The organism is Rhizobium sp. BR 315, assembly GCF_050577975.1.
GTDB lineage: Bacteria > Pseudomonadota > Alphaproteobacteria > Rhizobiales > Rhizobiaceae > Rhizobium > Rhizobium miluonense.
This window is the reverse complement of sequence record NZ_JARWKZ010000034.1, coordinates 1-56996: the sequence shown is the minus strand read 5'-3', so window position 1 is coordinate 56996 and position 56996 is coordinate 1. Positions and strand designations below refer to the sequence as shown.

Below are 56996 nucleotides of genomic sequence, written 5' to 3'. Positions count from 1 at the left end.
TCCGTCTTTCAACAGGAGAACACCATTGTCGACGAGGCCGGCATAGGGGACGAGATCAGCAAAGGATGGGTCGGGGGCCCGGAAGCGTTTGAGAGCGACCATGCGTTCCTCTCAATACCGGCGCCACGGCGAGGAGGTCGCCTTGTAGTAATGCTTGTACGAGATATGGCGGACATAGACCTGTCGCATGAGCGGATCGGCCTTTGCCATCATTCTCAAGAGCCCGACGATGACAATCCAGACGCCAACGCCGAAGAGCGCCGAATAGATCGTAAGAACGACGAAGATGAGGATGACTGCGGCCAAGCCGGTGATCAGCACCAGTTCCCGGTCCGCGCCCACCAGAAGGTTCGGGCGCGACAGCGCGCGGTGGATGCGGTTCCGCTGCAGACCGGACGCGGACTCAGCCATTTGTCACTCCTGCGCCTTGGAAGCCGTCCGAGGCGACCAGCTCCCTCGTCAGGCCAATTGAAGCTCCAGTCGCGCCGAACAGGCCCACAATGGTCGTGGCACCGAGCAGAATGCCGGCGACGAGAACCACGTATACAAGTCGCCGCGCGAAGTCGTTCAACTCCCCACCAAATATGAGCATGCCGCCGGCTATGGCGACAGCCGCAAGTGCGATGTATCCTGCGACAGGTCCGGTGATCGACTCTTGAATCTGCTGCAGTGGTCCTTCCCAGGGCAGTCCGCCACCGCCCGAACTGGCGAGTGCCGGATCAAGCGAAGCGAGAACTGTCGTTAGGACAGAGAATGTGACCTTGGCGAGCGAAGGCTTACGCGACATGACGGGCCTCCTCTTCCTCATCGAGTTGGTCTGAACCGATCTGGTATTGGCCCTCCGCGAACCGTTCGATGTGGATGACGTCTCGAACCCGTCGCCCGCGCGGTGTCCGTTCAATGGAGATGATGAGGTCGACTGCCTCACCGATAACCTCGTGCATCGGCTGCTGGCTTGCTTCTGCGGTCAATTGTTCAAAGCGGCGGAGGGCCGACATGGCGGTGTTCGAGTGAATTGTCGCAACGCCTCCGGGATGACCGGTGTTCCACGCCTTCAGCAGAGTCAACGCGGCACCGTCGCGGACTTCGCCGACGACAATCCTGTCGGGGCGCAGTCGCATCGTGCTCTTCAGCAATCGTGACATATCAACGGTATCGCTGGTATGCAGAAGAACGGCGTTCTCGGCCGAACAATGAATTTCGGCGGTATCTTCGAGGATCACCAAACGGTCTTCGGGGGCGAATTTGACGATCTCATCGATCAACGCGTTCGCAAGCGTCGTTTTGCCAGAACCGGCGCCCCCGGATACGATGATGTTTCGCCTTTTGGAAATCGCCTTTCGGATCATTAAGGCGTGGCATCCCGTCAGCGCGCCTGACCGCACATATTCTTCCAGCGGAATTAGGCGTGGGGCACGGCGGCGGATCGTAAAGGCTGGCTTGGCGACCGCTGGTGGTAAAAGGCCTTCGAAGCGGTGCCCACCTATCGGGAGCTCGCCGGAGATGATCGGTTGCTTCGTGTCTACCTGGGACTGAAGGAAATGCGCCACAATTCCGATCACCGTTTCCGCGGCGACGGGGGACATTTCGCCGGCCGCCGCAACGCCGTGAGCGAGGCGCTCAATAAAGAGCTTTCCGTCCGGATTGAGCATTATTTCGATCACATCCACGTCTTCCAATGCGGCGCACAGCTTATGGCCGAGCGCGTCTTGAAGTTTGCAGACAAGCCGGTGGTGAGAGCGGAGCTGGTTCATGGATTTCTCCTTTTCCGCTGCCCATCTGGGGAGATGAATTCAGAACGGTAACTGGATGGACGAAGCCTCAGGAATGTCTCGGCGTTCACCGGTAAGGTGCCCGCGACGGCAATTGTCTTGCCAATGTTCTTTGGTTCGCCCAATCGCGATAGGTGCCACCCAACGCGTGCAAGGATCCGCTCGAATCGAAGATCGGTCACCGTGACGAGCTCCGTGTACCCATTTGCGATGCACCATTCGATGATGCCTGCGAACATGGTCAAAGTGGCCTCGTGGACGAGGCCTCCTCCGCGAAGATCGACCAAGGTTGTGTCCACGCAAAAACGGGAGCTTTCGATCATACTTGGATGGGCGTTTAGGTGTCCATGCGTTAGCAGTGACGAAAAGACATGGGTCACCATCGTCGGACCCATGGCCGGCAGGAGTCTAGCGCATCCTGCCACACGAGCGCTGTCCGATACGGCGAGTATGTAAGTCGGCTGGAGAGCGTCGAAGACGTCCGCTTCCCGGCCGTCAAGAACACCGACCTCCCAACCCAACCGATTTGAAAACACTTGAGCTCGAAGTCGATGATGTGCTTCGAGAAGGTGCTGTGCAGGAAGCCCATGTCTGGTCGATATCGCAACAACCTTCATACTGATCTCCGTCGCTTAAATTTATCGACAAAGATCAGCACGGATTAGAATGGCTGGGCAGTTGTAGAATCCTACAAGGTATTTTGGTGAGTCGCGCGCGGTTTTGGGCGACAACGCGCTGATCTGATCTCGCGTGTTATTCCCTTAGTTGTAGGAATCACCAGTGAACAAATATGCAACGAACGTTGTGACTCGGAGCGGTAACAGATTGGATTTGCAAGGGAAATACAGATGGCGGCGTTAACCATAGGTCAAGGGGCGTCCCGGCTATTAACAGTTTATTAGCCGCATTTTCCTTGCCGGCCCGCGAGAATCGGACATAATAACGGTTCAGTGGCAATATCGGGCCGAAAACCGTTATCTGAAAGATTTCTGACAATGAACGCTAATTCGATGGCTTCGCTTAAGATGCCGATGCACTTTGAAGATCAAATCCTAGAACAGGGTGATTTGATCTCGAAAAAGCTGCACCTACTTAGCGTACAACGATTCCCGCCCAACGCGAAAAAGACATTGCGAAGCTTCTCGCTGGCGGAGGTCGCGACCTATGTCGGCGTATCGCAGAGCACATTGAAAAAGCTGCATCTGGACGGAAAGGGCCCCTCCCCTCAAACATCGTCCTCCGGTCGTCGCTCCTACACCGCCGAACAGATGTTGGAACTGCGTCAATATCTGGATACGCACGGTCGATCCGACAACCGCATGTATGTTCCCCACCGGCGCGGCGGTGAAAAGCTGCAGGTGCTTGCTGTAGTCAACTTCAAAGGGGGCTCGGGGAAAACCACGACCGCCGCGCATTTAGCGCAGTACCTGGCATTGACGGGGCATCGCGTCCTTGCCGTAGACCTCGACCCTCAAGCATCCCTTTCGTCTCTGCACGGCTTCCAACCGGAGCTCGATCAGATCGCGTCCATCTATGATGCCATTCGCTATGATGGTGCGAGAAAGCCGATCTCGGAGATCATCCAGACCACTAATTTTCCTGGATTGGACATTGTCCCTGCAAACCTCGATTTGCAGGAGTATGAATATGACACGCCGCTTGCGATGTCTGATAAGTCTTCTAATGAAGGCAAAACGTTTTTCACCCGCATATCGCGGGCTTTGGCTGAGGTCGACGATCGTTATGATGTCGTCGTCGTCGACTGTCCACCGCAGCTCGGATATTTGACGCTGACCGCACTGACCGCAGCTACAAGTGTTCTGATAACAATCCATCCGCAGATGCTCGACGTGATGTCGATGGGTCAGTTCCTTCTGATGCTTGGTGGAATCCTAAAGCCGATCCGTGCCGCTGGTGCGGAAGTGAACCTCTCCTGGTACAGATACTTGATTACGCGCTACGAGCCGACCGATGTTCCGCAAGCCCAGATGGTCGGCTTTATGTCCACGATGTTCAACGAGTTCATACTAAAGAACCAGATGGTGAAGTCGACGGCGGTTTCAGATGCCGGAATTACCAAGCAAACTCTGTACGAAGTCGATCGGGCATCCATGAATAGAGGCACGTATGACCGTGCGATGGAATCGTTGGATGCAGTGAATGCTGAAATTGCCGGCCTCGTTCACGAGTCATGGGGACGTCGATTTGTCAGCTGACAAAAACGAACGTTTTATGCGGAAAAACAAGCAGCTAACGGCTGCTCGGAGCAAATGAGATGGCACGGAAAAATCTGCTCGAGGGACTTGCTGACCTGCATGAAGATAGCGGCACGGCACCTGCATATCCAATGCGAGGCGCAGGCAAATCTCTCGTGCGTTCGCTGGACGAGCTGGCAAAGCAGGCTGACAAATATCTCGAAGGCGAGGCAATTATCGAACTTGATCCGGCACAAATTGAAGGCTCCTTCGTAAAGGATCGGATATCAGACGACGACGGCGAGTATCAAGATCTGCTAGAGGCAATTAGGGTACGTGGGCAGGATACGCCTATTCTCGTGCGGCCCCATACAAAGGTCGATGGTCTTTATCAGGTTGTCTTCGGCCACAGACGGGTAAGGGCAGCAAGGGACCTCGGCAGAAAAGTCCGGGCTATTGTCAAGGCAATCGACGACCGTTCCCATGTCATTGCTCAAGGGCAGGAAAATTCCGCGCGCGCGAATCTCTCTTTTATCGAAAGGGCGTTATTTGCCAAGCGCCTGGATGATCTTGGTTACGGCCGAGAGGTGATTTCCTTGGCATTGTCCGCGAATGCGGCTTCGGTCTCGAAGATGATGACGGTGGCAGAGCGCATCTCGGCTAACGTCATAGAAAAAATCGGGTCGGCTCCCGGTGTGGGCCGAGAGCGCTGGATAGAGCTTTCACTTCTAGTCGGAAAATTCGCCAATAGCGGCAAAGTGTCAGAAGTTTTGAGCACGGACGGCTTCGACGCATTGCCGTCCGATGAACGCTTTTCATCTCTGTACAAGGCGCTCAACAGAACAGCGCGGCCCGTGAGGAAGGCGGAGGTTTCGACTCAAAAGGCGAAGTGGCAGCCCCGGGACAAGGCAGTGCAGGCCGAAATCAAGAATACGGGCAAAGCTTTCTCGCTCTCGATGAAGGCGAAGAATGCTGGCCGTTTCGGAGAATATCTTTCCCGCAATTTGGATGCGCTCTACGAGCAATTCCTGAAGGAGGGAAGCAAAGGAGACTGAAGCCGCAAAAGAAAAAGGCCCCCAAACGACCAAGTCGTGGAAGCCCTTCTCGTATTCCCTAAGCAAGATTGAGAATCGCATTTCCACGAATCCCTGTCAAGAGTCGTAACCGTCGATTTGGCGGGCGGATCTCTTTTGCCTCAATTAAGGTGAGAGAAAAAATGCAGATTGGAAGTGTGACGACGCCCTTCGGGCGGCGGCCGATATCGCTTGCCCAGGTAAGAGGGCAAATGAAAACGGCTGAGATGCGGCCAGGTAAGACGGCCGACAAATGGAAGATCTTTCGCGATGCCTCGGAGGCGAGGGCAGTGCTCGGCATTCAGGACCGCGCCCTTGCCGTTCYTGATGCGCTCTTGACCTTCTATCCCGACAATGAGCTTTCGGAAGAGCGCGGCCTGGTGGTGTTCCCATCAAATGAACAGCTTTCCGTTCGAGCGCATGGTATTGCTGGCACGACATTGCKCCGCCACCTTGCTGCACTCGTCGATGCTGGACTGATCCAGCGCAAAGACAGTGCTAATGGCAAACGATACGCCCGAAAGGACAATGGCGGCCAGATCGAAGATGCGTTCGGCTTCAGCCTCGCGCCGCTGCTTGCTCGCGCCGAAGAGCTTGCGCAGCTCGCACAGCAGATAGCAGCCGAGCGCCGGCACTTCCGCAGCGCCAAGGAAGCACTGACGATCTGCCGTCGTGACGTTCGTAAGCTGCTGACGGCTGCGATAGAAGAGGGCGCTTCTGGCGATTGGGAAAAGCTGGAGGGCTACTACGTGCAGCTGCTCGCAGGCATCCCCCGCTCCCCAACCCTCAAAGATATTGAATCCGTCCTCGACGAAATGCGAATGTTGCGTGAAGAGATCATCAACCAACTGGAATTTCAGGAAGATTCTCAAAAAACAGATACCAATGATGTCCAAATTGGACGTCACATACAGAATTCAAAACCCGAATCCAGCAATGAATTTGAACCTCGCTCTGAAACAGAGCAGGGGGCGAAATCGAACCCAGACATTGGGCGAATGCGAGAGCCGATAAAGGCTTTTCCACTGGGAATGGTCTTGCAGGCCTGCCCTGAGATTTCGAATTACGGGCCGGGCGGGGCGGTCGGGAGTTGGCGCGATCTCATGTCAGCCGCGGTGGTCGTGCGATCGATGCTGGCCGTCAGTCCGAGTGCCTACCAGAATGCCTGTGAGGCACTCGGTGCCGAGAATGCTGCGGCCGTGATGGCCTGCATCCTCGAAAGGGCAGGGCACATCAACAATGCGGGCGGTTATTTGCGTGACCTCACCCGCAAGGCAGAACGCGGAGAGTTTTCACTTGGGCCGATGTTGATGGCGCTGATGCGAACGAATGGTTCGCCAGGCCGGAGAGCATCATGAGCTGCAAAAAGCTGATGCTGTTTGGAGACCGCAGCAAGGTGAGATCCTGGCTTGTGGTCTCCCGAGTATCGCCGATAAGCTATCAATCTAAAGTGGGGTCGCTGAAAACAGCATATTCGAAGGGCCGTAACCTCGGATGCAAAGAGCTGTGTAGCCTTCTGAACGAAATCATCCGGACATCCGCGCCGGCGGAACAACGGCGCTGGAGACGCTGCTTTCGGCCGCGGGGTTCGCGGAGTGGTTTATTGATCGCAAGTTACGATCGGCTGCTTGTCGGCTGTCAGTTGTTAAGCCTGTACGGCGATCCACCGTTTTGTCGACATCCCTACATTTGCACGCGCGAACCCAAAGATATCCAGCGTCGACAGCTCTTTTTACCGCAACTCGGACAACAGCCGAAGAACTCGTGTTCGAAATTCATCAATGCGACCGTACGTGCCGATAACATCATGAGTCTTGCTATTGCACCAAGATGGGGTTTGAGGGCTATGCTAGTCTCATAGACGTTCCGCTTCTGGATGTGACACCCTTCGACCGGGCCAAGAAGTTGGGCGCTGCGCCTTTGGCACAGGCCGAGATCTCGCAATTTAAGAGCAGGTGGCCCCGAGGCGCTTTTGAGCCCGTTGCCGCCGCTCCGGTCAATTGGCCTCAGAGCGGTCTGACGTTTTCCGCCTTTAACTTGCCGGTCTTCCGATCCTGACCGAGATCGTAGGAAACGGACTGTCCCTCTCTGAGATAATCGCCATATTGCAGGGCGGTGACATGCACGAAAACGTCGCCTCCTCCGCTTTCCGGCGTGATGAAACCAAAGCCTTTATCGGCGTTGAAGAACTTAACCTTGCCAGTTGGCATAACAATCCTCGTGTCTTCGCAGTTTAGGCAGCAAACTAACGACCAGCCACAGCAAGAATCAAGCCAGTCTGCTTCCGCCGAGTGATGTCGCGCTCTTTGGATAGAGTGGACGAAAGGCCGTGCCCCAGCCGTTGTTTCTATCACTCTGGCTCCGGCAGGTTTAAGGTGTAACGCGTATGTCGGCGTTCACCGCTGCGGTTCATTGCCCCCTTCTCCACCATATCATGAAGGTCTCGAGTCGCCGTTGCCCGGGAAGCCCCTGTGATCGAGATGTAATTTTCCGCGCTCAGGCCACCTTTGAAGCCTTCAATCCCTTCGCGGAACATGCGGGAGATCGCCTTGGCGATTGTTGAACTGGTCGCGGAACCGTTCATAGAACTTTGCCTTGCGGATATAAAACGCAACGCGCGTGAGAGTCGTCTGCTGCGCATCGAGAATGGTTTGCAAGAAGTAGAGTAGATGAGCCTTTCGATTATATCGAGCTTACGCTGATTTGTTTCGAGCTCTCCGTAATAAGCCTTGCGGCTCCTTTTGATCGTATATGCAAGCGAGATCAGGCTCGGTTGCCCGATGTTTTGCGCGAGCGACTTTTGAGGGCCGAACAAGCAGCCCAGCAGGTCGCCGCGCTGAAGAAAGATCGTGACGAGCCGGCATACCATCATGCGGGTTCGAGACGAGAAACCACCTCGGTCGTTGGCAGAAGGAACAATGATGACCGGCTACACCATTGAACCGGACGGGCGTCAGGTGGAGGAGGAAATCCACCTTGGCGGGGTTGGCCGAACAGGTCGTGGCAAGCACGGATTGGAAGGAGATCTCCGCCGGGAAAGGAAGCTCGCGGGGCAAAAAGCGCGGGCGCTCCCTTATGAATCAGCTAGTCAAGGACGAACTAACCCGAAGCGATGTGCCTCGTCCAACAGCGCCCTAACGGAAGAGGGCTGCCACCTCCTGCCACCACGCGCCGGCCGTTCCCCCATCTGATCCAGTTGCGCGGCAATGTCGCGCAGCGACAAACTGGGGTCGGCGATGGTGATCGCGGCGACCAACTTCATCAAATGATCTTCGGGCGCGCGGCGCGGTGAGCGGGCCAGCAGCTCTGGCTCTGCAAGCTTCTCACGAACCATCCGATGCACCGCGCGGCGTAATCGTTGGACCGTCCAGTGATGACCGCGACGGTTAAGGACGCGCACGACGTTGTCCCAACTATGCTGTGGCCTGAGCTGCCTCACGGTCGGCAGCCAGGTCTGTGCCGACGAAATCAGTTCGTCGAGATAAAGTTTCTCGCGTGCTTTCGACACCGCCTTGATCGCCTCCGGTCGGCGCTCGCGCAGACCGGGATTTCCGGGAAGCTTCCCTCTGGCTTTCGCAGCCTTGATGCCAGCTTTGGTTCGTTCGGCGATCAGGGCGCGCTCAAGCTGGGCGACGGCGCCGAGCACCTGCAAGGAAAACATTCCCTGCGGCGTGGACGTATCGATCGGATCGCGCAGCGAGCGGAAATGAACTCCGCGCTTTTCGAGGTCTTCAATCACGTGAAGCAGATGGCTGACTGATCGGGCCAAGCGATCGAGACGAACGACGACTAGCACGTCGCCAGAGGTGAGATCCTTCAGCACTTTGGTGAGCACCGGTCTTGTGCGGGATAACCCGGATCCGTGCTCCTGATGAATGCGATCGCAGCCGGCGGCGCGCAACTCATCGACCTGGGCATCGTTGAGCTGATCGTCAGTCGAAACCCGGGCGTATCCGATCAGCCGGGGCCGCGGAGAGGGGGAGCTGGCGATTGCAACCTGGGGCATTCGTTCTGGCTCTTTTTTGATGGCCTTTGTACAGATAATGAATGCATGAGAAAATGGGGATTTGCAAGCGTGTTTTATGACAAAAATGGGAGGCGATAGAGAGCGTTCTATGACGTGAGGCAGGCATCGACCCATCGCCGCCCGAGAACGCACGTCAGCGGGCATCTATGGCGAAAACGCAGGGAAATCGGCTATTTCGGAAGAGGTCGCTCCGGCTCCGGCTTTTTGATGAGGTTCTGACGCCGAGAGGCGGTCGGGGAGGGGAAGAGCTCGACCGGTTCAGCACGCGTTATTTCCGCTCAATCAGGCAGAATTTCCAGCGACCCAAAATGAAAAGCCCTCAAGGGGCCCGGATTTGCGGCTTTTCCGCCAATTCTCACGGACAAATACGCTATCTCTTGCCGCCAAAAACCATCACCTATCGATACGCAGTACTTATCGGAAGTGATTGCCCATCCACGGCGCCGTCCCGAGTGACGGAAGCAATGGCTTAAATAGCTTCTGTTCTGGAAAAGAACAACGTTAATTCATATGGGTAACGAGATGGAAACGGCCAACATTCCCGGATAAAAGGGGTACGTGGGTGTCGCTTTTAGCTAAGAATTTCATTGATATGCAGATGGTAGGGAGGGGAGGTTCCGGGCGTGGGGAGTTGTGTAGCCTCGATGGTTTCTGGAACGATCAGATTTTGTACCGCCTCTGACCAGATAAGTATTGCTCTATCGGGATCACAAGGCCTCCTAAGTGGCGCGGCAGGGCGTAACGAGGCGAGATAAGACGCCACGTTGCGCCCGTTTGCGCGCCAATTATACCAGTGATTTCGGCGCTTAAACGGCCGCATTTCGACGTTTTTGGCGCCCTCCCTCTGCATGTCGCGGGCTATGGCTTTGGCCACCTCGCGGTCGCTGAAAGTGAGGCCGATCGGCTTTCCGTTCTGATAAATTTCATGCATGTCAGGTCCTTTCTAAGGGCGGAATGCCCGACGCGTGGAAAATATAAGATGAGTTACATTTGTCGCCGTCCCTGATTCAGCGTCCGAACCTGCTCCTCAAGATGCTCGGTTGCCGTCGTCGCGGCTCATGCGGTCGCGTTGCAGACCGGCGGCCATCAACTCCCATGAGGACGGTGGCTTGGCGGCTCCGGCACTAGCTCGGTGATGAAAGAAAGATGCGCCGTTTCCATTGGCTGCGCCACCACTTAGCAATTCCGATTTTCATCCCAATCGGCGGTGGAACATGCACTTTTCATCGCCGCGCCCATCAAAGGACGGTACCGAAAGTTCTTTACCATTGAACTGCGTCAGCGCGAGCAGGGCGGTCTTGGCGTCAAGCTCGAGGTGCATCGGACAACTGCGCACGGCCACGGGTACGTGAAGAAAAACCAAGGGAAGCAAGCGAATTGACCCTGTTGCAGTTACCGGTTGCACTCGATAATCTGCCCCCAACTTGGGTTGGGGAAGATCATGAAACGGATGATACTGGCGGCTGCAGCCGCCCTTTTTGCGACCGGCGCCAATGCTATGATGGCCCAGGATTTGGCGCGCGACTGCAAGAGCAGCATCACACTTGCCGGAAATTACGTCATGGGCTTCATGGAGAAATGGCGCGAGGATGAGATTGTATTCGATAGCGTCGTTAAGATGGGCATGAAGGACGAGCAAATGCTCGGGATCGCTCGGGAGAGCATTCTCGGGAAATTCTGCATCCCGAAGGGCGCCAATGTCGCCCGCGCCATCGTGATTGGCTGCGACTGGGTGACGACGCATCCCGAGAAGGGAACCTGGCCGGCCGAGCGTTCGTTGATGGCTCCCTATAAAGCTGCATGGCCTTGCGACCAATGACCAAGACCGCGACTATCCAATCCCATGTGAGCGTAAATTCCGTGATCTGGATCACGTCCCTGCATGAGAGCGAGCACGGGGTGACCCTCCGCGTCCTCGAAGATTTGGAACCCTTGTTGCAGGCCAACCAGATCTTCTTCATGAAATTTGAGCCGAAGAGCGCCGCTGATCTTCTGGGATTCTTGGATTATGTGGCGAAGGTGGTTGAAGACGGCCTGCTGCCGATCATCCATTTCGATACCCATGGCGATGAGGACATGGGTATTCATATCGTCGCCTCGAACGAGGATTGCAGCTGGGCCGAGATCACAGAGAGACTGCGCGCGATCAACATAGCCACGGCCAATAACCTGTGCGTCATCTCGCTGGCCTGTTTCAGCTTTCATCTCGTGAAAGAAATTCATGTCACGACCCGCGCGCCATTCTACATATTGGCCGCGCCCCAAAACAAAGTTACGGCAGGCGATGCGGAGGATTCTGTGGTCCGGTTTTACCGGCACGTCTTCGAGAAGAGCGAGCTTATCGGTGCGTTCCGAGCAGTCCTGAAAGACAAGCTGCTCCTCATGCATAGCGAGGAGCTGCTGTTCACGTCGCTAGTGCGTTACGTCCGTGCATTTTGCATGGGCAAGGGCGTTCAGAAGAGGGTTGATGAGCACCTCACCGAGGCACGGAATCTGGGCTACCTGACCAATGGTTCGGATATCGCGTCCTTCCGCAAGGCGGTCAAAGCCAATCTTTTGGCAGACCAGTCGCTTGTTGACCGATTTGTGGAGATGTTCCTGCTTGGCCGTCCGGTCGGCTATGACATCGAGGCCGTGAAGAAGGCCGCACGGGCTCTGCCAGATCCCTACGCGGACGGGAAGCGGAAGCGGCCGACCGTGGCCGATAGCATTAAGGGCATGACGCTGCCGCCATTGAAGTGACGACGCGCCCGCTCGATTTATTCCGCGCCAGGGTTGTATAGGCACGATTCGTAAAGGTTGAGAGAGTACAGATGACTGTCGCGAATTTGTTCGGCGGGGGCTTCATGTATCAGCTTATTCTTACCGTCATCCTCGTAATCGTTGAAGTCCTTCGGTACTCGCCGAAGGTTCGCTGGGCGGTCGCAATCATTTCCATTTTGACCATTGCCGGAAGCTTCTATGTCGTCTTCTATTTGGCAACAAGCCACGTGTTCGTGCAAGGCTATGAATATAAGCCGCACGACCTTCAGCCGGGCATCACTATAGGGGTCGTCTTCGCCCTGTTCATGCTCGTGATGGTCGCTTTCAGCGTGATCGACCGTGATAAGCTCAAGGCAATCGTAGATCGTGACAGCGACGACCAGCTTCTCAGGGCGTGGGCATCCAGCTTCACTCCCTTGCTCGACGCGCAGTCTGGAGGCGCGGGCGGCGATGCCAAGATGGCGCCGCAAACCGAAAGCGCTGCCAAGTCCGACGACGACATTATTCAGGGCATCAAAGCGAACCTCCGTCAGCTGATCGAATACTACATCATGAACAAAAGTCAGGCGCGCAGGAGTTACACTGCCAGCCTGACCGCCATCGTTGCCGGTTTCGGGACGATCATTGGGGGTACGTGGTGGGCGTTCTCCTCGGGCCGAAGCGATGGGACGGCATATATCGTTCCCTTAGCGGGTGTACTGCTTCAATTCATCGGCGGAGGCTATTTCTATCTCTATAACCGAAGCCTGATTCAGCTTAATTTCTTCTTCTCCCGTCTGGCGCAAATGCAGGACACGCTTTTGGCAATCCATCTTGCCGAGTCCTTGCCAGAGGGAAAGGAAAGGGCGAAGGCCGTGGACAGGCTGATATTCATTGTAGCGGAACGCAGCACGACCGCGCCCGCTTACCTTCCGGACCCAGCGGCAAAGAAGCCAGCGGCAAGGCGCACCAGAACGCAACCCGAGCCAGCCGCCGAGTAGCGCGACCGACTACGCGTAATGCTTGCCAGCGTGATGAAGCTGCACGTCGCACCTTTGCATAAGCGCGGCACGCCTTTGACGACGCCGACCACTGCTCTCCCTCGATCGAGCGAGCCGACATTGATGTTCGATCTTGAAATCGTTTTGGCAAAGAGACGTTTCAGTGAAATCGTTAGCGGAAAATCGCCCTTCATTTATCGGCTAAACCTAACAGACATATGAAGTTTTCCCATTTGAAATAACAAAGTAGAAGCCACACTTTTCGAGCCGGCATTGAGTTGGCGCGTCTCGACGAGCGCATCGCCCGCTCCGCGGTCGGACAGGGGTGGATCGAACGGTCGCACTTTGCCGACGCCTGCGCCTCGCTGTGGATCGACGGCGAACTTGTTCACCTCGAAGACCTCGTCCTCCACGACGACACCCGCGATATTCGCACACCCACCCATGAACTGACAATCGCCCGCGACGCGTTGCGCACCCGGCGACGCATTGCCGCGCAACCACCGGTCTGGGCACTGTCGCCCGACGGCATTCGCACGCTCAGGCAAACCTCGGATGTGACATCGGTCAGGGCCGATGATGCTGAGTCGGGCGCCGCCGCCAAGCGGCCTGTCGCTGTCGAGCCGATAGGGGAGGGGGACGATGCTGACGACGCCAAAGATCTGCCTGGCGTCGATTATGCCGCCATTGATGCGCTGCTGGCCCGGTCCGAGGCGGCGATCGAGAACGCACGGTCCGGACGGGCCGGCGCGCAAGAAAAAGATCCCATGATCTACGATCTCGATTGGGACGAGGACGCGCGGCTGGGCGAGTGGCGCAACGTGTTGCGGCAGACCGATGATCTGCCGGCGGTGCTGCAGGCGATTGTCGCCCTCGATGCCTGGAACGAGATTGCGGTGCTGCAGCACGCGCCCTGGCTTGGACGACTGTTGGCCGCCTCGATCCTCCGCCAGGCCGGTGTCACCACGGCCGCACATCTCGCAGCCATCAATCTCGGACTAAAAACCATTCCCGTCGATCGGCGCCGACATCGCGATCGAGAAACCCGGCTGCTCGCCATCGCCCATGGACTGGTCGCGGCCGCCGAGATCGGGCTGAAAGAGCATGATCGGCTGACGCTGGTGAAAACGATGATGGACCGAAAACTGGACGGGCGCCGGACGTCGTCAAAACTGCCGGAGCTGGTCGAGCTGGTGATGGCGAAACCGCTGGTGTCGGCTAAGATGGTCGTAACGACGCTGGGCGTCACGCCGCAGGCGGCGCGGCGGATCGTTGGCGAGCTCGGATTGCGCGAGATGACGGGGCGGGGGAGGTTTCGCGCCTGGAGCGTCCTGTGAATTAGCCGAATACATTCTTCTAGCTTGACCATGTTAATTTTTTCCTCCACAAATGAGGTAGAGAACATTAACATGAGTAGGCGGCATGGAAAATATCAGCCCAAAGACAATCACTGATCCTGAGATTGGCGACCTTTACCTTGCTCGTCTGGAACTTGAGCGTGAGAAATTGATCGCGGCAGGTCATCACGCACTTGCTGCTGCTGCGACTGCCTCACCACTGCATCCCACCAATGCCGCCGGCATGTTCGCGTATATGGACGGAGTGAAGGGCCTTCGAGCCGAAAACCTCGGTGGAAATTGGGAGATCTTTAGCGAGGAAGGTGTGGAAGGCATCCGCAATGACGTCCTCAAGCTTCGAGTTCTCTTTGTAAATGTCAATCAAGCCTGCCGCAAAGCGGATCCTAGAGCGCGGTCTCGAAAAGGCGCTGGCTCCGAGCGCGTGGCTTGTGGCGATATGTTTGAAGCTGCCGGTATCGACCTCCCTATCAGCGTGGTCAAGTTTCATGGAGACCACAAAACATATTACCTGATGGTCGATCAGTTTGGCGCAATGGAACTCAGCTTACCTGTGGTGAAGAATGGCCAATTCCTTCGCTGTATCGATCGCGTATTTTTGATTGAGGGTGGCGATCTGGACGCGGTCGATTTTGGCATCAATGAACCGACCAACGATCCGGATCTGGATATCGTCGTCAGTCGAAAATAAAGCCGAACAATCATGTTCAATGGAAAGAGACTCAGCCTCGCCAGGAAAAGGCAGAAGCTGACAGCGAAGGAACTCGCAGAAAAGGCCGGCGTATCGCCGGTCACAATCACGCGGCTTGAAACCGGTCAGAACCAGGCGGATTCTGGAACACTTGAGAAGCTCGCAGAGGTTCTCGGTTATCCCGTGCAGTTTTTCTTCAAGGAGGACCCCGCACTCCTTTCAGCAGAAATCGTCAGCTTTCGCAGCCTGTCGAGCATGACCGCGAAAGAACGAAACGCTGCCCTTTCGGCCGGCGATAACGGGGTCGAAGTCTATGAGTGGCTTGAAAATCGATACAATCTACCGGCGTTGGATTTGCCGCATTTCGACCCGGAATTGACACCTGAAGCTGCCGCCGATGCTCTCCGCCAGCACTGGGGCCTCAGTTACCAACCCATCGCAAACATGATGAAACTGATGGAGGCCAAAGGCATCCGCGTCCTGGGGCTAGAAGAAACCACCGCAAATGTCGATGCATTCTCGTTCTGGCAAAATGACAAAGCGTATGTGTTTCTGAATTCGTTCAAATCGGCGGAGCGTAGTATTTTTGATGCGGCTCACGAACTGGGCCATTTGGTCCTGCACAGGCATGGCCAAACCTCAGGCGCGGACGAAGATACACGCACGGCCGAGGTGGAGGCAAACCGCTTCGCTTCCGCCTTTCTAATGCCGGAGGAAGACGTCAGGGTCAGAATGCCCCGTCTTATAACGGCTGATCTCATTTTACGGGCGAAGAAAAGGTGGCGCGTCTCGGCAATGGCGCTGGCATACCGACTGGCACATCTTACCAGACCCATGCTCTCCGAATGGCAATACCGTTCCATATGTATCGAGCTTGGGAAACGCGGTTATCGCACGAGCGAGCCTGATGGCATCCCCAGGGAAACGTCTGTGCTATGGGGGAAGGTTTTATCCCAGCTTTGGGCGGAGCGGAAAAGTCTCGTGGACGTTGCCGATGAGCTATCGCTTCCAATGACTGAGGTCGAACGACTTTTATTTTGTATTCTGCCCCAGCACGGTACCGACAATGAGGGTGGTGAAGTCCGACGCTCAAAGCTCAGTATCGTGAAATAGACGTCAAGATTGAGTGGACGCGATGACCAGGGATCACACGAGTCATGGCAAATGGTCCGAAGCTGGGGTGCCCAAAAAGGGATGGTCATGTGTCGGGATCGAGGATTTGGGTGAGCCTTCCCAGCTTTGCGAAATGTGCGAAAGCGTCACCATCCGCTACGTCCATTATATGGAGCACGGCCAGACCACGGAAGCATTGGCCGTTGACTGCGTCTGTGCCGAACATATGGAAGAGGACTATGTCCGTCCGAAAGAACGGGAGAGGGGATTAAGGAGCCTCGCCAAACGCCGTAGGACATGGGCCGAGCGCTCATGGAAACGTTCGGCCAAGGGCAATGATTACATCAACACCGAAGGGTATAATCTGACGGTATTCCCTAAAAATGCAGGCTTTGGCGTGGTGGTGACGAACCGCAAGAACGGTGCGACCCGCAGCGGCAACAAGGAATTCGCATCCGTGGAAGAGGCAAGGGCAGGGGCGTTGAGCGCGCTGGTCTGGGCCAAGACGCATTTGCAGTCAGAGTGAGGAAGCATGACGGAGACCACCGAGGAAGAGCGACCGATCACCGTGCCCAGCATTGGTATTTCAGTCCAAGGCATGGAAGAAAAAGCAGGCGAGAAGCTCGCCTATTGCGTCGGCGATTATGTGCGGGAGTTGAGCCGTTACATCAATCTCGAGCGGCTGGACGGCATCACCATCGCCGTCGATTACAAGGAAGCGCTTCTCGCACTCGATAGAGGATATGAGACGGACCACCGCCTAACGCCCAGCTCCGAGCTGGTCGAAGGCGTTGCGATGGCGCCGAGCGTCATCCGTGACGGTATTCTCAAATCGCATTTGGTACTGAACGCTGCCTATATCTATTCACTGCCGGACGAGAAAGATGAGCACTATGCCCATTCCCTGCATCTGCTCGCTCATGAATGCGCACATGTCGAACTCGCCATGACGACTGACAAGGCGTTCCCCGATACGCTGCTGAAAAAAATCTACGATGATGCCGCAGATGCCTGCGAAGGGCAGGCCGAAAACGCCTGCTGGGATGAGTATGCGGCTTGCCGCATCGCAGCCCCGTTCGGCCGAGATCCTCTGCAGGATTACACCAATGCATTCATCACCCATCTCGAGGAGACGATGAACCGGGCAAACGAATGTATCCGACGCTATCGCACCGATCACGACCATGACCGAATACTCTCCGAGGTCCTGCGGTATTACCAGAACCTGATGACGAGCGGCAGTTATCTGCTCGGCCATATGGACGGTCACGGCTTGACGATAGACGATGTGCCTGCGGTTCGCAGGGCGCTGGGAGGGCATTGGTTCGCGCCGTTTTTCGAAAGGCTGCGCACCGCGCTAAGAGAACTGTGGGCCAGGTACGGGCAATGGGAAGATCGAAGCGAATTCGCACCGATCGGCGAGATCATCATCGATGTGCTGGGCGAGGGTGGCTTCTTCTTCCAATGGGATGAGCACGGCAATTGCGGCTTCCGCATTCCGTTCACGTTCGCCACGATGTAGGAACGGCCATATAAAGACACGGGTGCTCTCCAGTACCAGGCTGACGGTACGGAAAAGGCTGCTGCGGTCCAGTTCGCCTCTCTCGACAAAGGTTTGGCGCTGACGGCTGCCGACTTCCTGATTATCGCATAGTCGCATCGCATTCCGCCGAACCATTTGGCGGTGGGATTATCCTCCGGATAGCTATTTGACTCCACATGTACCGGTGGCAACCAGGAAGAATCGCATGAATGATGATCAGCCCCAGATAAATGAAGCATGGCTGCAATGGATGAGGGATTTCCGCATGGCTCGGCGAAGCTCGCGGACGTGGACAGCTTCGATGCGCCGGAAGGCGAAGAGCCCGAACTGCTGTTCGTGAAATTCGCGCTGTTCGCCCGTGCCCTGACATTGTTCGACACGGCATTGTTGCTCGCTGAGCATGACAAGGTGCTCGATGTGCGCAGTACCTGCCGCAAGGTCGTCGAATGCGCGATCCATATGGATGCAGCGTGCCGCAAGCCTGACTATTTGCAGGCGCTCAAGGATGACGAAGCCACGAGTAAATGGTCGAGAGCCAAGGCGTTAAAGGACATGCAGACGGACCTTGATGCCGGCTCGCATAAGCTGCTGCAGGAATTCCTGAATGACAAGAAGGGCGCGCAGCTCAAGCCGAGTGACCTGAGCAAGGACAGCCAGTTCCCGCGCATGGCGCACATGTATCGTGAGATCTCGGCCGACACGGCACATGTCACCTACAGCTCGCTATTACGGCATCGTTCGTTCCTGCCGGACGGGACCGCATTGTTCAGCCTCGATCCTCTGCTGGAGGAAGACGAGCTGCAGGAGACGCTGAACATACTCGGCCTCTCCGTTTTGCTGTGCGTCTTCAGCCTTGTGCGCATGATACTCACCATGGTGGGCGACGAAGCATTCTATAACCTGCATGCCCGCTATAAGGTGCTTGCCGCCGGCGGGCAGGCGCAGCTGGGTGAAACCGCATGAGGTGAGGGGAGAGAGGGGCTAATATGGATACGAGCGACACGCCGCGACAAGAGGTGCCTGCCTCCACGCTTCCGCAGATTCAGGTGACGGTACAGGGCATCACCAACCAGTACGGCGCCGAATGCCTCGGGCAGCAGATGTTCCACATTCTGCGCGAGGTCGGGGAATATATCGATATCAGCGCGCTCGACGGTGTGACCGTAGCGGTCGATTACGACGAGGCGCTGCGCGACCTCGATCGGGGCGTCGAAGGGCTGGCGCCGTTGAGCCGCACCAATGACGAGGGCCTGGCCGGCGTCGGAAAGAGTGTCGTGGTCATGCGTGGCGACGCCGTGAAGACACATATCGTTTTGTCCGCGGGTCCGGTATGCCCGATTGTGCTCGAGGGGGCCGATCGCGATGAAGAGGATTTCCGCACGGCCATTGCCATCATCGCCCATGAATGCGCACATGTCGAAGAAATCGCCTTTCGCGAGGACCAATTCCCGGCATCCATTTTCGTCCGCCGACCGGGCATTTCATCAGCGATCACGAGCAGCACTTCGCCGAAGCCTGCCGGGGTGAATATGCGGTCTGCCGTTTGTCGGCGGGGTTCGCGGTCAACGAGGAAGCCCGTTTCCGCGACAATTTGGCCGTTCGGTTGAAGGATTGCCGCGGCAGGGCGCACGATGCCATCCGGTCCTATCGCCTGCATGGCAATGTGGTGCGGGTCTTTCAGGAAGTCGGTATTGTCATTCTTGAGCCCTTGCGGATCGCATCCTACCTGTTCGGCCATCTGGACGGGATGAACGAATCCGACAACCTCTGCGAGGTGGCGCCAGAATTGCCGACCGAGGATCAGGCTTTGGTCAGGGCGATCGGCCGGCTGGTGGAGCAGCTGCGCGGCCTATGGGATACGCGTGGTGAGTGGCCGAGCTATGATGCGCTGATCGATGTCGGGGCGGTCGGTTACCGGCTTTTTGAGGAATTCGGCGTGCATGCGCAGCCGCAACCTGACGGGCAGGCCTATATCAATGTCCCTTTCACAGTGGATACGATGCCGGCAGGGTCTGCACAGGCCGATATGTTGCGCGCCCTCATGGGCGGCTACAGAAGCTAGGCCGGTATGATGAGTCATCATGGCTGATTGACATATGATTATATATAAAATTGTTCAGTGATACAGATCTGTATATCAGAGTTGCGCTGCCTTACGGAATTGTCTATATATTATCCTGTATATCTCCCATCATGCGATACAGGATAATGATCGTGGCATATAAAACAGAGCATATAACACAGCAGTTACGCGCTGCCCGGGAAGGACAGAAAGTAAGCCAGCGTGAGCTGAGCGCTCGTTCGGGCCTGACGCAGAGCCATATTTCCCAGATCGAGCGGGGTACAATGGAGCCTGGGCTCGGCAGCTTGGTGGATGTGGCGCGCGCGCTCGACCTCGAGATCGTCCTTGCGCCGAAGAAGCTGATGCCGGCGATCCGCAACATCCTCGAAAGTAGTTCGGCGTCGAATGACGTCCTCACATCTGACCAACGCAAACTGGTCGCGCGTCTCGAGCGATCGTCTGCGCAGTACGGGTATGGGGTCGGGACGAGTGCCGACGCGGACGCGTTCAAGGATAGCCTGGGCCTCCTACGCCATCTGCCACTGACTCCCGACGAGCTGGACATCCTCAGGCGGGCAGCCAACCGCCTTGAAAATTCTCAGACCGACAAGATGTCACGTCAGGAAATGGGTGCGATCGTTCGCGAGATAAGGCAACTGCGCAACGCCGCGGTGCATCGCGACCGGGATGACGCAATCCCGCGCTCGGCCTACGCGCTGGATGAGGAGGACGATGATGCCTAAGGTCACGGTACTCGATGTCAGGCTAAACGGAGAACCGGTCGCGACCCTGACGAACCTGCAGGACGGGCGCACCATCTTCGCATTCAACGAGGACTATATCGAAAACGAAAAGCGGCCGACACTCAGCTTGTCCTTCAAGGACCCGTTCGGCGCCCTGATTACGAAGTTCCGCCCATATAACATGGTGGTCCCACCCTTCTTCTCGAACCTGTTGCCGGAAGGGCCGCTGCGAAAATACCTCGCCGAGCGTGCTGGCGTAAAACAGACGCGGGAATTCTTCCTGCTCTGGATGCTCGGTCGTGATCTGCCCGGTGCAGTGACGGTCCATCCCACCGTGGGTGATGACCTGCCGCCCGATGACGAGCAGGCTTCTGTCGAAGCGCGACCGAATGCATTGCGCTTTTCGTTGGCCGGTGTGCAGCTGAAATTCTCGGCCTTCAAGAACACCACGAAGGGAGGCGGCCTGACTATTCCGGCCGAGGGTACCGGTGGATCATGGATCGTGAAGCTGCCCTCCCAGCAGTATAGCGGCGTGCCGGAGAACGAATTCTCCATGATGACCATCGCCGCGATGATGGGCATGGACGTGCCGGAGATCCAGCTGGTCGAGCTGGATGCGGTGAGCGGCCTGCCACAGGGGGTAGGAGAACTGCACGGGCAGGCGCTCGCCATTAGGCGTTTCGACCGTACGCCGGAGGGTCCGGTGCATATCGAGGATTTTGCGCAGGTGTTTGGCGTGAAGCCGGATGACAAGTACAGCAAGGGCAATTACCGGATGATCGCCCGCGTCCTCGGCATCGAGACGAGCACGGCCGACGTGGCGGAGTTCATCCGCCGGTTGGTCTTCAGCACACTGATCGGCAATGGCGACATGCATCTGAAGAACTGGTCGCTGATCTACCCCGATCGCCGTACCCCTGCGCTCTCGCCGGCTTACGACCTGCTATCGACAATCCCCTATATCGAGGGAGAGGATACGGCCGCGCTTAACTTTTCACGCACGAAAAGAATGGCGGAGCTATCGAAGGACGAGCTTGCACATCTGGCCGCCAAGTCGGCGCTGTCCGAAAAGCTGGTCCTCGACACAGCACGCGAGACGGTCGGACGGTTTATGGATGTGTGGAAAAACGAGAAAAACAACCTGCCGATGGCCGCGAAGGTGCGCGAGACTATCGATGCACATCTGCCCACAATCGAGCTGTATCGGGAATTCAACGAAGCTACCTAGAAAAAGGTCATCATCGGAAGATGATGCCCCACCGCCAAGGATGAAATCATAGATCTATATAGGGTGCATTTTCCGGAGATTTTCGCTACTGGAACAATGTGAATCCTGGAACGACTTCACCATCGGCAAGGTCATGGACCACCGCTACCGTATGCCTTGCGCGGGTTAGGGCAACATAGAGTTTTGCACGGGTTTCGGCTTTCAACGCCGATTGGGCGCTCTTCAGCCAGTCCATCATTTCATTCGTCGGATAGATAATGACGCGGTCAAAACCGAGTCCCTTGGATCGTCCGAATGTAAGCGACGGCAGTTCTACAGATGCGACCTTAACGGCGGAACTCCATCGCAGCTGTACCGGTCGTCCGGTCTTGAGATAGCGTGGCAGATCGTTACGTCGGACGATGTGGAGACCCGCATCACCAGGGACCGGCTGCCTGCAGTCGACGCATTTACATGCAGTCGCAGCCGCCAACTTTGGATAGAGCTTCGACGATAGTTCACAGATAGCGGTGCTATTTCGGTGCGATGTCATGAGGCTGGTCACATCAATATCGCAGGTAACCTTTCGGGGAAGTTCCGCCCGAATGAAGTCGGCAATGCCGCCATCCCTGTACTTCTTAAGGCGAGCCTCCAGATGGGTCACATAGGTGACCTGACGGGGATCACCCACCATGACGACGTTGACGGGGCTTTGGAAGAGCGCCGCCAAAATGTCGAGGTCGTGGCCTGCCAGATCCTGCACCTCATCTACGAAAATAAAGTGATAGATACGGGAAAGCCGCTCGATGACAGCGCCGTCCGATGCCTCGTTGCACCGTATCATCAGCCTCGACAATTTGTCTGAATAGACGCGATTTCGACGGTCGAAGTAGCAGCGTCTGAAATCTTCCTCACCCCAATACATGGGACGGCCTTGCCGGTCGCGCCCGCGCAAACCGGATCTCTGCGAAACTAGAAGCATGCCAGCGACATCCCAATCGAACAGCTTGCCTTGAAAGGGCTTGATGCCGTGCTCGATCAGCAGACTGAACCAGGTCTGGATATGCACGTTGCCCGGAACCGAGCCATTGATTTCGAAAAATTTGCGCCGGATCTCTTTTTCGTTCGATTCCGTGTAGGTGGTGATGAGGACCCGTTTTTGTTCAACGGCAAGCGCCTGCCTGACGAGGTAGGTGGTCTTCCCCGAGCCTGCCGCAGCAATGACGAGCTTATTCGGCCCCATCATTTGGCGATCGCATCCAGAATATATTTCGGATAACTGATTTTCGTCTTCGCCGAGAAAATCGCCAGCGCGCATTCGGTCTTGTTGTTCTTCATATAACGATGAAGGTTATCGAGATCATGCTTGGTACCGAACAGCGTGTTGAAGGTCTCGACGCTATTGGATTTGACCAGTTTCGGCTCAAGGGTGTTATAGTTGAAAGGCTTGCCGCCGAGGACCAGGTCGCCCTTATCCACCACAGGATCATAGCAGATTGTGATATGATCGACGTCCTTGTATTTGGCGTACTTCTTTTCAAGCGCAGCAGTATCCCCGTCGTTGTCGGTTGCGACCACGACGGGGATTTTCAGCGCCGTCGCCAGTTCGAGAAAACGCAGGAACGAAAGCCCGACCGAGATGACATCGATCTCGTCGTCGATCGGCAATTTTCCCCCGTTGGTATCCATGTAGGCCCGTTGGACGACCAGCTCGTCCGCATCGCCCTCTACAAGGATCGACTTCTGCGACAACACGAGACGCAGCGTGTCATAGCCAGGCAGCTTATGGAAGAAGTCGCTCGCGTCCAGATCCTCGATCCGTGTGACCTTCGCTTCCCGTAACAGGATCAGGTGGTCCAGTCCTAGTTTGTTCGCGACGAAGCTGCTATGCGTGGTGATGATGACCTGCTTGCCGCTATTGTCGGTGCTGATATCGCTGATGAGCTGGTTGAGCTTCGAGTGCGAGAGGTGGTTTTCCGGTTCCTCGATCAGCAATACGGTCGCTTCGCTGTTCTTTTTGCTGCTCAGCGCGAGTCGCGTTTTGACGATGCACTGCTCGCCCTTGCCGATATAGTGGAAGGGCACATCCTCGATATAAGTCATGAGGCTGTTTTCCCAGGCATTATGAGACGACATATCGACCGAGATGCTGACCTTTTTTCGGCTGATCTTCGCCGCTTCCGCCAATCTTTCATTAATGGCGCCGACATTGCCGTCGGCCTTGAAGGCGTCTTTCAGCTTGCGGTGGGCTTGGGATATCGCAACACGTTCCTTGTCGTCCAAAAACTCTCTGACGATGCGGGAGATGTACATATCCGAACCGCTCTGCACACGCGTGCTTGTTGAATCGATGAGGGCCGATTTAATGGGAATGGTGCGAGGCATCGCCGGTTGGCGGGAGAATTCCGACCATTGCACCTGATAGAATTCCAAGGGTATCGAGTTGATCTCCCTGTTCTTCAGCAACTCGGTATAGGCACCGTCATATTTCTTGTCGAACTCGATCGAGAAGAGAAGGCCGCGAGCCTTGTCGTTTTTCTCGGAATTCCCGTTTCCGCGCAGGTCTTCCAACGCGTCGCTATCACCGCCGAAAAACAGCTCGATCTGGATCTCCGGCGGATCGAGAGGTTGTTTCGCGGCGATGCTGTCCAGATACGCCCGCTCGACCTTCCGGTTAAAAAGATAGGGAGATAATTCGTTGCGCAGGTATTTCCCGTTCAGCATACCCGTCAGGCATAGATGGATAGCTTCGAGCAGCGTGGATTTTCCGGCTTCGTTGTTGCCGACGATGATGTTGACGCCCCGATTGAAATCGGCTGCGAACCAGCCTTCGAAACACTTGAAGTTCTTTATCTTGACCTTCTCGATGTACATCGACTTCCCTATTTCCAGCGAGGCAAGAATTTCCAAATTGACACAGCTTCGGCGCGAACAATACGTTGCAAATGTAGGGTGACGCGAATCATCGGTGCGACGTCTCGGTGCGATGGTTTTACTATCGACAGGTGCGACGGGGGAGGCCTTGAATGTGGGCAGATAATGAGACTGAAAAAGACTTCCTTAATTTTTCGGGAGTGGCCGACACCGTAGCGGAAATCATCGTCCAGGCGCGGGGGCGCCCAATTTCAATCGGTGTCTCGGGATCATGGGGCATTGGAAAATCCTCCATGATAAAACTGACCCAAGCATCCCTCGCTAACCGAGAGAGGAAAGAAGGCGAGAAGGACTTCGTCTTCGTCGAATTCAATGCTTGGCTTTACCAAGGTTATGACGACGCTCGCGCCGCATTGATGGACGTCATCGCGACGAAGCTAGAGCAGGAAGCAAGAGCGCGCGAAAGAGGAGTAGACAAGGCCAAGGCGCTCATCAAGCGCGTGAACTGGCTGCGTGCAATGAAGCTCGCTGCCGGTTCGGCGATAGCGGTGTCGATGGGACTTCCTCCAACTGGGCTCATCGGCGAAGTGTGGGGGCTGGGGCAGCGGTTTCTAGGTGGTTCCGTCGACCAAAAACTAATCGAAGACGCCAAATCGAAAGCGGGTGAGGTGGCAAGTGCTGCCTCCGGGCTTCTCAATCCGGCAGAGGAAACCTCACCACCTAAGGAAATCCAAGCCCTCAGGGATAATTTCGAGGAGACCCTTGAGGAGCTTGGGGTAACTCTTGTCGTGTTGATCGACGACCTTGACCGTTGCCTCCCCGAGACGACGATCTCGACCCTTGAGGCCATACGGCTGTTCCTGTTTCTGAAAAATACGGCATTCGTCATCGCGGCCGACAACGACATGATCAAACACGCCGTCCGCAAGCATTTCGAAGGCGTTCCCGACGATCTACTTGTAACGAGCTACTTCGACAAATTGATCCAGGTGCCTATCCGCGTTCCTCCCTTGGGAACGCAGGAAGTCCGCGCGTACATGATGTTGCTCTACATCGAAAACAGCGACTTGAAGGACGACGTAAAGGAAAAACTGCGGGTTGGGATAATCGATCAGTTGCGAAAGACGTGGCAGGGCGCGCGCGTCGACAAGGCATATGTAACGGGACTGCACGAGAACATACCGGCAGATCTTATCGGACGTTTTGATACGGCTGAAAGGCTTGCGCCTATCATGACGACTGCCTCGGGCATCGTCGGTAATCCCCGACTGATCAAGCGTTTCCTGAATGCACTTTCTATCCGCATGGCGATCTCCAATGCTCAGGGCGTCGGCGTGGATGAGGCGGTCCTCGCCAAGCTTCTCCTGTTCGAACGTCTCGGTAGCCCGTTGGCTTACGCCGAACTATTGAAGGCCGTTAGCCAAGACGATGACGGCAAACCCAGATTCCTGAAGGATTGGGAAGAAGCGGCCACAGAGGGAAAAGACCTAAACCTTGCCGCGCCCTGGGATGCTCCTTTCTCGAGGGAATGGCTGGCTTTGCCTCCGCCGCTACACGATGCGAAGTTGTTGGGCGCTTTGTATGTGAGCCGCGAGCACGCGCCGCTCATAACGCCCGGTGACCGTTTAACGACCGAAGCGGCCGAAATATTGACCGCAATGCTCACCCACCCTGAAATGGCTGCGGCCCTGGTCGACAAATTGGCACGCGTGTCGCGCGTAGAAACCTCGATCATTATGGATCGTCTCCTGGACCGTGCTCATCAAGAACAAGAATGGGGAGTTCCAGCTATCCTGGAAGCCTGCCTCGCGGTTGCGAAAGCCGATCCTCAGCAAGGACTACGATTGGCGGCATTTCTGAACGATCGTCCACCGGCGCAGATTACTCCGGGGATCGTTCCGAAAATCGGAGACCAACCTTGGGCGGACGGCGTTTTCGAGAAATGGAAGCGCACGGGCGTGCCGCTGGTGGTCAAAAGAGCGATTGAGAAGGCCGAACAATAATGGGGACATCTCAATCAAGTAACGGACCCAAGGGAGGCGTCCACATGGTGCCCGCGTGGACCCCCGCGCCACCGGCGGAAGATCCGCCTTCCGGTGATCAACCACCGGACGCGCCGCCAGACCCCGCTCCAGATCTAAATCCGCCGGAGCAGGAGCCGGTAGATGCCGCTCCCAACAAACCCGTTGCGCCTAACGTGCCGCCACCAGCGGCCCCTCTCGCGCCCGGTCACCGGTTCGCTGGTACCCGCCGAAGCCTTGGCGAATTTGCGAAGGCCGGAAACTTAAGTGATATGCGCCGCAGCTTGGGAAACTACGTGCGTAACGGCTACGGCGGATCGAGGACGACCACCAGCAGATTTGGTGGGACCGCTTCCACAGCCAGTGCACTCGGCGGCATCCTCGAAACTATGGGGCAACAGCCCGCAGGCAGTGCACTGGATCCGGCGCTTCTTGCGGGCCGCACCGCGAACGAGGTGATGGATGCTGTCGTCGAAGCGGTTCGGCCGGTCGACGGCACTCAGGACGCCGAGGCTGAACGAACCGCCATCAAGGACTCGCTTTCGGATCTCTTGGTGAAGTACCCTGATGCCGATTTGGCTGCCCTGACACCGGAACAGCGTGAATTCGCCATCGAGCGTTTCACCGCAATGGATGTTGCTCGTCGGTTCGAACTCGATGTCGGAAAAACAATCATCGAGAAAGCGCCCACCGCCACAGTGGCTCTCAGTCGCCTGAAACAGGTGCGTGACTACATCAAGCAGACCGTAGCTGCTTCCTTTCGCAAACTCAGAGCGGCGGGCAAGAGCGTAAACTCGAACCGTATCGCCGCGGTGGTTAGAGATGCACTACGGGATACCTTTCAGGTTTTCGAGGGATACGCAGAATGAGGCTCGTTTGTGGACCTGGATCGTTCGAGCTTCCATTGGAAGAAGGCGATCTGCGTGTTGTCCTGTATGGTCAGCCACGCATCCCCTCGGAGGCAAGTGCGGGTGAAGCCGTCAAGGCAGAGCTTCGGCGAAAGGGGCTGAACCCCCATCGACGGGCATGGGATCTGCTTTCGATCGCACTTTCAATCATCACCGCCGACTTTTCGGTACTGCGGGATGACAGCGCCGATGGCTGGACTAGAGAGATTGAACTCGATGTCGCCGTTTCCGACCGAGCTTTCTGGAATACGATGGCCAACGAATTTCGGCAGGCGCTCGCGTTCCTGACAACGGACCGCTGGAAGCTTCGGTTTCATGACGGCGGCGTTTTACCCGCTCCGCCGAAGAAGATTTCGGTGCTGAAAGAAGACTGCGTCGTGTTGTTGTCCGGCGGATTGGACAGTCTCGTTGGCGCAATCGATCTGACTCGTGATGGATTGAAGCCGGTGGCAGTCAGCCAGAACGTTCGAGGGGACGGTCTGAAGCAACGGGATTTCGCACAGGAAATTGGTCTGACGAAGCACCTGCAGCTCAATCACGTTGCGACTTCCCCCACCGTGCAGGAAACGTCACAGCGAGCGCGCTCTCTGATCTTTTTGACCTTTGGCGTGGTCGTAGCTACATCGCTGGAGAAATACGCAAAAGGCAACACCGCCCCGCTCTACGTTTGCGAAAATGGGTTCATTGCGATCAATCCGCCGCTCACCGGTTCCCGGCTTGGAAGCCTGAGCACGCGCACGGCGCACCCTGTCTTCCTAACGCGATTCCAGAAGATCCTCGATGCCGCAAGCCTCAACGTGAAGATCGAAAATCCCTACGCCCAAAAAACGAAGGGCGAGATGCTTATCGAATGCAAGGACCAGATTTTCCTTCAGACCGAGGCCGCGCATTCGACCAGCTGTGGGCGCTTTCAGCGGTTCAATTACCGGCACTGCGGTCGCTGCGTTCCCTGTCAAGTGAGACGGGCAGCATTCGTCGCATGGGACGCGAAGCGCGATACGACGGATTACGTCTACGAGCCCTTGGGAAAGGATGATGAAGACCACGCGTCGTTCGATGATGTTCGTTCCGTTGCCATAGCGTTGGCTTCGGTGAAAGCTGACGGCCTCGATCGGTGGCTTGGCCACACCTTGTCGCCTCCGGATATTGGTGATCGTAACGGTGTCCGCGGCATGCTAGATCGAGGGTTAAACGAACTCGGTGAGCTGCATCGACTATATGGTGTTAAGTGATTGACTTCCATTGCCATCTTGATCTGTACCCGGATCCTGTTGCGGTCACGCAGTCCTGCGTGAGCCGGAATATCTATGTTCTCTCTGTCACTAACACGCCCTCGGCTTGGGAAGGTACGCTTGCTCTTTCACATAAGGCAAAGCGGATCAGAACGGCGCTCGGGCTGCACCCACAGATTGCACATGAACGCCATGGCGAACTTCCCTTATTTGAAAAACTCCTGCCATCAGCCACATACGTAGGGGAGATCGGGTTAGACGGCTCACCCGAGTTGCGACCCCACTGGGAAACCCAAAAGCGGGTGTTTCATCGCATTTTAGATCTATGCGACCAGGCGGGCGGTCGTGTAATGACTATTCATAGTCGGCGGGCGGCCACGCAAGTAATGGACGCACTCGAAGCGCACAAAGGCGCAGGAACACCAATCCTTCATTGGTTTTCGGGGACAAAGCGAGAGCTGGATCGCGCCGTCTCCATGGGCTGTTGGTTCAGCGTGGGACCAGGGATGATCCATGGTCAGAAGGGCCGGGATATCGTCAAAATGATCCCCCGTGATCGCCTGTTAACCGAATCTGACGGACCATTCACACAAATCGAGGGCAGGTCTGTTCTACCATGGGAGCTCGACCGCGTATTGAACGCGATCGCAGAACTGTGGTCGGAAGATGCGCTTTCGGTCGAAGGGCGGGTGGCGGAGAACTTACGACAATTGGGCTATGGTCGAGCCGAAAGCTAACCGCGCATAAGGGGCGCGATCGCTTGTCGAGAGCATCCTCCTAAAATATGCGTTGCGTCAAAACCATGGGCCATTCGATTTATCGCGAAATGAATGTGTTTTCAGTACCTTGCAAAATTTCGTTCCGGTCGGTAGTTCGAATTGGTTCAAGGCGTGCGAGGTTGGCGATATGGCGATCCTTGCGGCACCGTCGAGGACATCTCGAGATCTGTTGAGCGGACTGTCTTCGATCCTTCGCAAAGGCTGTTGAAAAGATCAGGTCTCGGCACGGTTAAGAGCGAGATGCGAAGGGTCAGGCAGGTGCGCCAGCCGGCTGATTGCGACGAACGCAAATACGGCAATCGCGCCGACAGTGGCGGCAACCGTTAGTGACCAGAACACCCCGACGTTCGTCATCAGGAATGCCAGGATAAAGGGCGCCGTCGACGAGACCACCAGACGGATGGCCAATACCTGTCCCTGTCGTTGGCCGTAACCCTCACTGCCGAAGAGCGCCAACGGCAAGGTTCCCTGCACGATGCTGCTCAAGCCCGAGCCGAGGCCAAAGACCACGGCGAACACCAGTGCGCCTGGCACGGAGGGGGCGGTGACAATCAGGATGACCAGCGCGGCCGGCAACAGCACGGCGGAGATCAGCGCCAGCACCAGCTGCGGTAGGCCGCCTCCGAAGACCATGTTGATGAACCGGCTCAGCACCTGCGACGGGCCGAACAGCGTGCCTACCATGAGCGCCATCGCTCCGAGCCCAAGTCCCGACAGAACCGGGACCATGTGGACGAGGAGCGCGGCATTGACAAAGCTCTCCAGCGCAAAGCCTGTTACCATTAGCATGAAGGCTGGCGAGCGGATCGACGGAGAGAGACTTGGCTCGACATGCTTTGCAGGCTCGGCCGATGCACGCTTGCGGCTTCTGGTGACGCTGGACGACAGCCACGCATGGATCGGCAGGCAGACAGCGACATTGAGCGCAGCGAAGACCAGATAGACATTCTGCCACGACATATGCGCGTTGAGCGCCGTCGTGATCGGCCAGAAGATCGTCGAGGCGAAGCCGGCGATCAGCGTCAGGTAGGTAATGCTGCGCTGGGCGACCTTTGGTCTGATCTGAACGAGAAGCGCGAAGGCCGCACCGTACTGCACGAGATTGGAAGCCGTCTCAAGCGCGATCAGGGCGGCGACGAAGGCAATCTTGCCAGAGGCAAACGCACAAGCCACAAGGGCGGCGGCGGCAATCGCCGAGCCGGCTGTCATGACGCGACCGGCACCAAAGCGGTCGATCCACTTGCCCATGGCTGGGGCCGCCAAGCCGCCGATCAGGAGACCGGCCGACAACGCGCCAAAAATCCATTTCGACGACCATTTCAGATCCCGCGCTATGCCCGGTGCGAGGATGCTGAAGCTGTAATAGAGCGATCCGTACCCGATGATCTGCGTGAGACCGAGGGCAAGGATAGCCGCGACGGGCGGTCGTTCGGTGCTGATCATCGTCATATGGATTTGAGGCTCACGCGCTGTTCGAGTTTTTCGGCCTCCTCTTTCCGCTCGCTGTAGCGGTCTGTCAGGTAGCCGGACGCATCACGCGTCAGCCAGGTGAACTTTGCCAGCTCCTCGCAGACATCGACGACACGGTCATAATAGGAGGATGGCTTCATCCGGCCCTTGGCATCGAATTCCTGGAAAGCCTTTCGAGTGCTGCGGCAACCTCCCGCTCGCCCCAACCGGCGTCGACCGCCTTGCTGACAAGGCGAAGGACAGATGCAGCGCGTACTGGCACCAAAGGTGCCGGTCCGGATCTGAACTCTCACAGCGAGGAGGTTGAATATAGTCATCTCTGAAATGTCGCGATTATCTTTCTCCGCGTCAAGTGATGGCCGCCTTGCCACCAAGGATATGCGCACAGTTGAACTTGGATATCCGCCACACCGGTAGTGCTTTCCTACAACCCCTGATCAACCTAATTATGCGCGATTTGCAAGTCATTTACCGTCGCTGCAAGACCATTGGTATGGATGGAGGGGGCTGCGTATGCCAGCCTCGGGCTCAGGTCTAAGTGATTTGCCAGCAGGTTCCTCTTTAACCGATTGGCTATCTTCCGAGACCTCATCGCGAGCAGGGGCCATGGCCCCACCCACGCCTCAGAGCATCTATTTCCGCAACAATGCTTGGTTGGCTTTGTCCAGGCAGACGGCGGCGAATGCCAACAGGATCGTGCAAATCGATGAATAGATGGTGCTACGGAACACGTCGGCCATGCCCACATCGATCCTCAGAAATTCAAGTGTGGCGCCGATCATAAAGAAGATTGCGCCAAGGCCGAGCACCAAGACTGCGGCATTCAAGGTCAGGCGTACCAGTCTCATCCGTTCATGTCCTCTCCCTTTAGGCGTCACGACACCGAAGTGGTGATTCTGTCCGGCTTTTGAGAACGAGTGAAGAACCGCTTTTCACTGGTTATGGATGTGGGAGCGGAAAGCAGTGCCGATCCGATAGCGCGGCAAGGATCTTGTCTTTCTCTGCGATGAAGATGCGCCCCTCATAAACCCCTGTTTGATGAGGCGAGCTGTCTCCCTCCGCTAGTACCAGCAAGGGCAAGGACTGGTTTTGCTCTCCAACAAGGGCGATGACGCTTTGTCTGGGTCTCGGCCATTCTATGCGCTCGACATTAAGCTTCATCGCCAAATCCGGGAACGAGGCCAGCACCCCCTCCAGAAGGGCGCAGTGCCAGCAATAAAACTGCTGACCTGGATAGGCAGAATCGTCAAAGCCCGGGCGCAGCAAGAACAGTCGGTCGCGGTTCGCCATTTCATTTCCTTTCCGATTTCAGTGCATTGTAGAGCGCGGGCTTGCCAATCTTCAAGTGCGCGGCAGCCTCTTGCACGGCCCGCAAAACGTCCGTTTGTCGGACAGGCTTTTTCCAGTTCGCCACACCTCCGCAACGAAATTGAAAGATTAGGCAAAGGTGCGGTATGGGTCAATTTAGGCCGAATAGGCTGTCCGAAATATCTCCTCTGTTCGAAAGCCTGCCAAGATAATTTATGACCAGGTCATTTTGCCCCGTACGGACAGTTATTGGACTGCGTGTCAGTTTCTGCAGTCGCTGCCAGTGATCAAGTCCCTGATCGGAAACATATCTTCGCCGTAGTGGTGAAGCCGGGTGTGATGCCGTCGGCATAACCACCGCACCCTTAAAGGCTCATCGTATTGATCATGATGGGCATCGACCGCTTCGATCCCGCAAACCTCGCATATTTGCTTTTCTAGCTCGCCTGCCTTCACCGCTCGCTGCACAGCAAGGTGAGCATCGTATTTGCCTGGATTGGCACGGCGCCAATTCGCTTGGCGGGTATCGGTTTTCAGCATCACAGCATCCTGCTTGTCTATCCCTGCATCACCTATGAAACGAGGTGCCGTGAATAGGCATAGCACGGCGTAAATCGTTCTTCATTTGTTTTCCCATCGGTGCCACGTGATTTCACAGGCACGTCCTTCGGACCAGGCTCTATTCCGCCGCAGCCTTGCTGCAGCTCCACGGAACCCCTGACGGGTTGGTGTTCCCACAGGTGGCGGTCCGTAATGTATTTAGGCGTGCTGGCTATGATGGACCGAGGTAGAAAGCGCGTGTTGTCGACTATGTAGCTGACGCTTCCGCTGACGCCCTCGAGTGCGGATGCTATGGCCCGATCGCACATCCTGTGAATAGTACTGCCCCATGCACCTGAAACCGCCTCCTGGGACCAGGCTTGCTCCAGCCCTTGCTTCAACACGATTGATCCGACGTCAAGGGAAGCGGTTTCGAGGCACGGCTCTGAACTCGGGTTAACGTTTCTTCCCTGAACGGTTTGGGTGTGATTCAAGAGTGTCGGTGATTTGGAGGCCGACATGTTTGAAGACGATCGCCCGCGGCTGCGGGTTTTGCTGGACCATTTTAGTCTCGTTGAGGATGAGCGGGAGCAATGGCGGGTCGCCCATCCGTTACCCGAGGTGCTTCTTCTGGTCGTTTGCGGGACGATCGGCGCATGCGACGATTTTGACGAGRTCGTCGAATGGGGAGAGGATAACCTGGCGTTTTTACGTCGGTTTCTTCCCTATCACCATGGCATACCGGGTTCGCGCTGGCTGCGCATTCTGCTCAACCGGATCGATCCGGACCTGTTTTCGAACTGCTTCATATCCTGGGCGGCGACGCTTCGACCCGATGCTCCGGCGCTGGTGGCGATTGACGGAAAGACCTCGCGCGGCAGTCATGACCGGGCCAACGGCCGGGCGGCGCTGCATCTCGTCTCGGCTTTCGCCACCCGTGAACGGCTGGTTCTTGGACAAGAGGCAGTGGCAACGACAAGCTGTGAGCAGGACACCATCCCCTTGCTGCTGGAACGGTTGGCCGAAAARGATCGCCTGAAAGGCGCGCTCGTGACCATCGACGCCATTGCCTGCAATGCCAAAACCGCCYAGGCGGTGCTCGATGCAGGCGCTGATTACCTCCTGGCGGCCAAGGCCAATCAGCCCGGCCTGATGGGTGAGATCGAGCGCTTCTTTGCCGACGCTCCGGCAAACCTCACCTCAACCGTGACCGAAGTCGACAAGGGCCATGGCCGGGTCGAAGAGCGGCGGGTCACCGTCTCCACTCAAATCGACTGGCTCTCCGGCGACAGGCGCTTTCCCGGCGAATACCGCTTCCCGTCCATCGCCACCATCGTCAAGGTGCAAGCACAAGTCTATGAAAAGTCCAGGCAAAGCAGCCAGGTCCGCTTCTATATCTCCTCRCGGTCGATGACCGCGCTCCAGTTCGCCGAGGCCATACGTGGCCATTGGGCCATCGAGAACTCCCTCCATTGGGTACTCGACGTCACCTTCAACGAGGATGCCGCCCGATCTCGAACCGGGCATGGACCAGCCAACATGGCCGTCGTCCGACACTTCGCCATCAACATGGTTCGAAGCCATAACGACAAGCGCAGTATCAAACTCAGACGAAACAAAGCAGGCAGAAACCCACAATACATGGCCGAAATCATCCGAGCATGACTGTTAACCCGGATTCAGCGCCGTGGCGTCGCTGGTGGCTCTATAAACATCAATGTCGAAATATGACATGGGCAAGAGACACTCGCTGGGTTCTGACACCATCGTACATTCAGGATGACAGTGAGCGCGACGAACAGCCCACTGCTTTCGGCGTTGACGGGATCGCAATAGCACTTTCTTTTAGAACTTCTGCTTTGCCCGCTTCGGCATAAAATAGGTTCGGATATTGACGAGTGCTTCGGCGACGGCAGCAGCATCCTGGTGGGTCGCTTTCCGTTTTGTCTCGCCGAGCTTGCGGATCGGCGCGATGATATCCCCAGTGACGGCATGACCTCGAAGGACAGGCTGCCAAAGCCTCGGCGCGTATCCTGTTCCGAGGAGAAAGCAGATGTCCCAATCGAATGGATCAAGGGTCTGATCATCGATCCTGGTGAACCTGGGCCGGTGGTCTTTCGGTCTCTCGGAAAGGCTTGCAGATATCCGATTATACTCCGCCACGATCGTCTGCACGGCCCGATGTTCGGTTGTTTCCATTGGCAGGTTCAGGGCATCCGGGCCGGTCAGTTCCGGGATCCATTGGCGTGGGTCGATGAACTTCGGGCCGATGATGAGGGCCGTAAGATAGCCATCGAGACTGCTCATTGACCAGATAGGCGATGGCGGACGACGTCTCCTGATAAAGGCTTCGAATGCGTCGTCATCGAGCTTCGGTCGCGGCGTCATCTCCTGGCTGTTCTGTGTCATGCCGCTTGTCGCTCCTGCTGTGTCATCGCTTCGCGCTCGGCGTTCCAGGCCCAAGGCAAAAGGCTCTCCATCTCGTTGGCTTTGACTTTGCCGGAGATGATGCGTTCCAGCACATCGGCAAGCCAGGCGTCGGGGTCCACGCCGTTAAGCTTTGCCGTGTTCACGAGCGATGCCAGGACCGCGAAGGTCTGGCCACCCCGCTCGTTGCCCACGAATAATGAGTTCTTTCTCGTCAGAGCCACGGATTTCATTGAACGCTCGACTACGTTGGAGTCCACCTCGATCCGGCCATCATCGAGGAAGGCTGTCAGGCCGCCCCAGTGGTTGAGCATGTAAGTGACTGCCTTGCCAAGTGCTGATTTCGACGACACCTCGTCGCTCAGTTCGGTGAGATGGACCTTCAGCTCCCTCATGATGGGAGCCGCCTCACGACGCCTGCCGCTAAGCCGGGTATCTTCATCTTCCCCTCGTAGTTTTGCTTCGATGCGATAGATTTCTGCAATCCTGGCAAGGATCGACAAGGCCTCCGAAGAGCCGGTCAGTTTGACGACATCAACGAACTTTCGCCGTGCATGGGCGAGGCAGAAGGCCAGCCGCATGGGGGCAACGTTGCTCTTGCCGCGTCGTTTGACCATGGTTTTATAGGCTTGGTATCCATCAACCTGAAGCACGCCGGCAAACGACGACAATTGCCCCTCGATCTCGCGCGCACTGCGGCTTTCGGCAAAGATATAAGCAACCGCCGGCGGCGCCGGACCATTCCAGGGGCGGTCGTCAACCGCTTGCGCCCATAACTGGCAGACCTTGGTTCGCTTGCGTCCTGGATCGAGGCGCGGAAGCGGCGTCTCGTCACAGAACACCCTCGGCTGCGAGCGGATGAAGGCGGTCAGCGCATCGTAGAGGAGCTCAAGCCACCAGGCGACACGCGTGACCCATGCCCCGAGCGTACCGCGATCAATGATGACGCCGCAGGAGGCCAGCATTTGCGCCTGTCTGTTGAGCGGGAGATGCCAGGCAAACTTCGAAACAGCGACATGCGCGGCAAACGCCGTGGTCACCATGCCACCGTCCATCACGCGTGCCGGTGCGGACGCCTGCACAACAACACTTTCGCAGGCCCGGCATGCATAGCGTGGCCGGATCGTCCGTTTCACCCGGACAACCGCAGGCACGATGTCGAGCGCCTCGCTGACATCAGTGCCGATGCAATGAAGTTCGAACGAACAGCAGGGGCAAGTCTTGCTCTCTGGTTCGATGACCTCGTCATACCGCGGAAGGTGCTTGGGCAAGCGGCCGATATTGCGCGCTGGCGATCGCCGTGCCTGCATTTTGTCTTCAATGACCGGCACGACATCGTCATTGGCAGCAACGGGAATGTCGCTTAGATCGCCAAGATCGAGCATTGCCTGCGTCGGATCGAGCACTGTCATCTTCTCCGATTTCGTCCCGAAGAGCTGGCGCTCAAGGAAGACCACGCGCGCCTTAAGGTCGGCATTCTCTTCGTTGAGCGAGAGAATGATCCGGGTCAATTGCGCAGTGTCCTGGGGCAAGGGATCGGGTCGAAGCGGCATGACGGACCCTACCACATGAGCCTGAATCTTCAAGCAAAACCAATAGGATCAACCAACTTTCAAGGGCCGCTTCACTGGGTTCTGCTTCACCCTTGTCCAGTCAATACCGGCAACCAAAAGTGAGAACTCTTCGCGCGTCATCTGCATGGCGCCATCGCGGATCGGTGGCCAAACGAACTTGCCTGCCTCCAACCACTTCGTCGCTAAAATCATGCCTGATCCGTCCCAGTAAATGCAACGAAGCCGATCAAGACGCTTGGCGCGGAACACGAACACGTCGCCGCAATAGGGTTATGTGGCGCGCCACATAACCCTTTTTATGCATCGGGTGAGATTTTGTGGCGGAGCCGTCATGGCGCCAGCCGGGGACTGCCAAATCTGGCATCTTCCGCCACATAATGTTTTAGCTTAGATGCTGTTCAGCAGTTGCAGAACGGCATCGGTGGGCCGGAAGCGCGTCCCGTAATCGCCCTTGATGCCCGCCTTTTCGAGTCCGTTACGCATCATCTCGACATCCGCGGCGGCATAGCGGTGGGTGGTGGCGACCTGTGCGTGCCCGAGCCAGGCTTGAATCGTCAAAAGATCCACGCCGGACTGGAGAAGCTTCATGGCAAGGGAGTGCCGGAAGATGTGTGGCGATATGGGCTTTTCGGCCAAATCCGGCCTTGTGGCCACTGCCTTGGCCGCCGCTCGTCGTACGATGTGGGTCGCCCCGAAGCGCGTCAGGCGCTCATTGTGGGCACCGATAAAGATCGGTCGTGGTTCGTGGTTGGTGATTCCGCGCTCGCGCAACAAGGCCGCCAGCGCTCTCGCCAGATCCTGAGGAACGGGGATGACGCGATCTCTGCGCCCCTTACCGTGCAATAGCACCTGCGAGTGCGGGCGTCCCAACTGAAGGTCGTCAGCATTGACACCGATGGCTTCGGAGACCCGCGCGCCGGTCCGCGCCAGGAACAGCAGAAACGCGCGGTCGCGCCGACCACGGGGCGTCCTCTGATCGGGCGCCGCAATGACGGTGTCCACTTCTGCGTCGGTGAGATGGTGCGTCACCTCAATGTGCGCGCGTTTTGTGGGAATCGTCAGCACGCGTTGCGCGACACCAAAGGACGCCGGGTCGGCGGCTGCCACATGGTGGAAGAAAGATCGTATCGCAGCTAGTCGGGCATTACGCGTGGCGACGGTGTTGTTCCGCTTCTCCTCGAGTTCGTCGAGAAATGCGAGAACGAGGTCTCGATCGAGATCTTCGAGCACCAACGCCGCCGGCCTCTTCCGCAACCTGGCGGCGGCAAAGAGGATCAGCATGCGCAAGGCGTCGCGATAGCTCGCGACAGTCGCGGGAGTGGCGTTGCGCTGCTTGGTTAGGCGCCGGCGAAAGTAGGATTCCAGGAGCGGCGCCAGGAGCAGATGTTCGCTCATGCTGCACCTCCATCGAGGAAAGCGCGGTCCGCCGCAATGGCGAGAAGATCCGCCGAACCAGTGAGGTAGTAAGCGGTATCGCTGTAGCTGGCGTGGCCGAGATAGGTGGCGAGCAACGGGAGCAACGCCTGAACGTCTGCGCGCTGTTGATGCCAGAAGCTGAGGCGGGTCACGGCGAACCGGTGCCTGAGATCGTGCGGCCTTAAGGGCTTACCGCCATCAAGGCCGGAGAGCTTACGCACCTCGGCAAAACCGTTTTGCAGGCCGGTCGCTGAGAGGCGGTTGCCACGAGAGCTGAGGAAGAAGCCCTGGTCCTTGGGCGTGGGAAAAGCGGCGTCACGCTCACTGGCGTAGTGGCGAAGGGCAGCCTGGGTCGTCGTGTGAACTGGAACGAGACGGTCCTTGCGGAACTTCGTCTTCCGAACGAGAAGAACCCCGTTGGTCAGATCGACGTCGGAACGATCAAGCCTTACCACTTCGCCAGATCGCAGTCCCGAGCTTGCCAACAATCCGATTAGCGTTGCCATCGTCCGCCCCCTGAGAGGGATGCTTGGCGAAATGCGCGCACATGCGTCGATGAGCGACGCCAACTCTGACTCGCTGAGGATCCGCGGCGGCGGAATTGCCCTGGATCTGGGAAAGACCCTACGCTCCAAGCTCTCGGTTTGGGCGTCATAGACGGCGAGATACTCGTAGAATCTGCGGAGCACGCCGTGACGAGTGGTGCGGCTGTTGGCGGCCCCGCCGAACGATAGGACGAAGTCCAGCGCCATCGTCCGGGTGGCGGGCGCGTCGATTTGAGTGCGTTCAACGTAGCGGACAAAAGCGCGCAACGTACCAGCTTGCTTACTGAAGGCATAGCCGAGCGAGTGGCGCAGTTCGATGTAACGCTCAACCTTCTCGCCGAGGAATCGGGCAAAGGCGGTCATGCGGCGCCTCCCGGAAAGGGGAGTGCGACCTCGGCGAGTTGCGAGGCCGCAACCTTCACGTACAACGCCGTTGTGTTGATGCTCCGGTGGCCAAGAAGATCGGCGACCTCGTTGATTGGCCTTTGCTGCCTGACGAGCTGGGTGGCAAGGCTGTGGCGCAGGAGATGCGCACCTGCGACTCGCCCAAGTTCGACCCCGCCATGCCGCAACCGCTTCCGCACGATCCTCGAAACAGGCGACGCGCACTTGAACGGCCCCAGCGGCGGCGTGAAGGACAGGAACAGATACGGACTATCCACCTTCGGTCGAGCGCGCAGGATGTAATCGGCGAGTGCGGCGCCGGTCTCCTCTAGGAGTGGCACCACCCGATCACGCTTGCCCTTGGTGCGCCGGACAAAAACCTCGCCAGTACGCCAGTCGATATCCTTCAGCCGAATGGCGCGTAACTCGCCGTTGCGAATGCCCGTAGTGGCGAGCAGCAGCAGGACGGCTCGATCGCGGATGTCGACCGGCGTCGTTGCGCCGATCGCATCGATCGCCTGCCGAACGTCATCCCATGCAAGGCGTGGCGGCAAATGTGCCAAACGCCAAGAGGGCGTCCTTGGGACAACGCCGGCGAGATCTTGGCGATGGTAGCCAGCCCAATACAAAAACCGAAGAAATGTTCGAGTGTGAGCAGTCGCTGCCGTGCGGCTGCCGGAGGTCGCCGATAGCGACAGCCGATGCTCGACAGCAGCAAGGACCTGCTCAGCCGTCAACGGCTCGAGGTCCTGGCCGAGATGGTGATGGCGGAACCAATCCAGAAAGCGGCGGCCGCCCAGAAGAACGCCTCGCGGCAAACTGGCTAAAGCGCGCAATCCGKCTCAGGTAAATCTTGGCAGACGCTCGCTTATAACCGAGCGTGAAAAAATGCTCCGCGAAGCGATCCATCTCGCCGCCGAGCGCACCGCTACGCAGACGCTTGAGTACCCCACGATACGAAAAATAGAAGTCGAGCATATTGCCCCTCCAGTATTGCGGCGCAGGGGGATCCCGCGCCCGTCAGAGAGGCATGAAATATTATGTGGCGGAGAATTCTAGATTTGGCAGTCCCCGGCTGGCGCCGTAATGGCTCCGCCACAAAATCTCACCCGATGCATAAATATGGATCGGCCGCAAGGGCTGACGCCACCAACGCCACCAGGCCATTCATGCCGCGCCGGAAGTCGACAGGTCGCGTCGCAACCATGATCTTCACACCGCTTGGTGAAAGTCCGATCACCGGCGCCCTCGCAACACCGCCACCATCGCCTGCGCCAACTCGGGCGCCACCGAGCCGATAACCGTCATGCGTGCGCCCGCAATTTCGATCTCAATTCGGCCAGCAAGAACCTCCGAGGCATTCGATGGCGAGCCTTCGTGTCGTGCGCCATCCCCAACCACTGTCACCGGCACGAACACGGCAGACGGCAAACTGGCCTTTGCCGACCGTTGAGAGGTTAGTCCGGCATCCCGTCGCCACACATTCAGCAAGCCGCGATTGACGCCCCAGCGCCGGGCAACGGCCGAGATGTTCACGTCAGGTTCTGCGCTTTCCGCAAGGATCTGCGCCTTCTCCTCGTCAGTCCAATTCCGCCGCTGGCGCCGACCGGTGATCACCTCGATCCGGCGATACTTTCCCTCATGCCTGGCTTCATGCATGCCTTCATCCATGACTTCAAGCATGGCATCAACGCGATCTCCAACCATTCCATTCCGCTCCTATCGATGAAGGAGCTTATCTCACGGCCTCATTCACAAAAGAAAAGGTGGGTTGTTCGTCGCGCTCACGGATGACAGTAGTTTGCCACAGCAATATTAGACGTCGTCGCACGTCCTCTCAGAAAAAATTTACAAAATCTTCGCGTTCGCAGATTGCTCGGCAATGATACGTTCACCCGCAAATCCGCGGAGAGGCGTGCGTAAAAACTGATGGAAATTCATCCTCAGCTCGCCTGAAAGCACGCCACATGGAGGTTGACGCCAATGAAAGGAAGAACACTCATCTTAATTGAAGGTTCACGGGCTAATGGCCCGCTGTACGTCCAAGCGGCTCAGCGGCTTGGTCTCCATCTTATTACTCTGTCTGCAGATCCAGCTCAGTACGACTATCTTGGCGCGAACGAGGTTCAGACAATCTGTGTCGATACAGACGATCTCGATGCGTTAATCCGCGAATGCTACCAGTTAAGCACGACTTATGAGATTGCTGGCATTACCGGGTTTCCAAGCCCGAGCGAGACAGTCTATGCAACAGTTGCCCGACTCTGTCGACACTTCACTCTACCTGGACCGGACCCCGCATCGATTGATCGATGCTGCGACAAATTTGTGCAACGCCAAGTACTCGCGGAATACGGAGTTCCAGTACCTGCTTACCGCTTGGCAACAGATGCAATGGAGGTGGAATGCTCAGCGGAGAAGATTGGTCTGCCGGTGATACTAAAGCCAACCGCAGGCCTCGGCGGCAGCGGTGTCCGATTGTGCCGGGATGCCAAAGAGTTAGCTCAACATACGAGCCATCTGCTCGACGGAGATCACCCGTGGCAATCTTCGCCGAAGATACTCGTCGAAGAATTCGCACAAGGCCCGTACTACGGCGCTAATACAATGGGAAACCAAGTCATTGCAATTGGTACCGCTGACTTCGGCCCCCCGCCACATTTCGTCTTTCGTGAATACACCTTTCCTGCCCCGCTGACTGAAACCGAACTTCAACGCATCATCGATGTTTCACTTAGCTGCTTGCGAGCTCTCGGTCTTGGATGGGGACCGGCAAACATTGAATTCCGATGGACGAACGATGGCCCAGTTGTCATTGAAGTTAATCCCCGCCTTCCGACCGGGGAAGCTAGACTGGTTCAACTGGCGTACGGCGTTGATTTGATCACGGCGCACATCAATCTTGTCATCGGCCAACAAATTTGTGACTTGCGAGCAAAGCATTCGCACATAGCAGCAGTGAGGAGCCTGCTTCCGGAGGGCGATGGCATCCTCGATTGGATCAGTGGTGACAATCGCGCGGCTGCTGTACCGGGTGTCAACGAGGTCAAATTTTACGTTACACCAAAGGCACAAATCGTCAGAAGAGGTGATTATTTAGACTCGATTGGACATGTCATCGCATGTTCGTCAAGTCGTTCTCAGACAGAAATGATGCTGGAGCGTGCCGTTAATCTGATCAGGTGGTCAATCGCACCATTTCCGTCCCTTTGCGAACCGGACGAAATATCGACCTCAATCTCCGGGGCGAAGGAGGCGCCTCGCGAAGGATGATCTAAATAAGAGTTTGCAAGGCCTTCTTCTGGGAGCTTCGTATTCCTTTTGCTAGTGCCCTCTTGTCAGATGGCAGGCTTGCCAACAAACAGTCATGTCTTGGACAACAGCGCGAACGATGCTGAAGGATACAGCATCACAGATCCGTTCAGTTAACTGCAGCGCCGATGCTTCTGTCCTCGCTTGACCATTTACGTTCTTGGGAGCGAGCGACTCATATGGGAAGATCGGGTCAAGAACTCCATCGCATGTTTTCTTCGGTCGCTCTTTCGGCATCCAAGGCTGAGCCTGTTCGCGTGAACGGGCCTGTTTCCATTGCCGGTTCAAACTCACATTCGGTCGCCGCGCCGAGCGGCTGCACCATCATTCCGCTTGCGTTGCGGCAAAGGCTCGGGAGGACGAGACCATTCTTAGTAGCGGCGTTTGAAGCCATGTCGCGATCGGGCGAGTCGCGGAGGGACTTCACCCTCCGCGCTCTCAGAACCGTGCGTGAAACTGTCGCTTCACACGGCTCCCATCAGACGAACTTACCGGTTATTCCGAGCTGCCAATGCACGAAAAGCTTCGTTCGACTTTGGGCAAGGCGTTGTAGAAATTTCCCTGCTTGGGTCGAACGGGCATAGCGCTTGAACTTCCTTCTCACCCACACGCACAGCGTCTGATTGACGTAACGCCGCAAGGCATCCAGCGCCGATGGCGTAAACCGCCCGTAATACGCAATCCACCCCCGGAGGAGCGGATTGATCTCGCGAGCAATGTCGGCCAGCGACACATGCGTTTTCTGTCGGAGTTTCAAGTCCCGGATCGTCGCCCGCATGTGGTTCAGCGCCGAGGGAGCAACCCCCGGCGTAAATCGGCAGAACAGTCGCCCATTTTGCGGATTTCTCACCACTCGCGGTCGAAAACAGTATCCGAGAAAGTCAAAGCTGACGTTCGGATACGTTCCCCTGCGTTTGGGGTCTTTGCAGTAACCGATCTTGGTTTTGGTGGGATGCATTTCCAGCTGGCATTCCGCCAGCCTTGCTTGAAGGGCAGCCTTGACGGCCTCCGCTTCCTGTTCGGTCCGGCAGTGCACCAGACCGTCATCCGCATACCGGCACCATGGGAGGTCGGGGTATGTCCGGTTAGAGATCAAATGCGTAGTGCAGGAACAGATTTGAAAGAATCGGACTGACCACACCCCCTTGCGGGGTACCGCGATCCGCCCTATCCTTTGTCCATCCTGTTCCAAGGGCGCCGTCAGCCATCTTTCGATATAGAGCAACGCCCCTTGACCCTTGACATGCTTGTGGACCGCCTTGAGCAAGAGATCGTGCGCCAAGTTGTCATTTAGGCCCTTGATATCAAACTCTAAAACCCAATCATATTTCCAGCACCGCTGACGCGTGATCCCTACCGCGTCCAGAGCAGATTTGCCCGGTCGGTAGCCGTAGGAATCTGGCCGGAAGATCTGATCAAGTTCCGGTTCAATGAGCCGTTTGACCACCATTTGCGCGATCCTATCGCTCACGGTGGGCACACCCAAAATCCGCTGGCCCCCAGTCTTTTTGGGAATGGGGACGGCACGGACCGGTGGCGGAAAGTAGCTTCCCGAACTCATCCCGTTCCAGATCTTGTAGAGATTACCCTTCAAGTCGGCTTCGAACTGCTCGATCGTCTGCCCATCCACTCCGGCCGCACCACCATTGGATTTGACCGCTTTATAAGCTTCGTACACCAGCCGCTTATCGATCCTAAACGGCTTGTCTGTCGTATCCGCCGACGTCATCCTGTCTCCAGTTGTTTCGAAAATACGACCACCTGATCCGAGCCCTTTGCTCCAGCTCCATTAAAGCGCCTTCATCACTACTACGGGTCGGTTCGCCCCAACTTCCTGTATCTGTACTCTCGCCTCACGGTGATGTGCCGCTTGTGCTTCTCCCTTGGCATCAGAAAGCTGGTTCCTGCAGTTCCGCGCAAAAGCCTGTGACCGACTCACGCCCTCTCACCGCCGACCGCCGTCCGCCCGATAATCAGGCTCCTGACGGACTTGTCTCAGAGGAACGAACCGCCCCTGATTTTGACGGTATCTGACCAGTTTACGACGAGTCTTCGAGGGTTCACGTTTGTTCGTCTTTCGGACACGCACCTGCTCATGGTCATGCCATGAGCTTTTGATCCGACGCTCACCACCACGGCTCTTTACCGCAGCAAGCAGCTCGGACTGGTTTGGAACCTGCTCCTGAAAGCCGATCCCGAGGGGCCCACCCTCATCTTTCACGCAGCTTGTCCACACGTTAGTTGTTCATGTTGAACTCCCTTCATGTGTGCCTGCAGCACACGTTCGTCCCCCCTGGATCCGCCAGGATTGATCGCTCCTGGAAGATTACAGCGTAAACTCATAAAATTTCTTGGCATTTATCGACCGCCGTGATTCAAGGCTTCGAAATAGGGAAGCATTTGATGACGGTCGTCGCTACGAACTGACTGACCACGAATGGTCGATTATATCGCCGTTGTTACCCAACAAGCCACGCGGCGTTGCCCGCGTTGATGATCGGCGGGTACTGAATGGCATCCTCTGGCGGTTTCGAACGGGCTCGCCTTGGGCGGAAGTTCCGGAACGCTATGGCCCGCCGACGACCTGTTACAACCGCTTCGTCCGCTGGCGCAAAGCCGGGGTATGGGATCGGCTTCTTGAAGCGGTGTCCAAGGCCTACGATGGCGACATCGTCATGATCGACTCGACCTGTGTCCGCGTTCACCAGCACGCGGACACGGGAAAAAAGGGATGGAGACGATGGTGGCATGGGACGTTCCCGCGGCGGCCTTACGAGCAAAATCCATGCGCTCGTCGATGCCGAAGGTCGCCCGGTCAATCTGCGTCTGACTGGTGGACAGATCGCCGATTGTGCCGAAGCCGACGCGCTGACGGATGAGCTTGGCGAGGGGGACATCCTGCTGGCCGACAAGGGTTATGACACGAATGCCATACGGGCTAAGGCCGCCGAGAGAAAGGCCTGGGCCAACATCCCGCCGAAGAGTAATCGCAAGGGCTCTTTGTATTTTCGCGCTGGGTCTATCGGCAACGTAATCTCGTGGAACGGTTCTTCAACAGGATCAAGCAGTTCCGAGGCATCGCAACCCGATATGACAAGCACCCGGAAAACTACCTCGCCGCCGTAAAGCTCGTCGCAACAAGAATATGGTGCCAGAGTTTATGAGTCGACGCCGTAGAGAATTTGGCTTGCTGCGGTCATTCTCTTCTTTCGAAACGGACCGTCGTGTTCGCCTTATCGGATGTCCGCCACGTCCTCGCGTGTCACTTCATTTTCGTAATTGTTGCCGAAATTTGTGCGCACGTAGTTAACGACGGCAGCAACTTGGTCATCGCTCATCATATGACCGATAGGTGGCATGCCTGTATGCCCGTGGAGCACCAAGTAAACTGGGTAATCCCCGACCACTAGATTCTGATTTTGAGTAAGGGCCGGATATTTGCCTGCCCCCATCGCACCTTCCCCATGGTTCATATGACAAGCGGCACAGACGTTCGCATACAGCGCTTCCCCGCTTTGTTCACTGAAGTTCTCACCGTCGCTCAACATTACTTGGGCTCCGACGGGGACAGCGAGCGCCATCGTCAAGATTGAAACAACAACGGAGCCTAGAGGCCCTTTGGAGTTTTTCGCCATCGGAAAAAACCTTCAATTGGTCGCAACGTATTATCAGCCAGCCATGATGCGCTTATGAAGCCTTGTGATTGCGTCTAGTGAGGAGAGAATCGCCCCCTCCATCCAGGCCGGGACTTGGGATGCATGCTCGCCGGCGATTACTACGCGACCGTCGATCTTGCAAAGATTATTGAAGTGTTCCCTGCGGGTGTCTTCCGTCCAGTCCCCGGCGCAGCCAAGTGTAAACGGGGAGCGATGCCAGGCCCAGGAAACGCCATTTTCGAACTCCTCTTTGTATTGAGGATGGATCCGCGCACCGTATTCGACAACCCGCTTCACGCGTTCCTCGGGAGCCATTGACGTGAACTCATAGGAATTCGGCCCATTCCAAGTGTAACAGCCCAGCAGAACGCCCTTTCCCTTCGTATTGAAGTCACTGCTTGGATAAGAAATCTGCCGGATCGGCAGATTGGTGTAGCTCACGCCCCCGAAAATCAGGTCATCTTCCTCCCAAAAACGACGCTTGAACTGTAGGCCTACCTTCACGGATGATGCATAGGGTACAGCTTTGATCGCTGCGAGCATTTCGGCGCTGACATTGATGTCGATTTGACTGAGGATCGTCAGGGGAATCGTACATACGCACCAGTCGCCGCTCGCCCGCTGTATTGTACCGGGATTCTCGCTGTCTTCGTAATAGGCCGTGACGCGCTTCTCGTCCTGCTCGATCTTTGTCACCTTGGCGTTATAGGTGACGAGGTCGTCCACTTCCTTGCTGAAAGCCTTGCCAATCAGGTCGATGCCGCCACGTGGCTGGAACATGGTTGTTTGGAATTCATAGCGCGCAAAAGCGGCTAGATCGCTCCAAAGGCCCGAACCTAGTATTTCGGAAAGGCTCAGCGGCTTTCCGGACGTTGGCACGACGCTATTTCTCCCCGCGCGATAGGCTTCGACCGAACCGCGAAACTCTCTCACGTGTGTGCTATTCTGGTAGGCATAATTCTCATCCAACGCGCCCCAGGAGCGAAGGGCCTCAAGTAGCATCTCCTGATCTTCCTTAGTGACACTCCCTTCGAGTGCGCCCTTGCGCGTCACCTTACACAGCAGCTCTGATATGTGTCCCCGAATATCGGTCATAACGTAACGCACTCGCTGCGGCTTGCCGCCGCCCCCCCTTGTGGAGTGCAGGAACGCGTTGTGGTTGAGTTGTTGGAAGGGCTCTAGCACCACGCCCAGCCGCTTGCAGTATGCGAGCAAGCCATGGTGATGATACGGAATTCGCCACGGACCAGGATTGATGTAAAGCCCCTCATCAAATTCACAATTCCGGATCTCGCCGCCCAGTTCCTTCACGCTATCGCCGCCGCGTATCGTCCAATTTCGGCCACCTACTCGATTGTTGTATTCCAGTATTTTCACGTTGTAACCGGCCTGACGCAGTTCGAGTGCTGCCGTCATACCCGCCAATCCTGCTCCAAGAATCAAGACGGAAGTGTCCTTCGGAGCGCCTTCCAGCTTTATTGGTCCGTTGTATCTAGACTCACCAGCCAGCCCGAGCGTAGTCATGGCGTGGTACATCGTCATACTGCCTGCAGTCATACCGATTAGCGATAGAAGATTGCGCCGGTTTAAGCCAACTAGCTTATCTTGTGCCATTTTCCGTCCTCTCACTGTCCGTGCCAAAACTGTAAGTTTGCGAAGCCCTTTGAAACTTTTTTTATCCATTCAATCGCTATGCCACCACGGCAACTAGTACCGCTCCTAAGAGATTCTGACTGGTGAGCTAGCGTAGGATTGGCAGCGCCTCAGGTTCTACGAGCAATTGAATGCTTCGCGCTTCTCCAGGCTGGCATTGAATGAGGCCGGCTTTTTCCAGGGTTATCACCATCTGGTGTACAGACGGTGCGGTCACCTCAAAGTGGCGACGCATGTCCGCTTCTGCCGGGGAGCGTTTGAAGATCCTGGTATAGGCATAAATGAAGACCAGGTATCGGCCCTGCAACTGCGTGAACTGTGGCGCTCCGGCAGGAGGCTCCTTGTCTCGTTGCGCGGGCTTATCCCAGGATGACGAAACGGTCCTGGTTTCGACGACGCTTGAATTTCTTAACGACGCGTCTTCGGATGGTTCACTTTCGTTCGTCTTTCGGACACGCACCTGCTCGATCTCGTCCGAACTTTTCATCCGACGCTCACCACCACGGCTCTTTACCGCAGCAGCTCGGACTGGTGAGACCCGCTCCCGAAAACCGATCCCGGAGGGCCAGCCTCCATCATTCACGCAGCTTTACGACACAGTGTCAGTTCATACTGAACTCCTTCCGTGCCTCTGCAGCATACTCTCGTCACAGAATACCCCCGGCTGCGAGCGGATGAAGGCGGTGAGCGCATCGTAGAGAAGCTCCAGCCACCAGGCGACCCACGTGACCCAGGCGCCGAGCGTGCCGCGATCGATCATGACGCCGCAGGAGGCCAGCATCTGCGCCTGTCTGTTGAGCGGGAGATGCCAGGCAAACTTCGAAACAGCGACATGCGCGGCAAACGCCCGTGGTCACCATGCCACCGTCCATCACGCGCGCTGGTGCCGACGCCTGCACAACAACGCTTTCGCAGGCCCGGCAGGCATAGCGCGGTCGGATCGTCCGTCTGACCCGGACAACCGCAGGCACGATGTCGAGAGCCTCGCTGACGTCCGTGCCGATGCAATGAAGTTCGAACGAACAGCAGGGGCAAGTCTTGCTCTCCGGCTCGATGATCTCGTCATAACGCGGAAGGTACTTGGGCAAGCGGCCGATATTGCGCGCTGGCGATCGCCGTGCCGGCGTTTTGTCTTCACCGACCGGCGCGACATCGTCATTGGCAGCAACGGGAATGTCGCTCACATGGCCAAGGTCGAGCATTGCCTGCGTCGGATCGATGATCGTCATCTTCTCCGATTTCGTCCCGAAGAGCAGGCGCTCAAGGAAGGCCACGCGCGCCTTAAGGTCGGCATTCTCTTCGTTGAGCGAGAGAATGATCCGGGTCAGTTGCACGGTGTCCTGGGGTAAGGGATCATGTCGAAGCGGCATGACTGGCCCTACCATAGGAGCCTGAATCTTCACGTAAAACCGACAGGATCAGCCTGCTTTTGAGGGCCTCCTCACAGCGTTTCGTTTGACGCGCGTCCAGTCAATACCGGCTAGCAAAAGCGAGAACTCTTCGCGCGTCATCTGCATGGCGCCATCGCGGACCGGGTGGCCAAACGAACTTGCCAGCCTCCAACCACTTGTACCTTATCTGAGAATGCAGCCTCGACCAGCACAGATCAGCAGCTAGTGCTGGTTACACATCAGTTTCATCCGCTTTTCGGACGGCAACGGGCCTCTAATCGACAATGATGCTCTGAAAAAGATCGAAGCGCATGTCGATGACGCTGTCAAAAAAGGGGCGATGGTTCGCTGCGGCGGTCGTCGGATCGGCGCGAAGGGAACATTTTTTGAGGCGACCGTCATCACCAACGTCGTCGGTTCGATGCGGATCGCGCAGGAAGAGACGTTCGGTCCGCTGGCGCCGATCATCCGTTATGATGACCCGGAGCAGGTGATTCGGGAAGCCAACGATACGATCTACGGCCTCGCCGCCTATTTCTACGCCTCGAACCTCAAACGCGTCTGGCGCGTGGCCGAGGCGCATGGTTGGCATCAACACTGGCCGCATGTCATCGGAGGTGGCACCCTTCGGAGGCATCAAGCAGTCCGGCATTGGACGCGAAGGCTCTCGGCACGGTCTCGAGGACTATCTCGAAATGAAGTACCTCTGCATGGGCGGCCTCTAACGCTGGTTGCCGCCCTCCAACATCGACGCCGGGTTCGACGATGTTAAGATCCGGATCACCTCAAAAAAAGAGGCTGCCGTCGACACATGTCCTACGGCAGCCAAGTCGCGTGGGAGGCGAATTTATTGCCAGGGCCATCGAAGAATCGCTGGCTCTCTAGTCTTACTGAGTCACAAAAAACGGGAGATTCGCGGTTTGCGATGATGTGCTAGCGTGGCGATTCGTGGTCAGCAGGAGCAAGCTGAGATGAATGGCCTGAGCGGAAGAAGTGAATCAGACTTTGCGGATTATGTCGAGAGGCTTGTCGATGTGATCGGCCATGCCGATCGGGCAGAGCCGCTGAAGGATTACTGCCTTGGCCTCATGCTGCCGGTGGAGCGCAAGAGTGTCGAGCCTCTGGCAGCGGTAACGGCACCGGCGAGGGTTTCGTCCAAGCATCAGTCGTTACTGCATTTCGTCGGTCAGGCGCCGTGGTCGGACGAGGCGCTTCTGCGGCGGATTGGCGATTTGGTGCTGCCGCTGATCGAGCGACATGGGCCGATCGAGGCGTGGATTGTAGATGACACCGGCTTTCCCAAGAAGGGCAGGCATTCGGTCGGGGTGGCGCGGCAATATTGTGGCCAACTCGGCAAGCAGGACAACTGCCAAGTCGCGGTCAGCTTGTCGATCGCCAACGTCGCAGCGAGCCTGCCGATTGCCTACCGGCTGTATCTACCCGAGATCTGGGCCGACGATGCCGAGCGGCGGCGCAAGGCGAAGATCCCTGACAGCGTCGCATTCCAGACCAAACCGGCCATCGCGCTGGAGCAGATCCGAGCCGCCCAGGCAGCCGGAGTGGCGCCCGGTGTGGTGTTGGCCGATGCCGGCTATGGCGTGGACGGCGCATTCCGCGCCGGCCTGTCGGCACTCGGCCTCGACTATGTCGTGGGCGTGCAGCCGACACTCAGCGTCTGGCGATCAACACTGACCTCAACTCTCGCTTCGCCGCCGTGCGCGTCAGGCCCGCGTCCAGGGATTACAAATTGACCGAGCCCCGCGCCGAGGAATGGCTGCTGATCGAATGGCCCGAGGGTGATGCCGAACCACTCAAATACTGGCTCTCCACTCTCCCGGCCGCCGCTTCGCTCGCAAAGCTCGTCAGCACCGCCAAGCTGCGCTGGCGCATCGAGCGCGACTATCAGGAACTCAAACAGGAACTCGGGCTCGGCCACTATGAGGGACGCGGTTGGCGCGGCTTCCATCATCATGCAAGCCTCTGCATTGCCGCTTACGGATTCCTCATCTCCCAAAGGGAGACGATTCCCCCCTCAGCGCCGCCCGAAACCAAAAACCGCCCGCAATCTGGCCTTCCCCAGGGTTATCGACCCCGCGGAGCCCCCGATCCGACCCGAGCGACACGTGTCGAATTCGATCGCCACAATCCGAAGGCACTTGACCGTCGCACTCAGTCGCAACCTCCAGCGATGTCCATGCTGCTCCCGGATGAAGGATCGATAAAATCCACAAATTTGTGACGCAGTAAGACTAGGCAGGCAATTGATCAGATTCCTATCGCTTCATAAGCATCGGCGATCTGCCGGATCGACGCGACATAGGCGGCGGTCCGGTAGTCACCGAGTTCCGGTTGCTGTTCGATGAGGTCGGCGATCCGTGTCCAGGTGCTGCGCATGACGTCTTCGAGGCCGGACCGGACGAGGTCGATCTCGGCGCCGCCTTCGAGGAATTCATCGCGGATATCGGCGGGGAATTCCTTGCCGGTCATGCGTTCCAGCGCCATTGCGATGGTCTGGTTGCGCCGCTCGCGCCGGCGCCGTTCCATCAGACCGAAGGGAATATGCGTCAGGTTCTTTACCCACTCGAAGTAGCTGACGACGACACCGCCGGCATTGACGTAAAGATCGGGAAGAACGGTGATCCCTCGGGTGCGAAGCACCTTGTCAGCCTCGAAGGTGATCGGGCCGTTGGCCGCCTCGACGACCAAATTTGCCTTGATGCGGTCTGCATTGCCCGCATGGATGGCATTCTCCATGGCCGCCGGAATGAGGACGTCGCATGGCTGCGCAATGCCCGTCATATCGCCGGCAAACGAGGTGGCGTCTTCGAAGCCGAGAATGCTGCCGGTCTTGATATGATGCTGCTTCAGCGCCTCGATCGCAAGACCATCGGCGTTGGCGACATAGCCGTCGCGTTCGGCAACAATCGTCACCCGGGCACCGTCTTCTTCAGAGACGAACTTTGCCGCATGGTAGCCGACATTGCCGAAGCCCTGGACGATGATTGCAGCACCCTTCAGATCGCGCTTGCCGTTCAGGCCGGCAGTGCGCGGATCGCGGAGATAGCTCTGGATGGCGAACTGCACGCCTCGGCCGGTTGCCTCGGTGCGGCCGGCAATACCGCCCTTCGACAGCGGCTTGCCGGTGACGCAGGCGCGCGCGTTGATGACATCGGTCGGATTGGCGCGGCGGAACTCGTCCATCATCCAGGCCATTTCCCGCTCGCCGGTGCCGATGTCGGGTGCCGGGACGTTGACGCCGGGGCCGATCAGGCCGCGCTTGTTGAGTTCCTGGGTGAAGCGGCGGGTGATGCGCTCGAGCTCCTGCGGCGTCCATTCGCGCGGATCGATCTTTAGCGCGCCCTTCGAGCCGCCGAACGGCACATCGACCAGCGAGCATTTGAGCGTCATCAGCGCTGCCAGGGCCTCGACCTCTTCAGCATCGGCATTCGACGCATAGCGAATGCCGCCCTTCACCGGCTCGCAGTGCTCGCTATGGACCGAGCGCCAGCCGATAAAGCTGTACATGCGACCCCGCAGGCGGACGCCGAACCGAACCGTGTAGGTCGAGTTGCACTGCATGATCCGCTCCGACAGGCCTTCCGGCAGGTCGAGGAATGTCATGGCATGACGGAAGTTTTGGTCAACGCTATCCAGGAAGCCTGCGGAGCTGGTTTCTCCGGCTTGCACGTTGCGTTGTGGTATTGCGTTCACTGGGGTGTTCCTCCTTGGTGGGAAAGTTTCGGGCCGAAGCTGTGTCAGCTCAGCAGAACTCGACGGTCGGCATTGCGCACGAGCAGGGCGTAGATCAGTGTGAACAGCCGGCGGGCGGTGTCGTTGTCGATGTTCACTTTCGCTGACAGCCGGCTTTTCAGCAGTTCGGCTGCCTCGTTATGGACGCCGCGCCGGCCCATATCGATCGCCTCAAGCCGTTCAGGGCCTGGGTGGCGGATGGCGTCGTAGTAGCTCTCACAGATGCGGGTGTAGTCTTTCAGCAATCGGCGGAACGGCGTCAGCGACAGGTAGTGACTGACGACATGCTCGCMATGGGCATCGGCGACATGTAACGCGAGGCGCCCGTCGGCCGCCGCAATCGTGAGGCGGTATGGCCCGCCATCGTGACCGACCGGAATGAAGGTGTTGGATTCCAAGAGGTCGATAACCGCGAGCGCTTGCTCCCGCTCAATTCTCGCGTCCCGGCCAGCGAACGACCGGTCGAGCGATACGTCGCAGAGACGGTACTCGGCGGAGGCCATGGCCCTGCCTCCTCACATCGCTTCCACGCACATGGCGACACCCATGCCGCCGCCGATGCAGAGCGTTGCCAGACGTTTCCTGGCGCCGCGGCGCTTCATTTCGAAGAGCAGCGTGTTGAGCACGCGGGCGCCGGAGGCACCGATCGGATGGCCGATGGCGATGGCGCCACCATTGACATTGACGATGCCAGGATCCCAGCCGAGGTCCTTGTTGACCGCGCAGGCCTGCGCCGCGAAAGCCTCGTTGGCCTCGACCAGCTCGACATCGCCGATCGCCCAGCCGGCTCTGGCCAGCGCCTTGCGCGAAGCCGGGATAGGGCCGGTGCCCATGACCTGCGGGTCGACGCCGGCCGTTGCCCAGGAGACGATGCGCGCAAGCGGCTGGATGCCGCGCTTGGAAGCCTGCGCTTCGCTCATCAGCAGGGTGGCGGCGGCGCCGTCATTGAGGCCGGAGGCGTTGCCGGCGGTGACCGTGCCTTCCTTGTCGAAGGCCGGACGCAGCTTGGTCATCTGGTCGAGCGTTGCGCCGTGGCGGATATATTCGTCCTGGTCGACGGTGACGTCGCCCTTGCGGCCATTGACGATGAAGGGAATGATCTCGTCGGCGAAACGCCCAGCCTTCTGTGCGGCCTCGGCCTGGTTCTGCGAGGCGAGTGCGAACGCATCCTGCTCCTCGCGGCTGAGCTGCCACTGACGGGCGACGTTCTCGGCGGTGATGCCCATATGATAACCGTAGAAGGCGTCGGTCAGGCCGTCCTTGATCATCGTGTCGATCATCTTGAAGTCGCCCATCTTCATGCCGCCAGCGACGATGATATCCGCATCACCGGTTGCAATCTGCTGCATGCCGAGCGCGACGGCGCGAAGGCCCGAGCCACAGAGCTGGTTCATGCCCCAGGCGGTCTTTTCCTGTGGGACACCCGCCTTCATCGCTGCCTGGCGCGCCGGATTCTGGCCCTCGCCAGCCTGCAGCACCTGGCCGAGGATCACCTCGTCGACTTCACCCGCTTCGACGCCCGCGCGCTCAAGTACGCCCTTGATGACGGCAGCACCGAGCTCATGCGCCGGCGTGTTGCCGAAGGCGCCGTTGAAGGATCCGACCGCGGTGCGGCCAGCACTGGCGATGACGATCGATGGGATGCTCATGGTGGTCTCCTCTATGGTCCTCGCGAAGCCGGCACAGGCCGGCTCCAGCTACTCGGCAAAAGGCTCAGGCCTAGTTGACGATGGTCGCCTCGGTGGCGCTGCGGATCTCGCCGTCGGTGACGCCCTCGGCAAGCTCGACCAGCTTCAGTCCGCCATCGACGACGTCGAGCACACCGAGATTGGTGATGATCCGATCGACGACGCTTTGTCCGGTCAGCGGCAGGGTGCAGGCCTTCAGCACCTTGGATTCGCCTGATTTGTTGGTGTGGTCCATGACGACCACCACCCGCTTCACACCAGCAACCAGATCCATCGCGCCACCCATGCCCTTGACGAGCTTGCCGGGGATCATCCAGTTGGCGAGGTCACCGTTCTCGGCTACCTCCATCGCGCCCAGGATCGCCATCGCGATCTTGCCGCCGCGGATCATCGCGAAGCTCTGCGCTGAATCGAAGAAGGCGGAATGCGGCAGTGCCGTCACCGTCTGCTTGCCGGCATTGATCAGATCGGCATCGATCTCACCCTCGGACGGAAAGGGACCGATGCCGAGCAGGCCATTCTCCGACTGCAGCGTCACGTGGACGCCGTCAGGGATGTAGTTGGCGACCAGCGTCGGGATGCCGATGCCGAGATTGACGTAGGTGCCGTCTTGAAGTTCGCGTGCAGCGCGCGCCGCCATCTGGTTTCTGTCCCAGGCCATGTGTTTCTCCCCAGCCTCAAGCCGCCGCGCGCGTGGTGCGCTGTTCGATGCGTTTCCCGTGCTGACCCTGGATCAGGCGATGCACGTAGATCCCCGGCACATGGATGTGATCGGGATCCAGGCTGCCGACCGGGACGATTTCCTCGACTTCAGCGACACAGATCTTGCCGCATGTGGCGGCCGGCGGATTGAAGTTGCGGGCCGTCTTGCGGAAGACGAGATTGCCCGAGGTATCCGCCTTCCAGGCCTTGACGATCGACAGGTCGGCGACGATTCCAGTCTCGAGAACGAAGACCTCTCCATCAAAGACCTTGAGTTCTTTTCCTTTCGCGACGACGGTGCCGACGCCGGTCTTGGTGTAGAAGCCGGCAATGCCGGCGCCGCCGGCGCGCATGCGCTCGGCAAGTGTTCCCTGGGGGTTGAACTCGAGCTCGAGTTCACCGCTCAGATATTGCCGCATGAACTCGGCGTTCTCACCGACATAGGACGAGATCATCTTCCGGATCTGCCTGGTCGTCAGCAGCACGCCAAGGCCGAAGTCGTCAACACCGCAATTGTTCGACGCGATTGTCAGGTCCTTGGTGCCAGCTTTGCGGATCGCATCGATCAACAGCTCCGGAATGCCGCAAAGGCCAAAGCCACCCGCCGCGATGAACATGCCGTCGAACAGCAAGCCCTCAAGTGCTGACGTCGGATTGTCGAAGATTTTGTTCATTCTCCCCCCATCAGGTTCGGCTGTTGCGGCGCCGAGGCGCCGCCTGGATTCATTCACTTGGGTTCGAAAGTCCGGCAGCGGTATCAAACGGCTGCTAGGTCCCTTTACCCACGGTTGATACAAACGACCTTTGGCTGGGTCATCTCTTCATAGGCGAAGCGCACGCCTTCCCGGCCCATGCTGCCGTATTTGGAGCCGCCGAATGGCATGGCATCGAAGCGGTAGTCTGAGGAGTCGTTGATCATCACGCCGCCAGCTTCGATCCTGGCTGCGGCGTCAAGTGCGACATTGAGGTTGCTGGTGAAGATGCCGGCGTGCAGGCTGTATTCGGGTTCATTGGCCAGCTCGACCGCTTCATCGAGCGTCTCGAACGGTGCAAGCATGACCACGGGCGCAAACACTTCTTCGTGCCACAGGCGGCAGGTCACCGGCGTACCTTCCAGCACCGTCGGGTGATAGAGCGACCCTTCGCGTTTGTGGCCGCAGAGCAACTTCGCGCCGGCGGCGATGGCGTCGTTGACGGCTGCTTCGGTGCGTTGGGCGACCTCCTTGGAGATCATCGGACCGACATCTGTGTCCTCCTTCAGCGGATCGCCGGCCTTGAGTTTGTTCGTCGCCGCCACGAAAGCATCGCGGAAGCGCTCATAAAGCTCGGCCTGGACAAGAACACGCTGGGCGCCGATGCAATTCTGACCGGCTGCCCAGAAGGCGCCGGAGACGCATCCTTCAACCGCCTTGTCGAAGTCGCAGTCGTTCATGACGATGACCGGCGCATTGCCGCCAAGCTCCATCGCGAGTTTCTTAAGGCCCGCCTTGCGGCTGATCGCTTCTCCGGTAGCGAAGCCGCCGGTAAACGACACCATGCGAACCTCACGCGCGGAGACGAGAGCCGAGACGATCTCGCGATCGCCGTGAACGACGGTGATGATCTCGGGTGGCAAGCCCGCTTCCACCAAGGCTTCGACAAGCTTGATCGAGGAGAACGGCGTCAGGTTTGACGGTTTCAGCAGAACCGCATTGCCGCCKGCAATCGCCGGACCGAGCTTGTGCGCGACCAGGTTCAGCGGATCGTTGTAAGGTGTAATGGCGGTGATGATCCCGAGCGGCTCGCGGGTGAACCAGCCCTGACGCTGTTCCGAGCCGACATAGGCATCGAACGGTACGATCT

Annotated in this window: 52 protein-coding genes and 11 pseudogenes (1 of these 63 running past the window's edge); 27 read left to right on the top strand and 36 right to left on the bottom strand. The window is 57.5% G+C overall.

Annotated elements, in window-relative coordinates; genetic code table 11:
- The 5 genes in view from QD409_RS25180 to traI are tightly spaced (at most 9 nt apart) and all read right to left on the bottom strand, a layout consistent with a single transcriptional unit that may run on beyond the window.
- Nucleotides 1-102 carry the 5' end (the start) of a conjugal transfer protein TrbE gene (locus tag QD409_RS25180; protein ID WP_430763959.1) on the bottom strand. 2355 nt of this gene lie to the left of the window's left edge, so 102 of the gene's 2457 nt are visible here — the first part of the coding sequence; its start codon is at nucleotides 100-102; the stop codon falls past the left edge of the window.
- Between the two features lie 9 nt (nucleotides 103-111).
- A complete protein-coding gene (locus QD409_RS25175) occupies nucleotides 112-411 on the bottom strand; it encodes a conjugal transfer protein TrbD (protein ID WP_004119854.1) in 300 nt (99 codons plus the stop codon).
- Nucleotides 404-787, bottom strand: coding sequence for a TrbC/VirB2 family protein (locus QD409_RS25170; RefSeq protein WP_004119857.1), 384 nt, complete (start codon nucleotides 785-787; stop codon nucleotides 404-406). Before QD409_RS25170 ends, QD409_RS25175 begins: the two co-directional genes overlap by 8 nt.
- Nucleotides 777-1754, bottom strand: coding sequence for a P-type conjugative transfer ATPase TrbB (trbB, locus tag QD409_RS25165; protein WP_004119858.1), 978 nt, complete (start codon nucleotides 1752-1754; stop codon nucleotides 777-779). The genes QD409_RS25170 and trbB overlap by 11 nt, the downstream gene beginning before the upstream one ends.
- Nucleotides 1751-2389 (bottom strand): acyl-homoserine-lactone synthase TraI, encoded by a 639-nt coding sequence (gene traI / locus QD409_RS25160; protein WP_004119859.1) that lies wholly within the window; start codon nucleotides 2387-2389, stop codon nucleotides 1751-1753. The genes trbB and traI overlap by 4 nt, the downstream gene beginning before the upstream one ends.
- A gap of 378 nt (nucleotides 2390-2767) precedes the next feature.
- Between traI and repA the strand changes: the two genes are divergently transcribed.
- The 4 genes and pseudogenes from repA (at nucleotide 2768) to QD409_RS25140 (ending at nucleotide 7098) form a co-directional block, all read left to right on the top strand.
- Nucleotides 2768-3988: a plasmid partitioning protein RepA gene (repA, locus tag QD409_RS25155; RefSeq protein WP_028755142.1), complete on the top strand. Its 1221-nt coding sequence runs from the start codon at nucleotides 2768-2770 to the stop codon at nucleotides 3986-3988.
- A gap of 59 nt (nucleotides 3989-4047) precedes the next feature.
- Nucleotides 4048-5022: a plasmid partitioning protein RepB gene (gene repB / locus QD409_RS25150; protein ID WP_004119861.1), complete on the top strand. Its 975-nt coding sequence runs from the start codon at nucleotides 4048-4050 to the stop codon at nucleotides 5020-5022.
- A gap of 161 nt (nucleotides 5023-5183) precedes the next feature.
- Nucleotides 5184-6398, top strand: a complete 1215-nt coding sequence (gene repC / locus QD409_RS25145; protein WP_430763964.1) for a plasmid replication protein RepC — start codon at nucleotides 5184-5186, stop codon at nucleotides 6396-6398.
- A gap of 114 nt (nucleotides 6399-6512) precedes the next feature.
- Nucleotides 6513-7098 (top strand): annotated as a pseudogene (locus QD409_RS25140) (GNAT family N-acetyltransferase).
- On the opposite strand, the gene QD409_RS25135 reads toward QD409_RS25140, so the two are convergent.
- From QD409_RS25135 to QD409_RS25120, 4 genes and pseudogenes are all read right to left on the bottom strand, one after another.
- Nucleotides 7047-7250 (bottom strand): cold-shock protein, encoded by a 204-nt coding sequence (locus QD409_RS25135; RefSeq protein WP_004119863.1) that lies wholly within the window; start codon nucleotides 7248-7250, stop codon nucleotides 7047-7049. The pseudogene QD409_RS25140 and the gene QD409_RS25135 sit on opposite strands and share 52 nt — an antisense overlap.
- Before the next feature lie 140 nt (nucleotides 7251-7390).
- A pseudogene (locus QD409_RS25130) lies at nucleotides 7391-7843 on the bottom strand (DUF4172 domain-containing protein); the annotation flags it as partial.
- Between the two features lie 285 nt (nucleotides 7844-8128).
- On the bottom strand, nucleotides 8129-9046 hold the full coding sequence (locus QD409_RS25125; protein ID WP_004119867.1) for a recombinase family protein: 918 nt from the start codon (nucleotides 9044-9046) through the stop codon (nucleotides 8129-8131).
- Between the two features lie 592 nt (nucleotides 9047-9638).
- Nucleotides 9639-9998: a hypothetical protein gene (locus tag QD409_RS25120; RefSeq protein WP_028755196.1), complete on the bottom strand. Its 360-nt coding sequence runs from the start codon at nucleotides 9996-9998 to the stop codon at nucleotides 9639-9641.
- Between the two features lie 510 nt (nucleotides 9999-10508).
- Between QD409_RS25120 and QD409_RS25115 the strand changes: the two genes are divergently transcribed.
- The 13 genes and pseudogenes from QD409_RS25115 to QD409_RS25055 all read left to right on the top strand — a co-directional run bounded on the left by QD409_RS25115 (nucleotide 10509) and on the right by QD409_RS25055 (nucleotide 21545).
- Nucleotides 10509-10886, top strand: a complete 378-nt coding sequence (locus QD409_RS25115; protein ID WP_004119872.1) for a Rap1a/Tai family immunity protein — start codon at nucleotides 10509-10511, stop codon at nucleotides 10884-10886.
- A complete protein-coding gene (locus QD409_RS25110; RefSeq protein ID WP_004119873.1) occupies nucleotides 10883-11809 on the top strand; it encodes a hypothetical protein in 927 nt (308 codons plus the stop codon). The genes QD409_RS25115 and QD409_RS25110 overlap by 4 nt, the downstream gene beginning before the upstream one ends.
- A 71-nt stretch (nucleotides 11810-11880) precedes the next feature.
- Nucleotides 11881-12810, top strand: a complete 930-nt coding sequence (locus QD409_RS25105) for a TRADD-N-associated membrane domain-containing protein (RefSeq protein ID WP_004119876.1) — start codon at nucleotides 11881-11883, stop codon at nucleotides 12808-12810.
- A 260-nt stretch (nucleotides 12811-13070) separates the two neighbouring features.
- Nucleotides 13071-14147: pseudogene (locus QD409_RS25100) on the top strand (RHE_PE00001 family protein); the annotation flags it as partial.
- An 85-nt stretch (nucleotides 14148-14232) separates the two neighbouring features.
- Complete coding sequence (locus tag QD409_RS25095; RefSeq protein WP_004119881.1) at nucleotides 14233-14856, top strand: hypothetical protein; 624 nt, start codon at nucleotides 14233-14235, stop codon at nucleotides 14854-14856.
- 12 nt (nucleotides 14857-14868) lie between these two features.
- The gene (locus QD409_RS25090) at nucleotides 14869-15969 is read left to right on the top strand and encodes a helix-turn-helix domain-containing protein (protein WP_004119883.1); all 1101 of its coding nucleotides are present in this window, start codon (nucleotides 14869-14871) and stop codon (nucleotides 15967-15969) included.
- 22 nt (nucleotides 15970-15991) lie between these two features.
- Nucleotides 15992-16495, top strand: coding sequence for a hypothetical protein (locus QD409_RS25085; protein ID WP_004119886.1), 504 nt, complete (start codon nucleotides 15992-15994; stop codon nucleotides 16493-16495).
- A 6-nt stretch (nucleotides 16496-16501) separates the two neighbouring features.
- On the top strand, nucleotides 16502-17491 hold the full coding sequence (locus QD409_RS25080; RefSeq protein WP_004119888.1) for a hypothetical protein: 990 nt from the start codon (nucleotides 16502-16504) through the stop codon (nucleotides 17489-17491).
- Nucleotides 17492-17749: 258 nt separating this feature from the next.
- Nucleotides 17750-18475 (top strand): DUF5677 domain-containing protein, encoded by a 726-nt coding sequence (locus QD409_RS25075; protein WP_240535450.1) that lies wholly within the window; start codon nucleotides 17750-17752, stop codon nucleotides 18473-18475.
- A 23-nt stretch (nucleotides 18476-18498) separates the two neighbouring features.
- The gene (locus QD409_RS25070) at nucleotides 18499-19119 is read left to right on the top strand and encodes a hypothetical protein (RefSeq protein WP_004119892.1); all 621 of its coding nucleotides are present in this window, start codon (nucleotides 18499-18501) and stop codon (nucleotides 19117-19119) included.
- The gene (locus QD409_RS25065; RefSeq protein WP_240535451.1) at nucleotides 19116-19574 is read left to right on the top strand and encodes a hypothetical protein; all 459 of its coding nucleotides are present in this window, start codon (nucleotides 19116-19118) and stop codon (nucleotides 19572-19574) included. Before QD409_RS25070 ends, QD409_RS25065 begins: the two co-directional genes overlap by 4 nt.
- Nucleotides 19575-19726: 152 nt before the next feature.
- Entirely contained in the window at nucleotides 19727-20317 is a 591-nt protein-coding gene (locus QD409_RS25060) for a helix-turn-helix domain-containing protein (RefSeq protein WP_015341966.1), read from the top strand.
- Nucleotides 20310-21545: a type II toxin-antitoxin system HipA family toxin gene (locus QD409_RS25055; RefSeq protein ID WP_004119898.1), complete on the top strand. Its 1236-nt coding sequence runs from the start codon at nucleotides 20310-20312 to the stop codon at nucleotides 21543-21545. The genes QD409_RS25060 and QD409_RS25055 overlap by 8 nt, the downstream gene beginning before the upstream one ends.
- Before the next feature lie 85 nt (nucleotides 21546-21630).
- Here the strand turns inward: QD409_RS25055 and QD409_RS25050 are convergent, their stop codons facing one another.
- Complete coding sequence (locus tag QD409_RS25050; RefSeq protein WP_245305019.1) at nucleotides 21631-22842, bottom strand: UvrD-helicase domain-containing protein; 1212 nt, start codon at nucleotides 22840-22842, stop codon at nucleotides 21631-21633.
- Nucleotides 22767-24398, bottom strand: a complete 1632-nt coding sequence (locus tag QD409_RS25045) for an ATP-dependent nuclease (protein ID WP_004119902.1) — start codon at nucleotides 24396-24398, stop codon at nucleotides 22767-22769. The genes QD409_RS25050 and QD409_RS25045 overlap by 76 nt, the downstream gene beginning before the upstream one ends.
- 152 nt (nucleotides 24399-24550) lie before the next feature.
- On the opposite strand from QD409_RS25045, the gene QD409_RS25040 reads away from it, so the two are divergent.
- The 4 genes from QD409_RS25040 to qatD all read left to right on the top strand — a co-directional run bounded on the left by QD409_RS25040 (nucleotide 24551) and on the right by qatD (nucleotide 29296).
- Nucleotides 24551-26401: a KAP family P-loop NTPase fold protein gene (locus tag QD409_RS25040; protein ID WP_004119903.1), complete on the top strand. Its 1851-nt coding sequence runs from the start codon at nucleotides 24551-24553 to the stop codon at nucleotides 26399-26401.
- 290 nt (nucleotides 26402-26691) lie between these two features.
- Nucleotides 26692-27288 carry a Qat anti-phage system associated protein QatB gene (gene qatB / locus QD409_RS25035; RefSeq protein WP_240535452.1) on the top strand — a complete coding sequence of 199 codons (597 nt, stop codon included), beginning with the start codon at nucleotides 26692-26694 and terminating at the stop codon, nucleotides 27286-27288.
- Between the two features lie 35 nt (nucleotides 27289-27323).
- Nucleotides 27324-28559 carry a Qat anti-phage system QueC-like protein QatC gene (gene qatC / locus QD409_RS25030; protein WP_240535453.1) on the top strand — a complete coding sequence of 412 codons (1236 nt, stop codon included), beginning with the start codon at nucleotides 27324-27326 and terminating at the stop codon, nucleotides 28557-28559.
- Nucleotides 28556-29296, top strand: coding sequence for a Qat anti-phage system TatD family nuclease QatD (gene qatD, locus QD409_RS25025; RefSeq protein ID WP_004119906.1), 741 nt, complete (start codon nucleotides 28556-28558; stop codon nucleotides 29294-29296). Before qatC ends, qatD begins: the two co-directional genes overlap by 4 nt.
- Nucleotides 29297-29551: 255 nt before the next feature.
- Here the strand turns inward: qatD and arsK are convergent, their stop codons facing one another.
- From arsK to QD409_RS25000, 5 genes and pseudogenes are all read right to left on the bottom strand, one after another.
- The gene (gene arsK / locus QD409_RS25020; RefSeq protein ID WP_004119907.1) at nucleotides 29552-30787 is read right to left on the bottom strand and encodes an arsenite efflux MFS transporter ArsK; all 1236 of its coding nucleotides are present in this window, start codon (nucleotides 30785-30787) and stop codon (nucleotides 29552-29554) included.
- Nucleotides 30784-30990: pseudogene (locus QD409_RS25015) on the bottom strand (arsenical resistance protein ArsH); the annotation flags it as partial. The gene arsK and the pseudogene QD409_RS25015, both read right to left, overlap by 4 nt.
- Before the next feature lie 450 nt (nucleotides 30991-31440).
- A complete protein-coding gene (locus tag QD409_RS25010; RefSeq protein WP_004119909.1) occupies nucleotides 31441-31656 on the bottom strand; it encodes a hypothetical protein in 216 nt (71 codons plus the stop codon).
- A gap of 91 nt (nucleotides 31657-31747) precedes the next feature.
- Nucleotides 31748-32098 (bottom strand): DUF3088 domain-containing protein, encoded by a 351-nt coding sequence (locus QD409_RS25005; protein ID WP_004119910.1) that lies wholly within the window; start codon nucleotides 32096-32098, stop codon nucleotides 31748-31750.
- 279 nt (nucleotides 32099-32377) lie between these two features.
- Nucleotides 32378-32656, bottom strand: a complete 279-nt coding sequence (locus tag QD409_RS25000; protein ID WP_004119911.1) for a hypothetical protein — start codon at nucleotides 32654-32656, stop codon at nucleotides 32378-32380.
- Nucleotides 32657-33175: 519 nt separating this feature from the next.
- On the opposite strand from QD409_RS25000, the gene QD409_RS24995 reads away from it, so the two are divergent.
- Nucleotides 33176-34321: an ISAs1 family transposase gene (locus QD409_RS24995; RefSeq protein ID WP_414091572.1), complete on the top strand. Its 1146-nt coding sequence runs from the start codon at nucleotides 33176-33178 to the stop codon at nucleotides 34319-34321.
- 180 nt (nucleotides 34322-34501) lie between these two features.
- On the opposite strand, the gene QD409_RS24990 is transcribed toward QD409_RS24995, so the two are convergent.
- The 6 genes and pseudogenes from QD409_RS24990 to QD409_RS24965 form a co-directional block, all read right to left on the bottom strand.
- On the bottom strand, nucleotides 34502-35065 hold the full coding sequence (locus QD409_RS24990; RefSeq protein ID WP_004128954.1) for a UPF0149 family protein: 564 nt from the start codon (nucleotides 35063-35065) through the stop codon (nucleotides 34502-34504).
- A complete protein-coding gene (gene tnpC, locus QD409_RS24985) occupies nucleotides 35062-36636 on the bottom strand; it encodes an IS66 family transposase (protein ID WP_004128951.1) in 1575 nt (524 codons plus the stop codon). The genes QD409_RS24990 and tnpC overlap by 4 nt, the downstream gene beginning before the upstream one ends.
- A gap of 48 nt (nucleotides 36637-36684) precedes the next feature.
- Nucleotides 36685-36927: pseudogene (tnpB, locus tag QD409_RS24980) on the bottom strand (IS66 family insertion sequence element accessory protein TnpB); the annotation flags it as partial.
- Between the two features lie 117 nt (nucleotides 36928-37044).
- A complete protein-coding gene (locus QD409_RS24975; protein WP_004126146.1) occupies nucleotides 37045-38052 on the bottom strand; it encodes a tyrosine-type recombinase/integrase in 1008 nt (335 codons plus the stop codon).
- Complete coding sequence (locus QD409_RS24970; RefSeq protein WP_004126144.1) at nucleotides 38049-38981, bottom strand: tyrosine-type recombinase/integrase; 933 nt, start codon at nucleotides 38979-38981, stop codon at nucleotides 38049-38051. Before QD409_RS24970 ends, QD409_RS24975 begins: the two co-directional genes overlap by 4 nt.
- Nucleotides 38978-39556: a site-specific integrase gene (locus QD409_RS24965; protein ID WP_240535524.1), complete on the bottom strand. Its 579-nt coding sequence runs from the start codon at nucleotides 39554-39556 to the stop codon at nucleotides 38978-38980. The genes QD409_RS24970 and QD409_RS24965 overlap by 4 nt, the downstream gene beginning before the upstream one ends.
- A gap of 147 nt (nucleotides 39557-39703) precedes the next feature.
- Between QD409_RS24965 and QD409_RS24960 the strand changes: the two genes are divergently transcribed.
- On the top strand, nucleotides 39704-39829 hold the full coding sequence (locus QD409_RS24960) for a hypothetical protein (RefSeq protein ID WP_276307848.1): 126 nt from the start codon (nucleotides 39704-39706) through the stop codon (nucleotides 39827-39829).
- 293 nt (nucleotides 39830-40122) lie between these two features.
- Here the strand turns inward: QD409_RS24960 and tnpB (QD409_RS24955) are convergent.
- A pseudogene (gene tnpB / locus QD409_RS24955) lies at nucleotides 40123-40242 on the bottom strand (IS66 family insertion sequence element accessory protein TnpB); the annotation flags it as partial.
- A complete protein-coding gene (tnpA, locus tag QD409_RS24950; protein ID WP_004128939.1) occupies nucleotides 40239-40709 on the bottom strand; it encodes an IS66-like element accessory protein TnpA in 471 nt (156 codons plus the stop codon). The gene tnpA and the pseudogene tnpB (QD409_RS24955), both read right to left, overlap by 4 nt.
- Nucleotides 40710-40985: 276 nt before the next feature.
- On the opposite strand from tnpA, the gene QD409_RS24945 reads away from it, so the two are divergent.
- Nucleotides 40986-42275 (top strand): ATP-grasp domain-containing protein, encoded by a 1290-nt coding sequence (locus QD409_RS24945; protein ID WP_004128937.1) that lies wholly within the window; start codon nucleotides 40986-40988, stop codon nucleotides 42273-42275.
- 517 nt (nucleotides 42276-42792) lie between these two features.
- On the opposite strand, the gene ltrA is transcribed toward QD409_RS24945, so the two are convergent.
- A complete protein-coding gene (gene ltrA, locus QD409_RS24940) occupies nucleotides 42793-44043 on the bottom strand; it encodes a group II intron reverse transcriptase/maturase (RefSeq protein WP_004128932.1) in 1251 nt (416 codons plus the stop codon).
- Nucleotides 44044-44737: 694 nt separating this feature from the next.
- On the opposite strand from ltrA, the pseudogene QD409_RS24935 reads away from it, so the two are divergent.
- A pseudogene (locus QD409_RS24935) lies at nucleotides 44738-45478 on the top strand (IS5 family transposase).
- A 69-nt stretch (nucleotides 45479-45547) separates the two neighbouring features.
- Here QD409_RS24935 and QD409_RS24930 read toward each other — a convergent pair.
- The 5 genes and pseudogenes from QD409_RS24930 to tnpB (QD409_RS24910) all read right to left on the bottom strand — a co-directional run.
- Nucleotides 45548-45862: a c-type cytochrome gene (locus tag QD409_RS24930; RefSeq protein ID WP_245276724.1), complete on the bottom strand. Its 315-nt coding sequence runs from the start codon at nucleotides 45860-45862 to the stop codon at nucleotides 45548-45550.
- A 120-nt stretch (nucleotides 45863-45982) separates the two neighbouring features.
- Nucleotides 45983-47584: a flavin monoamine oxidase family protein gene (locus tag QD409_RS24925; RefSeq protein WP_004128922.1), complete on the bottom strand. Its 1602-nt coding sequence runs from the start codon at nucleotides 47582-47584 to the stop codon at nucleotides 45983-45985.
- A gap of 127 nt (nucleotides 47585-47711) precedes the next feature.
- Nucleotides 47712-48110 carry a LexA family protein gene (locus QD409_RS24920; RefSeq protein ID WP_376766909.1) on the bottom strand — a complete coding sequence of 133 codons (399 nt, stop codon included), beginning with the start codon at nucleotides 48108-48110 and terminating at the stop codon, nucleotides 47712-47714.
- Between the two features lie 141 nt (nucleotides 48111-48251).
- Nucleotides 48252-48993, bottom strand: a pseudogene (locus tag QD409_RS24915) (IS66 family transposase); the annotation flags it as partial.
- 48 nt (nucleotides 48994-49041) lie between these two features.
- Nucleotides 49042-49192 (bottom strand): annotated as a pseudogene (gene tnpB / locus QD409_RS24910) (IS66 family insertion sequence element accessory protein TnpB); the annotation flags it as partial.
- Between the two features lie 90 nt (nucleotides 49193-49282).
- Between tnpB (QD409_RS24910) and QD409_RS24905 the strand changes: the two are divergent.
- Both QD409_RS24905 and QD409_RS24900 read left to right on the top strand, forming a co-directional pair.
- A pseudogene (locus QD409_RS24905) lies at nucleotides 49283-49739 on the top strand (aldehyde dehydrogenase family protein); the annotation flags it as partial.
- A gap of 246 nt (nucleotides 49740-49985) precedes the next feature.
- Nucleotides 49986-51253: pseudogene (locus tag QD409_RS24900) on the top strand (IS701 family transposase).
- Between the two features lie 26 nt (nucleotides 51254-51279).
- Here the strand turns inward: QD409_RS24900 and QD409_RS24895 are convergent.
- From QD409_RS24895 to QD409_RS24870, 6 genes are all read right to left on the bottom strand, one after another.
- Entirely contained in the window at nucleotides 51280-52725 is a 1446-nt protein-coding gene (locus QD409_RS24895; RefSeq protein WP_037136561.1) for a Glu/Leu/Phe/Val family dehydrogenase, read from the bottom strand.
- 44 nt (nucleotides 52726-52769) lie between these two features.
- Entirely contained in the window at nucleotides 52770-53267 is a 498-nt protein-coding gene (locus QD409_RS24890) for a UPF0262 family protein (RefSeq protein WP_430763958.1), read from the bottom strand.
- A gap of 12 nt (nucleotides 53268-53279) precedes the next feature.
- Nucleotides 53280-54413, bottom strand: a complete 1134-nt coding sequence (locus QD409_RS24885; protein WP_004128900.1) for an acetyl-CoA C-acetyltransferase — start codon at nucleotides 54411-54413, stop codon at nucleotides 53280-53282.
- Between the two features lie 70 nt (nucleotides 54414-54483).
- Complete coding sequence (locus QD409_RS24880) at nucleotides 54484-55113, bottom strand: 3-oxoacid CoA-transferase subunit B (RefSeq protein WP_004128898.1); 630 nt, start codon at nucleotides 55111-55113, stop codon at nucleotides 54484-54486.
- Nucleotides 55114-55129: 16 nt separating this feature from the next.
- The gene (locus tag QD409_RS24875; protein ID WP_004128896.1) at nucleotides 55130-55828 is read right to left on the bottom strand and encodes a CoA transferase subunit A; all 699 of its coding nucleotides are present in this window, start codon (nucleotides 55826-55828) and stop codon (nucleotides 55130-55132) included.
- A gap of 104 nt (nucleotides 55829-55932) precedes the next feature.
- On the bottom strand, nucleotides 55933-56996 hold a 1064-nt coding region (locus QD409_RS24870), incomplete at its 5' end, for an aldehyde dehydrogenase family protein (protein ID WP_430763957.1).

Excerpts from the sequence above, each read along its gene's own strand:
- QD409_RS25175 (WP_004119854.1), bottom strand. The coding sequence starts at position 411 with ATGGCTGAGTCCGCGTCCGGTCTGCAGCGGAACCGCATCCACCGCGCG.
- QD409_RS25170 (WP_004119857.1), bottom strand. The coding sequence starts at position 787 with ATGTCGCGTAAGCCTTCGCTCGCCAAGGTCACATTCTCTGTCCTAACG.
- trbB (WP_004119858.1), bottom strand. The coding sequence starts at position 1,754 with ATGAACCAGCTCCGCTCTCACCACCGGCTTGTCTGCAAACTTCAAGAC.
- traI (WP_004119859.1), bottom strand. The coding sequence starts at position 2,389 with ATGAAGGTTGTTGCGATATCGACCAGACATGGGCTTCCTGCACAGCAC.
- repA (WP_028755142.1), top strand. The coding sequence starts at position 2,768 with ATGAACGCTAATTCGATGGCTTCGCTTAAGATGCCGATGCACTTTGAA.
- repB (WP_004119861.1), top strand. The coding sequence starts at position 4,048 with ATGGCACGGAAAAATCTGCTCGAGGGACTTGCTGACCTGCATGAAGAT.
- QD409_RS25135 (WP_004119863.1), bottom strand. The coding sequence starts at position 7,250 with ATGCCAACTGGCAAGGTTAAGTTCTTCAACGCCGATAAAGGCTTTGGT.
- QD409_RS25125 (WP_004119867.1), bottom strand. The coding sequence starts at position 9,046 with ATGCCCCAGGTTGCAATCGCCAGCTCCCCCTCTCCGCGGCCCCGGCTG.
- QD409_RS25120 (WP_028755196.1), bottom strand. The coding sequence starts at position 9,998 with ATGCATGAAATTTATCAGAACGGAAAGCCGATCGGCCTCACTTTCAGC.
- QD409_RS25115 (WP_004119872.1), top strand. The coding sequence starts at position 10,509 with ATGAAACGGATGATACTGGCGGCTGCAGCCGCCCTTTTTGCGACCGGC.
- QD409_RS25110 (WP_004119873.1), top strand. The coding sequence starts at position 10,883 with ATGACCAAGACCGCGACTATCCAATCCCATGTGAGCGTAAATTCCGTG.
- QD409_RS25105 (WP_004119876.1), top strand. The coding sequence starts at position 11,881 with ATGACTGTCGCGAATTTGTTCGGCGGGGGCTTCATGTATCAGCTTATT.
- QD409_RS25095 (WP_004119881.1), top strand. The coding sequence starts at position 14,233 with ATGGAAAATATCAGCCCAAAGACAATCACTGATCCTGAGATTGGCGAC.
- QD409_RS25090 (WP_004119883.1), top strand. The coding sequence starts at position 14,869 with ATGTTCAATGGAAAGAGACTCAGCCTCGCCAGGAAAAGGCAGAAGCTG.
- QD409_RS25085 (WP_004119886.1), top strand. The coding sequence starts at position 15,992 with ATGACCAGGGATCACACGAGTCATGGCAAATGGTCCGAAGCTGGGGTG.
- QD409_RS25080 (WP_004119888.1), top strand. The coding sequence starts at position 16,502 with ATGACGGAGACCACCGAGGAAGAGCGACCGATCACCGTGCCCAGCATT.
- QD409_RS25075 (WP_240535450.1), top strand. The coding sequence starts at position 17,750 with ATGGCTGCAATGGATGAGGGATTTCCGCATGGCTCGGCGAAGCTCGCG.
- QD409_RS25070 (WP_004119892.1), top strand. The coding sequence starts at position 18,499 with ATGGATACGAGCGACACGCCGCGACAAGAGGTGCCTGCCTCCACGCTT.
- QD409_RS25055 (WP_004119898.1), top strand. The coding sequence starts at position 20,310 with ATGCCTAAGGTCACGGTACTCGATGTCAGGCTAAACGGAGAACCGGTC.
- QD409_RS25050 (WP_245305019.1), bottom strand. The coding sequence starts at position 22,842 with ATGCGCGCTGGCGATTTTCTCGGCGAAGACGAAAATCAGTTATCCGAA.
- QD409_RS25045 (WP_004119902.1), bottom strand. The coding sequence starts at position 24,398 with ATGTACATCGAGAAGGTCAAGATAAAGAACTTCAAGTGTTTCGAAGGC.
- QD409_RS25040 (WP_004119903.1), top strand. The coding sequence starts at position 24,551 with ATGTGGGCAGATAATGAGACTGAAAAAGACTTCCTTAATTTTTCGGGA.
- qatB (WP_240535452.1), top strand. The coding sequence starts at position 26,692 with ATGCGCCGCAGCTTGGGAAACTACGTGCGTAACGGCTACGGCGGATCG.
- arsK (WP_004119907.1), bottom strand. The coding sequence starts at position 30,787 with ATGACGATGATCAGCACCGAACGACCGCCCGTCGCGGCTATCCTTGCC.
- QD409_RS25010 (WP_004119909.1), bottom strand. The coding sequence starts at position 31,656 with ATGAGACTGGTACGCCTGACCTTGAATGCCGCAGTCTTGGTGCTCGGC.
- QD409_RS25005 (WP_004119910.1), bottom strand. The coding sequence starts at position 32,098 with ATGGCGAACCGCGACCGACTGTTCTTGCTGCGCCCGGGCTTTGACGAT.
- QD409_RS25000 (WP_004119911.1), bottom strand. The coding sequence starts at position 32,656 with ATGCTGAAAACCGATACCCGCCAAGCGAATTGGCGCCGTGCCAATCCA.
- QD409_RS24990 (WP_004128954.1), bottom strand. The coding sequence starts at position 35,065 with ATGACACAGAACAGCCAGGAGATGACGCCGCGACCGAAGCTCGATGAC.
- tnpC (WP_004128951.1), bottom strand. The coding sequence starts at position 36,636 with ATGCCGCTTCGACCCGATCCCTTGCCCCAGGACACTGCGCAATTGACC.
- QD409_RS24975 (WP_004126146.1), bottom strand. The coding sequence starts at position 38,052 with ATGAGCGAACATCTGCTCCTGGCGCCGCTCCTGGAATCCTACTTTCGC.
- QD409_RS24970 (WP_004126144.1), bottom strand. The coding sequence starts at position 38,981 with ATGACCGCCTTTGCCCGATTCCTCGGCGAGAAGGTTGAGCGTTACATC.
- QD409_RS24960 (WP_276307848.1), top strand. The coding sequence starts at position 39,704 with ATGCTCGACAGCAGCAAGGACCTGCTCAGCCGTCAACGGCTCGAGGTC.
- tnpA (WP_004128939.1), bottom strand. The coding sequence starts at position 40,709 with ATGGTTGGAGATCGCGTTGATGCCATGCTTGAAGTCATGGATGAAGGC.
- QD409_RS24945 (WP_004128937.1), top strand. The coding sequence starts at position 40,986 with ATGAAAGGAAGAACACTCATCTTAATTGAAGGTTCACGGGCTAATGGC.
- ltrA (WP_004128932.1), bottom strand. The coding sequence starts at position 44,043 with ATGACGTCGGCGGATACGACAGACAAGCCGTTTAGGATCGATAAGCGG.
- QD409_RS24930 (WP_245276724.1), bottom strand. The coding sequence starts at position 45,862 with ATGTTGAGCGACGGTGAGAACTTCAGTGAACAAAGCGGGGAAGCGCTG.
- QD409_RS24925 (WP_004128922.1), bottom strand. The coding sequence starts at position 47,584 with ATGGCACAAGATAAGCTAGTTGGCTTAAACCGGCGCAATCTTCTATCG.
- QD409_RS24920 (WP_376766909.1), bottom strand. The coding sequence starts at position 48,110 with ATGAAAAGTTCGGACGAGATCGAGCAGGTGCGTGTCCGAAAGACGAAC.
- QD409_RS24885 (WP_004128900.1), bottom strand. The coding sequence starts at position 54,413 with ATGAGCATCCCATCGATCGTCATCGCCAGTGCTGGCCGCACCGCGGTC.
- QD409_RS24880 (WP_004128898.1), bottom strand. The coding sequence starts at position 55,113 with ATGGCCTGGGACAGAAACCAGATGGCGGCGCGCGCTGCACGCGAACTT.
- QD409_RS24875 (WP_004128896.1), bottom strand. The coding sequence starts at position 55,828 with ATGAACAAAATCTTCGACAATCCGACGTCAGCACTTGAGGGCTTGCTG.